This is a genomic window from Paenibacillus sp. TSM33 (assembly GCF_056099025.1).
Genome location: NZ_JBLZXB010000022.1, coordinates 115,344 through 173,014 on the forward strand (window position 1 = coordinate 115,344; position 57,671 = coordinate 173,014).

The 57,671-nt window shown below is 42.2% G+C and carries 45 protein-coding genes (2 of these 45 cut by a window edge); 3 read left to right on the top strand and 42 right to left on the bottom strand.

Going from position 1 to position 57,671, the window contains the following annotated elements:
* The 30 genes from ACN6NF_RS22760 to ACN6NF_RS22905 all read right to left on the bottom strand — a co-directional run.
* On the bottom strand, positions 1–589 hold the 5' portion of the coding sequence (locus tag ACN6NF_RS22760; RefSeq protein ID WP_017427094.1) for a GNAT family N-acetyltransferase. 563 nt of this gene lie to the left of the window's left edge; the window shows 589 of its 1,152 coding nt (coding positions 1–589); its start codon is at positions 587–589; the stop codon falls past the left edge of the window.
* Between the two features lie 58 nt (positions 590–647).
* Entirely contained in the window at positions 648–881 is a 234-nt protein-coding gene (locus ACN6NF_RS22765; protein WP_474319697.1) for an acyl carrier protein, read from the bottom strand.
* Entirely contained in the window at positions 878–2,545 is a 1,668-nt protein-coding gene (locus ACN6NF_RS22770) for an HAD-IIIC family phosphatase (RefSeq protein WP_474319698.1), read from the bottom strand. The genes ACN6NF_RS22765 and ACN6NF_RS22770 overlap by 4 nt, the downstream gene beginning before the upstream one ends.
* Before the next feature lie 32 nt (positions 2,546–2,577).
* Positions 2,578–3,423, bottom strand: a complete 846-nt coding sequence (locus tag ACN6NF_RS22775) for a TylF/MycF/NovP-related O-methyltransferase (RefSeq protein ID WP_474319700.1) — start codon at positions 3,421–3,423, stop codon at positions 2,578–2,580.
* Between the two features lie 101 nt (positions 3,424–3,524).
* Positions 3,525–4,670 (bottom strand): DegT/DnrJ/EryC1/StrS family aminotransferase, encoded by a 1,146-nt coding sequence (locus ACN6NF_RS22780; protein ID WP_474319702.1) that lies wholly within the window; start codon positions 4,668–4,670, stop codon positions 3,525–3,527.
* 6 nt (positions 4,671–4,676) lie between these two features.
* Positions 4,677–5,315, bottom strand: a complete 639-nt coding sequence (locus ACN6NF_RS22785) for an acetyltransferase (RefSeq protein WP_474319704.1) — start codon at positions 5,313–5,315, stop codon at positions 4,677–4,679.
* A gap of 13 nt (positions 5,316–5,328) precedes the next feature.
* Positions 5,329–6,468, bottom strand: a complete 1,140-nt coding sequence (gene neuC / locus ACN6NF_RS22790; protein WP_474319705.1) for a UDP-N-acetylglucosamine 2-epimerase — start codon at positions 6,466–6,468, stop codon at positions 5,329–5,331.
* Positions 6,465–7,493, bottom strand: a complete 1,029-nt coding sequence (gene neuB / locus ACN6NF_RS22795) for an N-acetylneuraminate synthase (protein WP_474319707.1) — start codon at positions 7,491–7,493, stop codon at positions 6,465–6,467. The genes neuC and neuB overlap by 4 nt, the downstream gene beginning before the upstream one ends.
* Before the next feature lie 28 nt (positions 7,494–7,521).
* Positions 7,522–8,208, bottom strand: coding sequence for an acylneuraminate cytidylyltransferase family protein (locus tag ACN6NF_RS22800; protein WP_474319709.1), 687 nt, complete (start codon positions 8,206–8,208; stop codon positions 7,522–7,524).
* Between the two features lie 17 nt (positions 8,209–8,225).
* Entirely contained in the window at positions 8,226–9,245 is a 1,020-nt protein-coding gene (locus ACN6NF_RS22805; RefSeq protein ID WP_474319710.1) for a UDP-N-acetylglucosamine 4,6-dehydratase family protein, read from the bottom strand.
* 20 nt (positions 9,246–9,265) lie between these two features.
* Positions 9,266–11,056, bottom strand: a complete 1,791-nt coding sequence (locus ACN6NF_RS22810; protein ID WP_474319711.1) for a motility associated factor glycosyltransferase family protein — start codon at positions 11,054–11,056, stop codon at positions 9,266–9,268.
* 112 nt (positions 11,057–11,168) lie between these two features.
* Positions 11,169–11,516: a hypothetical protein gene (locus ACN6NF_RS22815; RefSeq protein ID WP_474319713.1), complete on the bottom strand. Its 348-nt coding sequence runs from the start codon at positions 11,514–11,516 to the stop codon at positions 11,169–11,171.
* Complete coding sequence (fliS, locus tag ACN6NF_RS22820; RefSeq protein WP_474319715.1) at positions 11,513–11,896, bottom strand: flagellar export chaperone FliS; 384 nt, start codon at positions 11,894–11,896, stop codon at positions 11,513–11,515. Before fliS ends, ACN6NF_RS22815 begins: the two co-directional genes overlap by 4 nt.
* Positions 11,897–11,915: 19 nt before the next feature.
* Positions 11,916–13,454, bottom strand: coding sequence for a flagellar filament capping protein FliD (fliD, locus tag ACN6NF_RS22825; RefSeq protein ID WP_474319716.1), 1,539 nt, complete (start codon positions 13,452–13,454; stop codon positions 11,916–11,918).
* Between the two features lie 18 nt (positions 13,455–13,472).
* Positions 13,473–13,847, bottom strand: coding sequence for a flagellar protein FlaG (locus ACN6NF_RS22830; RefSeq protein ID WP_474319717.1), 375 nt, complete (start codon positions 13,845–13,847; stop codon positions 13,473–13,475).
* Between the two features lie 167 nt (positions 13,848–14,014).
* Positions 14,015–14,782 (bottom strand): flagellin N-terminal helical domain-containing protein, encoded by a 768-nt coding sequence (locus tag ACN6NF_RS22835; protein WP_474319719.1) that lies wholly within the window; start codon positions 14,780–14,782, stop codon positions 14,015–14,017.
* A gap of 1,396 nt (positions 14,783–16,178) precedes the next feature.
* On the bottom strand, positions 16,179–16,409 hold the full coding sequence (gene csrA, locus ACN6NF_RS22840; protein WP_045244639.1) for a carbon storage regulator CsrA: 231 nt from the start codon (positions 16,407–16,409) through the stop codon (positions 16,179–16,181).
* Positions 16,409–16,858 (bottom strand): flagellar assembly protein FliW, encoded by a 450-nt coding sequence (locus ACN6NF_RS22845; protein WP_474319720.1) that lies wholly within the window; start codon positions 16,856–16,858, stop codon positions 16,409–16,411. The genes csrA and ACN6NF_RS22845 overlap by 1 nt, the downstream gene beginning before the upstream one ends.
* A gap of 149 nt (positions 16,859–17,007) precedes the next feature.
* Positions 17,008–17,916: a flagellar hook-associated protein FlgL gene (gene flgL / locus ACN6NF_RS22850; protein WP_474319721.1), complete on the bottom strand. Its 909-nt coding sequence runs from the start codon at positions 17,914–17,916 to the stop codon at positions 17,008–17,010.
* 42 nt (positions 17,917–17,958) lie between these two features.
* Positions 17,959–19,539, bottom strand: a complete 1,581-nt coding sequence (gene flgK, locus ACN6NF_RS22855) for a flagellar hook-associated protein FlgK (RefSeq protein WP_474319722.1) — start codon at positions 19,537–19,539, stop codon at positions 17,959–17,961.
* 15 nt (positions 19,540–19,554) lie between these two features.
* On the bottom strand, positions 19,555–20,055 hold the full coding sequence (locus tag ACN6NF_RS22860) for a flagellar protein FlgN (RefSeq protein ID WP_474319724.1): 501 nt from the start codon (positions 20,053–20,055) through the stop codon (positions 19,555–19,557).
* Between the two features lie 9 nt (positions 20,056–20,064).
* A complete protein-coding gene (gene flgM, locus ACN6NF_RS22865; protein ID WP_016822917.1) occupies positions 20,065–20,340 on the bottom strand; it encodes a flagellar biosynthesis anti-sigma factor FlgM in 276 nt (91 codons plus the stop codon).
* A gap of 195 nt (positions 20,341–20,535) precedes the next feature.
* Positions 20,536–20,946 carry a TIGR03826 family flagellar region protein gene (locus tag ACN6NF_RS22870; RefSeq protein WP_474319725.1) on the bottom strand — a complete coding sequence of 137 codons (411 nt, stop codon included), beginning with the start codon at positions 20,944–20,946 and terminating at the stop codon, positions 20,536–20,538.
* A 735-nt stretch (positions 20,947–21,681) separates the two neighbouring features.
* A complete protein-coding gene (locus tag ACN6NF_RS22875; RefSeq protein ID WP_474319726.1) occupies positions 21,682–22,152 on the bottom strand; it encodes a LysM peptidoglycan-binding domain-containing protein in 471 nt (156 codons plus the stop codon).
* A gap of 382 nt (positions 22,153–22,534) precedes the next feature.
* Positions 22,535–23,101, bottom strand: coding sequence for a ComF family protein (locus ACN6NF_RS22880; RefSeq protein ID WP_474319727.1), 567 nt, complete (start codon positions 23,099–23,101; stop codon positions 22,535–22,537).
* A 347-nt stretch (positions 23,102–23,448) separates the two neighbouring features.
* Complete coding sequence (locus ACN6NF_RS22885; protein WP_474319729.1) at positions 23,449–25,494, bottom strand: ATP-dependent helicase ComFA; 2,046 nt, start codon at positions 25,492–25,494, stop codon at positions 23,449–23,451.
* A gap of 276 nt (positions 25,495–25,770) precedes the next feature.
* A complete protein-coding gene (locus ACN6NF_RS22890; protein ID WP_474319731.1) occupies positions 25,771–26,211 on the bottom strand; it encodes a hypothetical protein in 441 nt (146 codons plus the stop codon).
* 167 nt (positions 26,212–26,378) lie between these two features.
* The gene (locus tag ACN6NF_RS22895) at positions 26,379–27,101 is read right to left on the bottom strand and encodes a response regulator (protein WP_474319732.1); all 723 of its coding nucleotides are present in this window, start codon (positions 27,099–27,101) and stop codon (positions 26,379–26,381) included.
* Positions 27,102–27,105: 4 nt separating this feature from the next.
* Positions 27,106–28,266: a sensor histidine kinase gene (locus tag ACN6NF_RS22900; RefSeq protein WP_013373402.1), complete on the bottom strand. Its 1,161-nt coding sequence runs from the start codon at positions 28,264–28,266 to the stop codon at positions 27,106–27,108.
* 47 nt (positions 28,267–28,313) lie between these two features.
* On the bottom strand, positions 28,314–31,031 hold the full coding sequence (locus tag ACN6NF_RS22905) for a stalk domain-containing protein (RefSeq protein ID WP_474319733.1): 2,718 nt from the start codon (positions 31,029–31,031) through the stop codon (positions 28,314–28,316).
* A 264-nt stretch (positions 31,032–31,295) separates the two neighbouring features.
* Here ACN6NF_RS22905 and ACN6NF_RS22910 point away from each other — a divergent pair, with 264 nt between their 5' ends.
* The 3 genes from ACN6NF_RS22910 to ACN6NF_RS22920 are packed head-to-tail and all read left to right on the top strand — an operon-like array spanning position 31,296 to position 36,776.
* Entirely contained in the window at positions 31,296–32,705 is a 1,410-nt protein-coding gene (locus ACN6NF_RS22910) for an efflux RND transporter periplasmic adaptor subunit (RefSeq protein ID WP_474319735.1), read from the top strand.
* Positions 32,702–35,818, top strand: coding sequence for an efflux RND transporter permease subunit (locus ACN6NF_RS22915; RefSeq protein WP_474319737.1), 3,117 nt, complete (start codon positions 32,702–32,704; stop codon positions 35,816–35,818). The genes ACN6NF_RS22910 and ACN6NF_RS22915 overlap by 4 nt, the downstream gene beginning before the upstream one ends.
* A 55-nt stretch (positions 35,819–35,873) precedes the next feature.
* A complete protein-coding gene (locus ACN6NF_RS22920; RefSeq protein ID WP_474319738.1) occupies positions 35,874–36,776 on the top strand; it encodes a TetR/AcrR family transcriptional regulator in 903 nt (300 codons plus the stop codon).
* 126 nt (positions 36,777–36,902) lie between these two features.
* Here the strand turns inward: ACN6NF_RS22920 and metK are convergent, their stop codons facing one another.
* The 12 genes from metK to ACN6NF_RS22980 all read right to left on the bottom strand — a co-directional run.
* Entirely contained in the window at positions 36,903–38,105 is a 1,203-nt protein-coding gene (metK, locus tag ACN6NF_RS22925; RefSeq protein WP_013373407.1) for a methionine adenosyltransferase, read from the bottom strand.
* Positions 38,106–38,434: 329 nt separating this feature from the next.
* Positions 38,435–38,725 carry a small, acid-soluble spore protein, alpha/beta type gene (locus tag ACN6NF_RS22930; RefSeq protein WP_474319740.1) on the bottom strand — a complete coding sequence of 97 codons (291 nt, stop codon included), beginning with the start codon at positions 38,723–38,725 and terminating at the stop codon, positions 38,435–38,437.
* 136 nt (positions 38,726–38,861) lie between these two features.
* Positions 38,862–39,443 (bottom strand): hypothetical protein, encoded by a 582-nt coding sequence (locus ACN6NF_RS22935; protein ID WP_474319741.1) that lies wholly within the window; start codon positions 39,441–39,443, stop codon positions 38,862–38,864.
* Positions 39,444–39,489: 46 nt separating this feature from the next.
* Entirely contained in the window at positions 39,490–41,022 is a 1,533-nt protein-coding gene (locus ACN6NF_RS22940; protein WP_474319743.1) for a stalk domain-containing protein, read from the bottom strand.
* 99 nt (positions 41,023–41,121) lie between these two features.
* A complete protein-coding gene (locus ACN6NF_RS22945; protein WP_474319745.1) occupies positions 41,122–43,515 on the bottom strand; it encodes a copper amine oxidase N-terminal domain-containing protein in 2,394 nt (797 codons plus the stop codon).
* A 537-nt stretch (positions 43,516–44,052) separates the two neighbouring features.
* A complete protein-coding gene (locus ACN6NF_RS22950; protein ID WP_474319747.1) occupies positions 44,053–45,399 on the bottom strand; it encodes an efflux RND transporter periplasmic adaptor subunit in 1,347 nt (448 codons plus the stop codon).
* 19 nt (positions 45,400–45,418) lie between these two features.
* The gene (locus ACN6NF_RS22955; protein ID WP_474319748.1) at positions 45,419–48,556 is read right to left on the bottom strand and encodes an efflux RND transporter permease subunit; all 3,138 of its coding nucleotides are present in this window, start codon (positions 48,554–48,556) and stop codon (positions 45,419–45,421) included.
* 350 nt (positions 48,557–48,906) lie between these two features.
* Complete coding sequence (locus ACN6NF_RS22960; RefSeq protein WP_474319749.1) at positions 48,907–52,923, bottom strand: S-layer homology domain-containing protein; 4,017 nt, start codon at positions 52,921–52,923, stop codon at positions 48,907–48,909.
* A 190-nt stretch (positions 52,924–53,113) separates the two neighbouring features.
* A complete protein-coding gene (locus tag ACN6NF_RS22965) occupies positions 53,114–54,244 on the bottom strand; it encodes a glycosyltransferase family 4 protein (protein WP_474319751.1) in 1,131 nt (376 codons plus the stop codon).
* 137 nt (positions 54,245–54,381) lie between these two features.
* Positions 54,382–55,143 carry a WecB/TagA/CpsF family glycosyltransferase gene (locus tag ACN6NF_RS22970; protein WP_474319753.1) on the bottom strand — a complete coding sequence of 254 codons (762 nt, stop codon included), beginning with the start codon at positions 55,141–55,143 and terminating at the stop codon, positions 54,382–54,384.
* Between the two features lie 8 nt (positions 55,144–55,151).
* Positions 55,152–56,288: a polysaccharide pyruvyl transferase CsaB gene (csaB, locus tag ACN6NF_RS22975; protein ID WP_474319754.1), complete on the bottom strand. Its 1,137-nt coding sequence runs from the start codon at positions 56,286–56,288 to the stop codon at positions 55,152–55,154.
* A protein-coding gene (locus ACN6NF_RS22980) for a DUF5693 family protein (RefSeq protein WP_474319756.1) crosses the window boundary here: on the bottom strand, positions 56,264–57,671 show its 3' portion. It continues 608 nt past the right edge of the window; 1,408 of the gene's 2,016 nt are visible here — the last part of the coding sequence; the start codon falls outside the window, past its right edge — the gene reads right to left on this strand; the stop codon is at positions 56,264–56,266. The genes csaB and ACN6NF_RS22980 overlap by 25 nt, the downstream gene beginning before the upstream one ends.

The following is a 57,671-nucleotide window of genomic DNA, read 5'->3' on the forward strand; positions in this document are numbered from 1 at the left end:
AGAAGCGATGTTGAATACTTTTAACGTATAATCGCTCTAACTCCTCACCCGTAATATTGAGTATTGGGCTGTATGAATGTATTAATTTTCCCTCGACATCCGATAACCATTGACTAATACTTGCTTGATCAGCCGGGTCCTTTAGTAATTTTACATAACCATTCACATCAAGTGGAATGACATAACGGTTCAAATGATCTGAATAAGAATATCCCATACGCTCATACATAGGCACCACTTGAAAATTACAACCCAAGGTCAAGCACACCGAATTGTACTTTTCAGCTTCTTTCATAAGCATAATACCCAAGCCACTGTTTCTATACTTTTCTGATACAATCCACATAGCGAAACTGATACCTTTATATTGTTCTCCGTTAGAACTATACTTACCAGGAATGACCCCAAGGAATCCCTCAATACAACCCTTGTCGATCAGTAGTAAACTTTCCGATAGACCGTTTTCGTCAATCCGATACTGCCAATCAAACAATTCTTTATTATAGATAGCGTGCTCTTGGGACCAATTTATTCTCATAAACGCAACCAGCGACTCATAATCAGAATCTTTATATTTTACAATTTCCAATAGCTTCTTCCCTCCTTTTCATGCGTTATATTCTCTACATGACTTTTCAAACAAATTATTAATTATGAATATTATTCAAAATGTTTAAAATATTGTGTACGGAATCTATATTAGCTATTTCATCAATGGGAATAGACACATTAAAATTAGCTTCAAGTTCCATCACTAAATTCAATTGATTGAGTGAATCCCAACTTTCAAAGTCGCTTTTTACCGATTCCAACGTGACTTTTTCGATAGACACATTCATAATTTTAGAAATTATTACTTGAACCAACTCAAATTTATTCAAAAAGAACACTCCTTAAGTAAGATATGATGTGGTTGAAATATCTCTCCTAGATTTAATTCATTGTTTTTAGATACATCTTTATACTTCTTTGAAATAAAATCGTAAAAAGGTTTATTCTTTTCTGTTTTTATATACGTAGCCTTAATATTATGGGGAGATAGATGCTTGATAACTAAATAAAGCATTGCTTCCTCAATCCCTTTGCCCATGACACGACAACTCATAACAAAATCATGGATTTCAGCTTGACTTCCATCATCACATGAAACAGAAATCAGACCTGTATAACCTGCATTTCCAAATTTGTCTTCCACTTCAAATAAGATTACATGATTATTCGGTAGTTCACTCCAGGACCAATACTCTTCGATCGTAAACCTGCGGGTCGCCATGTTAAACTGATTCGTTTTATTCATTAACTGCACAGCACGTGTTAGTAAGAATTTATCTAATTTATGTGGAGTTAGCTTAATTTCAAGTGAGTGAAGCCACTCTTCCAATGACCCTACGTTTAACTTTATCGACTCCCGTTCTTGCTCCTGTTTGAACCAGTCTGTTCGTTTACGATCCTCCAACGTTATAGCAGGAGTCTCAAAACAATTCAGCCTGCTAATAAAAACAGGATATTGTGTTACATCTACAGGTAGGTCAGGTACATATACTTCTGGAAGAGCCTGCTTGATACGATCTCTTTCAGATGGATTATCGTCTAGAAATACAACAGATTGCAGACCTAGGTTGAGCTCCTTTACAATTTCAGCCACATTGGCAGCTTTGTCGTTCCAGTTGATTCGAATTGAAGAAAAATCTTTTTTTCTCAGTATCATATCTGGGTGCTGTTCTATCATTTCTAATGCTACCGATTCGCTGTTTTTACTGCAAATAGCCAGAATAATACCTCGGCTACTTAATCTGTACAATTCTTGCTGAAAAAGTTTGAAGCTTTCACCAACTGGATCTATCCCTCCCAGTTTGATGTTGTCAATGCCATCGTCACCAATCACGCCACCCCAGAGTGTATTATCCAGATCACAGATAATTAGTTTTTTACTTTGTCCGTATAGACCACTAATGATTGATTTTAGTTCATTGGATACAAAGAGGAAAAAATCGCGTGAGAACGGGATTTTTCCAAGTGCATACATTTTAGCATCGTAGCTTTTTTGCTCGATTGCTGCATACCAATAGGAAGAATCAAGAATAATAACATGATCATGTTTTTGTAGTCGCTCTGAAAGACGCAGATTCATTTGCATGAGTACATTGCTTAAACCTACATTGTGCTTTAATGTCATCGATTGTATCCAACGGTAATGAGGTGGGAGGGACCAAGATACAACAAATATATGTTTGGCTTTTCCCTCAGCCTCAATAATAAGGTCGCAAAATTGATCGACTTCATTAAGAACGTCACCGATATTAATTTCCTTATAATCCAGCAGTTTAATAAATGAAGGGATTACTTTCTCAGGGCTTGTCCATAAAAGCAATATATCCTTTTTTACCGACCATACGGAGTGATCAGAATCCATAAGAACCTGGTTTACTTGATTGTAAGGGGCCTCAGTTACCTCTAGCGTGAAATCTGCAAAAGATCCCTCTAGAAAACGAACCATTGGATTTAGATTTAAATCAGAGAGGATTAATAGTTTGTTTTTTTTCATTTTATTGTCATCCCCCATAGAACAAACTCAAATTACTTCATAATGGCGACACTACCACATAAGTCACTTATAGGCGTATACTTAACACCATGTTCTCTACAATACTCTCTAACCGCTTGTTTTACTCCATGAAATCGAGTGCTATTGTAGTCATGGATTATAATATATCCTCCATCTGACATTTTAGGATAGAAAAATTTCAATCCTTCGAGGATAGGCTGATATAAATCAACATCGAGACTAACAAATGCAAAAGTTTCATTCACATCACTTGCTGATTCTGGAAAGTAACCTTTTTTCACAATACAATTTTCTTTATATATCATTTTATTCAGTACTAAGTCCACATCCGAATTGCAAAATTCTCCTGCAACCGAGTTCGAAAAATCACCTTTATTCTCGTTATCAATATCCTTCTGGTCAAATCCGCTAAAGGTATCAAATAAATATAGTTGACGATCAGGAAATATACGGTTGATGTATTTAGAAAATTCCCCCTTAAACACACCAAGTTCTGCTACGCTTCCCTTTACTCCACACTCATTTATTTCATCAGCAATTTGCCGTAATAGAGCCAGCCTTGTATCAAATTTCAAACCCATAAAATAGTCGATAATTTTTTCCTTTTCAATCGCTAACTCTTCCGTGAGCTGCTTGTACACTGATTCACCATGAATATTCGCTATAATTACATAATCGAATACAAGCTTACAGATTTCATTAGGAGAAACAACCAGTTTGGACAAAAATTTGGAGCCTTGTTTAGATACATCATTGTCTGCAAATGCGATAACCTCGAATTCATCACTTAATAGATAATGAACACGAAGTCCTCCGTCACCTGCACCAAAAATAACTACCTTTGCTTTACCAATCAAATTCTACACCTCTTCCGAAATAAGCATCATAAAGATAATGTCTGAGTAAGTACTCTTTTTATGCAAAACATAGCTGTGTTAATTGAGTTTAATATTATAATTCATCGAAAAAAAGCCTTTATTTGATTAATAACAAAGCTCTGCTCATCCACCGACATATTTGTTCCAGAGGGTAAACAAACTCCTCTTTCAAATAATATTCTGCTAATATCCATGCCACTTTCATGAGCAAAATACACGGCATCTTTAAAGAGTGGTTGAAGATGAAGCGGCTTCCATACTGGTCGAGATTCAATATTATCTTTTCCTAAATACCCTATTAAATCACTAACGCTTTTACTAATAACCTCAGAGTCTATTATCATTGTTGTCAACCATCGAGTAGACTTACCCAAACTCTTTTCCGGCATAAATTGTATTCCATTAATTCCTGATAGCTCATAGCTGTACTTTTCAAAAATTTCTCGTTTCTGTTGAATGCGCTCATCCAACACACGAAGCTGCCCTCTTCCTATACCAGCCAGGACATTGCTGAGACGATAATTGAAGCCTACATCCTCATGCTGGTAATGTATCGCCTTTTCCCTCGCCTGAGTTGCGTAATGTCTCGCTCTGCTTAAAGCCTCTAAATCATCTGAAACCAGCATACCCCCGCCTGAAGTAGTAATAATTTTATTTCCATTAAATGAAAGAATGCCGAATTTACCAAGTGTTCCACTCATTTGCTTACCGTAAGTAGCTCCCAGCGACTCTGCAGCATCTTCTACAATTGGCACTTCGTAATAATCACATATCTCTCGCAACCGATCGTAATCTGCACTCTGTCCGTACAAATTTACTATAACTACAGCTTTAGGCTTCTTTCCCTTATCTGCATATGTCTTGAATGCTCTTTCAAGCGCCTCAGGGGACATGTTCCAGCTGTCTGGTTCCGAATCAATAAAGACAGGAACTGCACCTTGATATAAGATCGGATTGGCACTGGCAACAAAGGTAAGTGAAGAACAAAAAACAATATCATCCTTCCCCACACCAAGCAGTATCAAAGATAAGTGAATTGCTGCTGTCCCAGAACTTAGGGCAACTGCACCACCACATCCCAAGTAACTTGCCATCTCTGATTCAAACGCGTCTACATTTTTGCCCAGTGGAGCAATCCAGTTGGTTTCAAAAGCCTCTGCGATATATTGTTGTTCTAATCCGCCCATGTGCGGGGAAGATAAATAAATTCTGTCTCTGTTGGACATTTCGTTTCATCCCTTATCGTTATCAGTTTTGATTACTTTGGCCGGACAACCCACAGCTGTAACTTTTTCTGGCAAATCGCGGATGACACAAGAAGCAGCACCAACGATGGTATCACACCCTACACGAACACCAGGTATAAGACTTGCACCTATTCCGATATGAGCACAGCACCCGATTTGAACTCCACCTGCCATATGTACACCTGGGGAAATATGTGCGAAGTCTTCTATTTTACAATCGTGATCTACAGTAGCCGCCGTATTAACAATGACATGCTCGCCGACATATGCGTCAGCGTTAATCACTGAATTTGGCATGATTACCGAACCTTCGCCAATAAATGAGCTAGGTGAGACTACAGCGCTTGGGTGAATAGCAGTTCCAAATTTGGCTCCGGCGACTTTGAATTGGCTTGCCATCTTCAATCTGGTTGTATTATCTCCGATTGCCACAATAAGCAGCGCCTCGGGATACAGAGATACTAGTTGATCAATTTGATTACGGCCCCCCAAGACTGGCAATCCGTTCCATGTTTCTTCTTTGCAATGATCGTCTAGAACTCCAATGATTTCTTCACCATTAAACCGTAAAATATCCACGATGACCTTGGCATGTCCTCCTACTCCAAAAACAATATAGCTCAAGGTCGCTCCCCCCTTAATAGGTAATAGTCTTTTGGATAAGCTGCTCTGACTTGGAGGTTCGTTTCAATATATCCACGATGCGAGAGCTTGTGTTATCTCTACCATAAATATTGTCAGCTGCTTTAACAATTTGTTGGAAAGGTTCAGACTTTACATATTCCAAGGCAGATATCAGTTCAGCCTCGTCGGCCGCGATGTCTATGGTATTCTCAGAACGCTCTCTACCTGTCTGACGAGTTCCAATATTTATGACTGGGACATGAAAAGAAGCAGCCTCAATGATCCCTGAGGAAGAATTCCCAATTAACATTTTTGCATTTTTTAACATTGTTAGATAATCTAATTGCTCAAAACTGGTTACCAAATGCATTCCTTCTCTCGCAGCAAAACGATGATATACACCAACGATCGCATCAGCGCCAGCATCCGAATTGGGCATTACACAAATAACCTCATTCTCACTAGCCAAAAGAACTTCTAACATGTTACCAAGAATGAGCATATCCGCTTCTTCTGTGGTGACAGGATGATAGGCAAACAAAACAAAGTCGTTATCTATATTCAGATCGTATTTACGTTTCGTCCTATCTAGCTCAGGCAGGGGTGTATTCATCATCGTTTCAATTCTCGGAGCACCGACTACATGAATTCTCCACGGTTCTTCGCCAAGCCTAATTAGGCGCTCTCTGCTTCCGTTTGTAGCCACAAAGTGAATATGAGCAAGCTTACTGATTGCATGCCGAACAGACTCATCTATCGTGCCGGATACTTCACCACCATGCAAATGAACAAGCGGAATGTTCATATGAGAGGATACAATCGCAGCAGCAAGCATTTCTCCCCGATCTCCTAGTACAACGGCGAAATCTGGCTCCAAAGCTTCTATGGCTTGCGTCATGCCCATAATTGCTATTCCAATAGAACGAGACATATTAGCGTGAGTAGATCCTTGTAGCAGGCAATCTACCTTAGCAGAAACACGAAACCCGTCCTTTTGGATAGCGTCTAATGTATAACCATGCTGGGGAGATAAATGCATTCCTGTGGCCAACAGGTGGAGCTCCAGTGTATGCTCTTCCTCAATAGCCCGTAAAATCGGATAATATATCCCATAATCTGCTCGCGTTCCGGTAATCACTAATACTTTTTTCATTGTACGTCATCCCATGACAACAAATAATCTACATGTACGTCTTTCAGAAGCTGCTTGCCAACCAAATTAGCATAATATTTCGGCTCTATTCCCGTGCCTGGGCGCTTGATGACTAGATCCTCCTGAGTTATCAACTGGCCTGCTTTTTTCGATGTTGCCATTACAACACTTTTTCTTGCAACGGCTCTAGTGCTTTCCTCAGAGGGCATACACCTTTTAACACCATCCCCTAGAGCTTGCTCCACATTCCGAATCGCATCCACCATCTTTGAAAAGTCAGCAGGTTCTAATGAAGCCTTATGGTCAGGACCGGGAAGGGTTCGATCCAGCGTAAAATGCTTTTCAATAATCCTGGCTCCTAACGCTGAAGCCGCTATAGCGATCTCAATCCCCGCCGTATGATCCGAATATCCTGTGACTTTATCAAATGCTGTGGATATTGTCTTCATAGCCAGCAAGTTTACATCCTCCAAAGGGGCCGGATAATCGGAAGTACAATGCAGCAATAGCACCTCGCTTTTTTGGAATACTTGTAGGGACTCTCCAATTTCGTCCAGATTGGACATCCCAGTGGAAAGAATAATCGGGCGGCCATAGCTATCGAGCTTCTGAAGGAAGGGAATGTTGTTCATATCCCCTGATCCAACCTTGAATGCATCAATTTGAATTGAATCGAGAAACTCTGCGCTTTCTTCATCAAAGGGTGTGGACAGGAAATCGATCCCTTTATCCTCACAGTACTTTTTCAATAGCACAAAATCATCAAAGCTCAATTCAAGCTGTTTTAACATGTCCAGTTGGCTCTCAGTAGAATTGGTATTTTCCGTCTGATATTCAGCCTTCTGAGCGTACTTGGTTACCAGCTTTTCACTTTTAAAAGTCTGAAATTTCACCGCATCGGCACCACATAAAATCGCTTGATCGATACATTCAAATGCAAGCTCCAATGAACCGTTATGATTGACTCCTACCTCTGCAATAATATAAATGGAGTGGCTCCCCTTATTGGGTAAGAAATTCTGCATGTTATTTACTTCCTCCTTACTGCGAGGCTTACTTGTTATTGGATTCTCTCCAAAAAAACTCCGCCATTTTCAAATCAAACTCGTCATCTATATCAACAGATCGCTCTCTAGGCATAATATATCCACAATTATGCGGTCCAACCAGAGTGTCACTGTTCATCAACAAATCTCTTTTCACAATATAGATGGCTCCATTTAGAGCATACAGTTCTTTCAAATCTTGCCTTCTCAAGTGCTCCCTTTCATCTTTCAGGTAGGCTGTGAGCTTACCGTTATCCATTTCCCGAAGTAAATAGGGCTGCACTCCTGACAAAGTGACACTTTGTAATGAATCCGCCTGATTATTTAAAAAAAGAGTATACGCCTCTTTAATATCCAGGGCATTTCGTAATGGAGATGTAGGTTGAAGCAGCATAATAACATCAAAATATTGATTTTTGGTCTGTTCATAAAATTCAACAGCATGCTTCAATACATCAATGCTTTTAGCCACATCGGTAGCAAGCTCCGCAGGCCTTATAAATGGAACAGCGGCTCCAGCTTGACTTGATACACGAGCAATATCCTCACTGTCCGTTGTGACAACAACTTCATCTACGCAACCACTGTTCAACGCAGCCTCAATACTATATTGAATAAGCGGCTTTTCATGTAATAATCTAATGTTTTTACCAGGTAAACCTTTTGAGCCGCCGCGCGCAGGAATAACCGCCAAACAATTGGGATTGCCCATCACACAGCACCCATGGTAAAGCCTAAACCATTCTGTTCAATCAGCTCCCGAATAGCTTTCGGAAAAATCTGTGGTGCAGTCATCGAAGAATATTCTTGACGAGTCGCCTTTTGAAAACCAGCGTATTCCTGTTCCGCTGTGTGAAACAACGAAGGAATGATATACATTTGTCCATTCTCCAGCGCTCTTTCAGATTCCTCAAGCGTCATGAGTTCCTCATACAGCTTCTCACCCGGTCTGATTCCAGTCTCAATAATTTCTCCACGATAGGGTTGACCAACCGCTTCCTCATACGAATCAACCAGGCATTGGGCCAAATCCGTAATTTTGAGAATCGGCATTTTCAGCACAAAAACTTCTCCGCCTTGCGAATAATGTGCAGCATCTATAACCAATTGGGCGGCTTGTGGAATAGACATCATAAAACGAGTCATCTCTGCATGTGTAACCGTCACGGGCATCCCTTTGGCAATCTGATCACGAAATAATGGTATAACAGAGCCTCTAGATCCCATAACATTTCCAAAGCGGACACAAGAAAAGATGGTGCGTTTGCTCCCTTTGTACAAATTGGCTGCTGAAATCAAACGTTCCGATAGCAGCTTCGTAGCACCCATGGTATTCGTTGGATTCACCACTTTATCTGTGCTAATGGCTACAACTTTTTCTACATTATGCTCAATAGCCGTCTCAATTAAATTCTGTACACCAATAACATTCGTCTTCACTGCCTCCATAGGGTTATATTCGCATGCAGGCACGTGTTTGAGAGCAGCCGCATGAAAAATATAATCCACATCCTCCATGGCGTAGCTTAGTCTTTGCTTGTCCCTGATATCACCGATCAGATAACGGATATTCGTAAATTCTTTTAATTCTTGCTGCAGATCAAACTGCTTGCTCTCATCCCTGCTAAAAATCCGCAAGGCTTTAGGGTTATACGATAAAATATTGCGTACAATTTCACTGCCAATAGAACCTGTGCCGCCCGTAACCAATACAATCTTGTTGGTAAACATATTAACCTCCGGTTTGTCATCTATGCTTGCTTTACAAGCAGGTCCCCTACTCGTTTGCTCGCTTCAGCTACCATCTCCAGCAGATCAGGCGTATTTTGCTCCAAATCTACTAGGAGTGTACCAAGATACTCATAAATATATCCTGCCTTACGCGGCAATTGCTCTTCTGTTACAATGGTGGGCAGCATCCGGTCAAAACGTGCCAGTTCCAATGGAATCAAGGATTCATACAATGGGGCGAACCATTCCCTGTTAGCAATCTCTCCCCAACGCTCTTCGATCTCGACCATCATGTTTTGGCATTTAAGAGGTTTTGTTCTGCTAAGTTGCTGGATATTACTCATTAACTTGCGCAGTACTCTGATTTCTGCTTGTACCTTTAACAAGTCTTCCTGCACAAAGCCGAGTCTGTCCTTCACAGGAGTAATTTCTTCAGGGTTTAAAATAGAAGGATGATCCACCATCCATTGTTTTATTGCGTTTGGTTCCAACTTCGCATGACAAACTTCTTCATATATTTCCTCCATCGGCTGGAATGGCGCTCCTTCAATCACGGCTCCATGGCGAGTGGAATTAATGAAAGTAATCTGCTCAAAATTTTGAATAAGACCTTCTATGGTCTCCTTCATGAACATAAAGCTGGAGTCCGTTGCATTATACCCGCCCTGTACATTTTCTACAGTCTGCGTTGCCTTATCCAGCATGCTCTTGGTTATATCTGCTGAAAAGTGCTCGACTCCATCGCTATATACTTTTTGATCCGGATAAGACAAATCCTGACCAGCGAAAATAATTTTTTCCGCTCCCAGATGGACGGCTACCTGCAACGCTGTACCTGCTACCGAAGGCGTAGGTACCATCAAAAATTGATTCTTATGTTTCTGTAAAAAATATTGTGATATTTCATCATTCTTAAGAACTGCATGGAATTTATCGTTCTCTTTGCGCTCCGAAATTCCATAATAAGAGGAGGACGTAAAAAAGAGTGTCGATTTCAAAGTATCCGGATTAGAAAAAATTCTATCATTTACCTCATGACCGTCCATGATAACGGATAAATGAGGAGTAATCCCATGCCTGATTAACGCTTGCACACTGGAACCCGCCGCAATGATCAGACTATGCCGAGACAGCTTTTTAATCCATTCGATGTCTTCTGTAAGCGAGGGACCTGACGATACGACCACAGCCGACGAACCCTTAAAGGATTGAAACATCCGCTCAATAGATGAAGTACTGAACGTTTCAGATAGATGATACAAATAATTTCGAGTCCATTCTTTTCTAAATCGATTCTCTGTATATTTATTCGTATTAAAGTCTGATTTATACTCTATAAACTCTTCTCTAACATCCCGCAAAATATCAATATCTTTTTCCAAATACCTGCGAAGCGCAACAAAGGCCAGCTTCTCCTGCATATAACTGCACAGCAGATAAAAAAGCAGCTTCAATTGGCTTTCACCTACTGAAATCCAATATAAGTTGGGGTGGTTAAGCAAAAAACTGATATCATAAGCACTCATTACCTGTTTAAAGGCTTCTTCATCCGGTTCATATATAAACAACCACCGATCCGGGAAGCGTTCCAGCAGATCCGCGATACTTAACCCTTGACCAAAACCGTATACAAACAGGATTTTGGAATCTTCCATCAATTCAGCAACAGCCTGAAGCCAAATTTCATCCCTCTCCAATTGCTCATAAACTGGTGCTTCTTCCTTTTGCTCTGCGATATGCGTAACACTACCCAGCATCTCTAATACATGAGGGAAACGCTGTTGTATAACTTCCAAGTTAGCATGTTTCATATATAACCACCAATCCGAAAACTTTATATCTATTATTATCGGCCTTTCTTTATCAATAATAAAGGTAAAATAAAAAAGGTGCCGATATACATTCGGCACCTTCATAATCTTTCTATTTACGATTATCAAAAAAGAGACTATTTGCAGCATAGGACTGTTGATAAGCATGTTGCTGAGCCCGAATCATGCCGCGTTTTTGCAGCCATTCTGCCGCCTCTTGCTTGATCTCCATCATTCTAGCCAGAATTGCCTGTTCTTCCTGAAGAATAACCCTGATTTGTTCTTTAATCTCGTTCGTGACTGCAGCCCGATAAGGCTCCATCGCTTGTACAAGCTCTTCTCTTTTAGTTGAAAAGGCCAACAAATCATCTTCATCCATGCTGGAGAGATCCTCTAACGTTCGCCTGCAGAGAAGCTTTAGTTCATTAACAAAGGACTGTAAATGTTCTATCTCATTCATACGCCAAAACCTGCTCCTACAGATTTACTTGCTTCTACCCAGGCTTCCCTCAGTTCCTTTAGATGAAGCATTACTTCTTCTGCAGACGCAGTTTCTTTATGAATGTTAGCCTGGATCAGACAATGCAGCATGTATTCGTAGATTTTTACCAAATCGTTTGCCAGGGAGTAATCGAAATTTAAGGCTGAGATAAGCTCATGCACAATCGCTTGGGCCTTGCACAAGTTTACATTCGTTTTCTCATAGTCCCTCTGTTCAATACCCTCAATTCCCGCCTGTACAAAACGGATGGCTCCATCATACAGCATAATCAACAGCTTGGGTTTGGACGCTGTTTGCGCCTGGGTCTGCTGATATTTCTGATACGGAGAGTTAATCAAATTGCCATCCTCCTCACTTTTAGCTGAATAAACTGTTAGAAGTAGTATTATACTTACTTACAGCAGTTTCCATTACTGAAAACTTCTTGTAATAATTCGTTTCTTTCTGGTCCAAACGATCTTGGAAGTCATCAATTTTAATATCCAATAACCTTAAAGACTCACCCATAATACTATCTTTATTAAAAGCTGCGGTTAAATCTGTGCTTACTTTAGAAGTACCAGCCGTTTTTGCCAGACTGTCCAAAGTTTTATTGGAAATTTTACGCAAACGCGAAAAAATACCATCGGATGCGGTCACTTCATTATTTAAATAAGAGGAGGAATAGTTTTTACCCAAAAAGTTATTAACGATATCCGGATTATCTTCAATGGCCGCTTTCAGCTTGTCCTTGTCCAGGATCAGTTTGCCCCGAGTCTCATAGGTTCCTGTTGTGATCCCTAAATTTGCCATGCTTAATTCACTTGTTTGTGTACCGTTCGGCAGTGTAATTGGGCTATCCAAATGGACAGTCTGAATCATTGCTGTGCGCATATCACTAATTGCGGATGTCAGCATACTATCACGCTTAAGCATACCACTTTTAGCTTTCGTTTCCCAAAGTTTAACTTCATCGTCACTCATATCTTTTTTCTGATCACTGGTTAACGGTGCGTACTTGGAATACTTTTCTTCGTTAACCTTGCCATTCATAAAAGAGAGAAGCTCGTTGTATGAATCAACAAAGCTTTGTACGGTGTCAACGATTTTATCCAAGTCTTTACTTACTTCAATGTGGGTGGATTCGCCTTTACTAGTACTGTTCAGCGTAATCTCTACGCCATTCATCAAAAAATTATTGGAAGATTTCGTCACATCAAGACCGTTAATATTTACACTGGCATCCGAACCACCTGAAAGCTGAGAAGCCAGTTTAAAGCCTGTAGTGAATACATCCCCTTCCAATGCAATATTATTCCCGTTTGTCCCTGTAGCCTTGCTTGTAATGGACATTTTACCTGTTGCTGAATCAAATACAGCTGTTACACCTGCCTGGGAAGTGGAGTTGATTTTGTTTACAAAGGATTCAACAGTTTCCGTAGCTGCATCAATTGAAATGGAGACCCCATTGACCTTTACAGCTACCGTCCCCGTACCAGAAACTCCGGAACCGTCAATATCGGACAAAAGAACCTTACTCCAATCAGTTTCTGTACCCGTTTGAGTCGGAGCTGCAGATGATTTGGTAGTAGCGGCTGTCGCCAGTTTATTCACCGTGATATCCATAATCCCGCCAGCCGAGCTCCCTGCTTTGGCAGAGACTGCTGTTGTATTGCCGCTCACAGTAGCTTTCTGTGCGTTCAATGCATCCAACTTACTAAAAGTGTCATTGATTTTAGTCTGAGCAAACGTAACTAACTTCACGCTTGTTTCACGGTAACCCTCACGTTTCCACTCCATCAATTGCTTATTTTGATTCATTTTATTCAAAGGCTGGCTATCAGCCTGAATCATTTTTTTTACCAAGGAGTCAATATCCATCCCTGATGCCATCCCTGTTATTCTTGTAACTGCCATTATAGCATCCTCCTCTACTTATATCTTTTTATCTACAATTAAACCTGCCAATTCCATCATTTTTGCGGCTACATCAAGCATTTTCTCCGGTGGAACTTCGCGAATTAGCTCCCCCGTCTCCTTATTCATAACTTTAATCATAACTGCGTGGGTTTCCTTGTGGACAGAGAATTCAAGAGCCTTCTGTGGACCCTGAATCGCATCAATCGCTTTTTTCAGTTCTTCAAATATCTTATCTTTATCTTCTCTGACCGGACGACCAATTTGTTGTTCGGATGAATGGGCTATTGCTGCAATACTCTCAGTTCCACCACCTGCATCTGATTTCGAGATAGCAGAAGCCGTTGGCATTAAACCCTTCATTGCTGGTGCTGAAGATTTAATCGGATCCATGGAGTCCTCCATTACGTATTAGAGTATGTTAACTATCTTCCCAACCTCTAGTAAACTGGTATGTAATCTATATCGGCGTTTAGCGTACGATCTTTTATGGCTTGGACAAATAAAAGAAAAAAGGTCTTGCCATAAAGACAAGACCTTGCAAAATACAAGTGTACAAATTAACGAAGCAAGGAAAGAACACCTTGTGGTGCGGAGTTTGCTTGCGACAGCATGGATTGGGAAGCTTGCAGCAAGATGTTGTTTTTGGACAAAGCAACCATTTCTTTAGCCATGTCTGTATCACGAATACGGGATTCGGAAGCAGTCAGGTTTTCAACAGTTGTTCCCAAGTTGTTGGAAGTGTATTCCAGACGATTTTGAACAGCACCCAACTTAGCACGTTGTGTAGCTACTTTTTCAATTGCAGTAGTTGCACTTGCAAGGGTAGCAGCTGACGTCATGCCTTTAAATCCTGTTGTACTAATACCGGAGATAGTAATTTTGAATTTGTCATCATCAGCTTGAATTGAAACGTTAGAAGTGATCGCAATGCCATTGAATTTAGTATTGGATACGATCGCGTCGATTTGAGCACCCAATTGTCCCAATTCCATTTTGATATTGGATTTATCACTAGCTTGATAAGTTCCATTCGATTGTTGAACCAGCAGTTCTTTCATACGAGTCAGCATGGAGGATACTTCGTTCATTGCACCCTCAGCTGTTTGAGCGAAAGAGATACCGTCTTGAACGTTACGTTGAGCTTGCTCCAAACCGCGAATTTGACCGCGCATTTTTTCGGAAATGGAGAGACCAGCAGCATCGTCAGCAGCACGGTTGATGCGCAGACCAGAAGATAGTTTTTCCATGTTTTTGCTTGCAGCAGTGTTGTTCAAAGACATGTTACGGTGTGTATTCAATGCAGCGATATTGTGATTGATAATCATTATAAATTTCCTCCCTGAAATGGTTTAATGCCCACATCCTTGTGGTATAAGCGTCTTCACAGGTCGGCCGCCCTGAAGAATTACCGCTCTTGTATATATATCGACTCTACTTTGCAAATAGTTTATAGCTGTTTTTTATTTTCTATAAAAAAATTTCGTTCAAGATAGTGTTGTATTTTTTTTGATAAAACACATATATTCACATATTTGAGCGCCACCAGGATTAAATTAAAACGGTCTAGACTATTATCCTCAAAAGAACTGACCTTATGTACCGAAAGTTATTACATGGGCTTCAACCATTCTTCTTACATCGAAGTTAGTTGCACCTTCTATGATAAAGGCCAAATCTTCTTCCACCTCAGGAAATATACCATCGAAATCTGTTAACCCCTAAATTGATGTTTCCATACCATCACTCAATTCCATACCTATCATAAGGAAGTCATTAACTATGACCTCCCAGCCTGTTAAATCCCATGCACAAAATAATTTTACCGATATTAAAATACCGACTGAAAGAAAACACATGCTTCTGTTACCAACGTAACATATGACGTATACAACACTACGCCAAATCAAGCAATATCAATCAGTATGGGTTTCATTCCCATCATGGAATCAGATACCAGCATACCTTTCACATTATTTGCCACACTTTCGGACACATATGATGGAAATGAGCCAGATGACAACCCGCTTGCTGCCAGATAAGGGCTCTTAAACCTTTAAACAATTAATAATCTATTTGATGAGGACTGGACCAAAATTAAGGTAGTCGGCAATGCAGGTGTACGCTTAAATCTTACCAACACTTCCTTTGTAGCTCCAGAAGATTATTATATCCGGTCATCGCTTCTAATAAATTAGACTTGACAATTCCGCATACTCTGAATGTCAGCTATCAGACAGCGGAAGTTTCCCATGTAGCAAACAGTAGCATTCATTCAGATATAGGAATACAAAGCTTCATGAATTATAGTTATGGAGACAAATGGATAATTAAATGCAATATTGTGATTAACGGGCGAGCCTTTGCCGCCTCGGGCACTCCTGTTGCAAATGTAATGGATACAACCCAGATAACAGTAACTATTAATCAAAAAGTATTCACAGCCAGCGCAGTCACTAACAGCCAAGGTTATTTCTCAATCCCCGTTAACTCCTTAACACCAGCAGCTGGGCAGTATTCCTATTACACAGGAATAAGCACACATTATTATGACATTATCCCGATTTGCTTCTATAGCAATGCAACACAGATTAACTCAGATATAAGCTCCCCTATAATTTTGCCTATCAAATCTAATCTCTGTTATTAATTAAACTAGAAGAAGTACGATATAAAAACATAAAAGCTGGCGATTATTATTCGCCAGCTTTTATGCGTATCTTTTTATTTGTGATGATCCAAATCAAGCACAATCTTCTGGAAAGACTCCATATCAAGAACCGCTTTTTGATTATTTTGCTGAATAGCATCAAAGATTTCTTTTCGGTAGATATCAATATCCTTAGGAGCGGAGATCCCCAATCTAACATTATCCCCTTCCACCGACAATACTGTAATGACAATATTATTATCGATCACAATCGACTCGCCTTTTTTGCGTGAAAGTACCAACATCAGGATTCACCTTCCTTACCTGTAACTTGCCCCTCATTCCATAATGTATGTCTCGTTGTATACTCCGTGTTTTGCAAAACAACCTGTTTTCCTGTGCATTTGTCTGTATTTAAAATAATAGGTGCCAATAAGTTCACAGTAATTTTTGTCCGGTCACTATGCCAAGTTACAATACACCGGACGGAAACCTGCTCATGACTCGTAACACCAATTTCCTCCAATACACTATCCGTTAACTCAAACTCATAATCTTGGTTAAAGTCAAACGGATTGACCGTTACAAATGCAATAGACGGCTCATCTACAGCTGTCAGCAGGCTGAAATACTTATTATGTTCCTGCAGGTAAAATTTATGCAAATTCTCAAATCCGGGGATTCCCTTTGTGAATGTAAAATACTCTATTGTCGCTTCTTGTGCGAGATTATCTTGATTTTGTTTTGGGTCCATCTTTCTAATCCTCCTTCAATGCTAACAAAAAAGCTACGGACTTTCTGTCCATAGCTTAGAATCAATCTGTCAAATAAGCAAGTTGTTAGATCATATTGAATCTCATAGATGTAGTCCATTAGGAGTGCACCAAAAAACAAATACACTTCTTAGTTCATAAAGTCCACTAACGATGGCTGCATAATAGAAGCAGAAGACTTCAATGCTGCCTGGTAGATCGTTTGAGCCGAGGTAGCCTTAATCATTAGACTGGCAATATCCGCATCTTCGGTTTTGGACTGCAATGTGGTTAAATTCAGATTTCGATCCGTCAAGCGCGCTTGAACCAATTGAACCCGATTGGTACGTGCACCAACCTCAGAAAGACTGGATTGCATCTTGTTCGTACGTGATTCAATAGTTGTCAATTGTGCCGAAACAGCGTTATGATCACCACTAGTAAGTGCGGCAGTCAGATTATCCATCACTTTAAACACATTATCTGAATCTGTTGAAGCACCAAAAAACTCACTACCGGATGTATTCACTTGAAACGGGTCTTGATCCCCAACTGAATACTGGATAGCGCCCTTATCAGGATCGATCTGGGAATAATCAGTCACTGTGCCGGACAGTACATATGGCTGCTTATCGTAATTCTGCCCATTGAAAATATATTTGCCCCGAATTTGGCTGTTTCCGATATTAGTCATTTGTCCCTTTAGTTGATCGACTTCCAGCTTAATTGAATTGAGTCCAGCCTCATCTACAGTCCCACTGGAGGCCTGTACAGTTAGCTCTTTAAGCCGCTTCATTACTTCCTGAGCCTGCTGCATAGTAGAATCGGTGAAATCTAACCAACTTACAGCAGCATCGGCGTTGGTTTGAAATTGTTCATTGGAAGCCAATTCTGCACGGTAACGCAGGGCATAGGTCACACCTACAGGATCATCAGAAGGCTTGTTAAGCTTGCGTCCAGTCGAAATCTGGTTTTCCATCTTATCCATATTACTATAATTGCGGTTCAGGTTACTGAGCGTCTGCATCGACGTCATTCCTGAGGTCACTCGAATAGGCATGCTTTACCTCCTTCAAAATATAAAAAACTACCTATGAAAATGCTAGAGACCTACACGTCCCGTACTGTTTATGAGCTTATCCAGTAGTTGATCAAAGGTCGTCATAAAGCGTGAAGATGCGCTATAGGCGTGCTGAAATTTAATCATATTGGACATCTCCTCATCAAGAGATACCCCGCTCACCGACTGACGATTTAGATCTACCTGTTCCGTAAGTAATTGGGCATTTTCTGATTGGCGTTCCGCTTCCTGTGTCTGTACCCCCAATTGCCCTACTATGGAGCTAAAGAAATCATCTACTGTCGTATTCTTTGCCGTTGCTCCGCTGAATTCAAACTTATTTGCTTTTAATCCACTCATCAATAATGCCAGTCCATTGTTACCGACAGTAACCTGTTCATTGGTCGTTCCTGCCCCATTAACCCGCAGGGAAGAAGCAATTTTCTCCGGATCATTTTGAATATCAGGATTAAGTGTAATATTTCCGGCTGTAATGGCTGCGCCATCTGTCGAAGTGAAGAACGCTCCGCCCGCCTGCGCTGTAGTTCCGCTCATTGTATATCCCAACTGGTGCAGACCGTTGATACCTTTCACTGTTACAGTCAGGTCAGAGGTCAATGTACGATTGTTATTTGCATTGGAATAAGTAACCGCCGCACCATTTACTCCAGTATTCAACACCGTACCTTCAGGCAATACTGTACCTGCTGGCAGTTTAACAGAGATATTACCATTAGCCAGTGTATTGGCAAGCTGGTCTAGTTGGCTCTTGTAGTCAGCTACATAACGATCACGGGACATGACCATGCCATATACTTCCCCACCAGTTAGCGTTCCGCCTTGGAAGGCAGCTACCAATCCTTCTCCTGTCACGGCAGTTACCTCAGTCCCTGCGACAGCCACTTGCCCAGCAACAGTCACTTGGTAACCATTATCCAGTTGGGTAACCTGTACATTAGCAAGCTTGGATAACTGATCAACAGCATAGTCACGCTGGTCTTTCAAGTCATTCGGATTGTCGCCCAAGCTTTCTAGCTTGGCAATATTTCCGTTCAGATCAGCAATGGATTGTAACAACGAATTCATTTCCGTTGTTTTTAGAGTAATGTTATTGGTCAAGTCCGAGCTAAGGGCATCCAGCTGCTTGCTGGTCTGGTTCAATGCATCTGTCAAAGCAAGCGTCGTTTCTTTTACAATTTTACGGTTGGTGATATCCTGTGGATCCTGACTAAAGTCAGACCACGCATCCCAGAAATTATCCATGACTTTTCGGATACCTGTATCTGAAGGCTCATTCATAATGGTCTGTAGTTTGTTAAGAGTGTCATAGCGAACATTCCATCCACCATATGAAGTATTTTCATTACGATACTGATCGTCCAAAAACGTCTGACGGACACGCTCAATAGCAGTAAATTCCACCCCTGTGCCCATTTGACCTCGTACAACAGAACGGTTCAAACCATAGGCTTCCATTGATTCCGAGGCCTTCATACTAACCACTTGTCTGGAGTAACCCGCTGTATTGGCATTTGAGATATTGTGTCCGGTTGTATTTAATGCTGCTGTTTGTGTGTTTAAACTTCTTTTTGCTGTTTCTATACCATGGAATGTTGAGACCATATTTTCCTCCTTCAATTAGGCACGTGTATCAAATAGCCCCGCTCGTACTGATGATGTACTTTTGTCAGCTGGACGCTGATAAACTGCTTCAGATTCCGCATAATATGACATACTCTCAATAGAAAAATCAATATAGGAAAGCGCCTGTTTTATGAGTTGCTGATTCAACTCATTTAATCTTTTTAATTTTGCAAGCGTATCCGCTAGATTTTTTTGAATTTGAAGGAGGCGCTGCTTATCTTCTACATCGAACACAAGACGAGACAACTCTGTAATATTAAGATTCAACTTGGATTTAATACCACGTTCCTGCAAAAATTCATACGCTGCCTGCTGGCGTTGATCATCCAGCTGTTCAATGTGTTTGGACATCTTCGATTCCTGATTCATGACTTTTATAAGCTGCTCAACCTTATTTGATATCAGTGCTTCTTTTTTCTGAGTTCCTAATGCAATTAACTGCTCGTGCGCCTCTCTAAGCTGTTCCAGCACGTCAATCAAACGCTCTAAAGGCATATCCTTCACCTAGCTTTCGGAAGACTGCTTAAAAAAAGGTAACAGCTTCTCTGCAATTTTATCGGCATCCACACGATAGGTTCCAGAAGCTACTTGCTGCTTAAGCTCCTGAATTTTCTTAACGCGGTCTGCATCACTGCTGCGATTCAGCATTTCCATTGCTTCTGGAGAAATGGAAACCTCGTCCTTGCGGCGGGATTTCTTAAGCTCCTCCTGGCGTCCTGTTTCAATATTTCGCTGATATGGATTAATAGCTCCGATGCGGTTGGTCTCGTTAATTTTCATAACTTCCACCTTCCTTAGTTATTTGATATGGTCAGAATGTATCAGACGACATAGCGTCGAACATGGTTCGTATTATGCCTTACTTCTTTATTTCGTGCATGGTTGCTAAAATAAAAAAACCGATAAGCTCTATAAAGATTATCGGCGGTATTTGAAACTTTTTGAATAGCTGAATGCGTATTTAATTCCCCTGTACTAGTTTCCACGAAGTTTATCAATCGCGCTGTAGGTACCTGAGCCCATATTATTACTTTGATCCTGATTACTACTTTCGCGTATGGCATGATTCAGGTCTTTAGTCAGACGCGTTCGACAAGAATCGCACATATGCCCTTCACGAATTGGTATCCCGCATACCTCGCAAGGATACGTCATATTAGGTGCATTAGCAATGGAAATACGTCCCTCACGTATAAATGTCGTGATTTGTTTAACGGAGACACCTGTAGCTTCCGAAAGCTCGTGCATATGAATACCCTTATTTTCACGTATATGTTTGACACAGTGTTCGTATTCAACCTCAATTTCTTTAATACAGTTCTGACAGATTCCCCTAACATTCATAATAAACAGCTTTCCACAGCGAGGACAGTTATCCAAGTTCATCCTCTGTAGCGCCCCTTTCCAATTTCCGGACTTTTAATTGCTTTTATCCTTACATTACCTTATAGCCAAGATTCTCGTCTATCAATTATTTCAAAAAAGTTTTTTAGATTTAACACAACTCTACATTTTGTTCGTTATCATTGTAAAAGTTATAAGAGAAGAAGATTGTATCAGTAAATATTTTCCACCCCTATTCACATTAATATGCAACAACAAAATGTATAGGAAAATAAGGCCTTCTAATCCAGCCTATTACATGTAGGTATTTATCGTCAAACAGCGCTCCGTACTTTAGATAAAAAATAAAATAAGCGCCATTCCAGTTATTTTCGGGAATAGCGCTTCATTATCATTAAATAGCTATATATGAATATGGTTAAAATGTAGAAATAAAATGAGGGAAAAACCGAGCGAAACAATCCTCAGAAGAATTCATGTTCACCTGTGCCCCGAATACCATCAAGAAAATACTATAAATCCGGGGGATCGGTGTCCATACGAATGCTCCGCACATGGAGTGTGGGTATTCATAAATCTCATACACCTAACATCATTTCAACTTATAAGCTATCTGAAATTAAGCTAGACGTACCATTGGAAATTTGCAGCCCAAAAAACAAGCGATTTTACAAATAATTATTCAAAAAAGCATTGTTTTAATAGAGGCCTTCCCGTATACTATAGTCAAAAGCTTGGTTTAATAAATACATTTTATAAAACAGTTTATAATGTTAATTATTTATTTGTGTTTGTTTGTGGCACTTGCAATTCTTGGCCAACTTTAATCAGGTTGTTGATTTTAACCAGTTCTTCAACAGTTACACCGTATTTTTCAGCAATAGAAGCCAGTGTGTCGCCATCTTGAACATTAACAGTAATTGTTTTTACAGTTGTCGCTGGTGTTTCAGTTGTAGTTGTTGCTGGTTTTGTGGTTGTTGTTTGGTTGTTGTTCTCTGTTGTCGATTGAGCAGGTGTTGTAGTTGCTGCATTTTCAGTAGTTTCAGTTTTAAAGAATTTAGCTTCAAATGCTTTTTGTGCTGCTTCTTGTTGTTCTCTCATGATTTGGTCTTCCAATTGTTGTTTTTCATAATCTGAACCAGATTTCGCCATCACTTGACCTGTTGCAAGTGGACTCAACAAAGATACTGCACCCAAGCTAACTGCCAGCATGCTAGAAACTGCTACTTTTTTCATTACGTTTTTCATGATTTTGTTCTCTCCTCTTTTTAGCTTTAAATTTTAATTAACTGCTTTACTACTGAGCGAGACACTCCCAATGTCCGCTCTTTTGTCGTTAGCTAATCACTTATTACCAATCATGTTAGCTATCAACAGATAGAAATTGTACTCCTCTTTTCCAAAAAAATCAACCTCTAAATTGAAATATTCTGATTTCATCCCTCACTTCCTAACTTTTTGTTCGTCTCTATATTTTTATTATATACCTCTCTCTAGCTTGTTGTCAAATTCTGCTGATTGTACGGATTAAAAGCTTCTACTCTATCATTTAATCCTTCTTTCAAAAGAATTATAACCTTTTTTTCATAGTTTCAAGCATAAAATTATGGAATATAGTAGAAATTTAGACTTATGACCTCGCTAAGGTCAGGCAAAAGATAGCCAATTGTACTCCTTGTTCTAATGCCTTTTCTCTCAAAACACGTGCACACGCCTGCAATGTACTCCCCGTTGTATAAATATCATCTACAAGCAAAATTGTAACGGTATGCATATGCTCCGTAGCACGTTGAGATTCGGTTCTTAAAATAAAAGAATTCATCAAATTCGTCATATTGGGATGAATAGAAAAAGCTTTATTCATTGTATTCATGCGCTCATTTTTTGATTTAAAGCTTTGTTTTCCTGTATCTTGCGGACGAACAAGCAAAGATAGGAAGGGGATCTTATTTTGCTTTGCAATTTCTTCTGCCAAAATCTGAGCCTGGTTGAAGCCTCGCTCTGTCAGCCTCTTTTTACTTACTGGGACACAGGTCACTATATCTACATCCCACAAAGATCGCTTGAAACGATTACATTTATGACCTGCAAACTCATGTCTCATCGCCTGATAGGCTCGGTTCATGATCTCGCCCAGCAGGGGGCCAAACTTTTCATTGCCACGATATTTGAACTGCCCAATCCATTCTCTTATCATCGGCGTATAGCTGGTTGCACTCCGATTGCATACATAGTAACGTACTAACCGATCAGGCCTGACGCAATCTGGACAAGTCGTCGGACGTCCACAATGAACACAACGAATGTTGTAAACCCAAGGAATTTGGGTCAAACAACGAGTACAAAGCCCAGTAAATTCAGAAAAATGACCTGTGAGAGTGCCGCAAGCAACACATGTTTGCGACTGACGATGGAATAACCAATTCAAAAATAGACGGGTTCTTGGAATCATCCCCATACCAAAATGCACCTTTCTTGGTAGTTTACGTACCGACATTGTTTCAGGTTTCACATTTTCAAAAAAACTTTATTTATTTAATGCATTTAGTGCTCCACCAATTTCAGATATCCTTTTTTCCGAGCCAGTGCATTCATACGTTTAATCTGTCTAATCGCTCTCTTTTGACCGCTAGTCCATTGAGGGGATATAAAAATAACACTTCCACATGGGTCATCCTTAGATCTTCCCGCACGGCCAGCCATTTGGACAAGGGACGCTTCATCAAAAAGACTGCTGTCCGCGTCTAGTACATACACATCACTCTGTGGAACAGTCACTCCCCGCTCCAAAATAGTGGTTGTGACCAGCACACGTATTTCAGTTGCCCGAAATAAACGCACCTTAGTAGTTCGCTCTTCATCCTGCGATGAGGTACCAGCGATGGGTATATCAGGAAATTGTCTAATCAGCAGTTCCACAAGACCTTGAATATGTGAGATTCGTGTCACAAATAGAAAGACCTGCGCCCCTCGTTGAATGGATACGTTTAGGCGCTGAATAAATGAAGCAGGAAGCTGACCTTTTTGCAGCCACTGATGCAGTGGAGTAGTCCCCAAACGAATGGGGACAGGTAGGGGATGACGATGAAAACGAACGGGAACCTTGGCATGTGGCAGTTGACCACGTGCAGCCTCTTTCTGCAAGGGACGTGGTGGCGTAGCAGACAAGTAAATAAACTTTCCTTCCCGCTTACACACTGCTTGGGCAGCAAAGGCAAGCATTGGATCATTGTGATAAGGAAATGCATCAATCTCGTCAACTACAACCAAATCAAAAGCCTGGCGATAACGCAACAGCTGATGTGTTGTTGCCAGTGTCAGTTGTCCCCTTTGCCACCGTTCTGCACTCCCTCCATAAAGCGTCACCATGCTAACCTGGGGAAAGGCAACTGCCAAGCGAGGTGCCAATTCCAATACTACATCACGGCGCGGTGTTGCTACGAGCGCTGTCCCTCCGCGCTCCAACACATGCTGTAAAAGCGGAAACATCATTTCCGTCTTGCCCGCGCCGGTCACGGCCCAGAGCAGAAAACGTTCAGCCGCAGAATCAGGTACTTGCCGGCCAGCAATCCCCCAAGCGCGCTCGCCAGATTTAGGCGACAACTGCTCGTTGAGGGCAAGAGTGCTGTCATGCACAGCGGCAGCACCTGATTCCTGGCGCGCACGCATGCTGCGCCGGAATAATTCGCGCGCTCGTTGCCATTGACCTTCCGGGCGAGAGCATCTTCGCCCCCCGCCGGGTGGTGCGGCCAAAAAGCGCAGCGCTGTTTCGGCGGCGGCACGTTGCGCAGGGCTCAGCCCCCAGCGGTCGAGATTCGCCGCCGGGGCTGCCTCTGCCGTGCGCGGCATGGCAGGTTTCGCTGCACCGCGCAGCAGCAGTGAGCACTCACGGCTGCGCCCAAGCGTGAGACATGTCTCGCAGTAGGCGCACGCCTTACGACCGCACGATGCGCAGCTTGTGCGGTGCACCTTTCCGCTGCCACAACGGTTGCAGCGGAGTTCATGTCTACGCGCGGCAGACCAGCGCGCGCGTGGTGCTGGAGCGAGACCAGCAGCAAAGCTGAGTCGGCCTTGCAGATATGCAAGTTGCGCAGCTGAACGCCAAGTATGCTCCAAATCCAGGGTTGCCTCTGCTAGAAGTGCTTCAACTTCAGGTACGAACAACTGGCGTCCTGCCAACAAATGAGTCAGCTCGTTCGCTTGTCGTGTTAAACATTCCATATCCAATCCATTTACTCCCGTGGCGAGCTTCCGGTTTTGAATAGAACGTACAGTTCCTATTGTTTCTCGTCCCTCATTCCCATGTTGAGTGCGTGAAACCCATCCTTGGTGTCGGTCCCAAATGTATATATTGTCTACTCCTCCAGATAAGATCCGTTCTCCATTAGAAGATTCAAGAACCAACTCATTCTTTAGCTGTGCAAGAGTATAGGCCCACCATTGTCGATCCCCCCACCGCTCCATACCTGCTAATTCCCTAAATCTTCCACACAGGCTCACTCCCCAAGACAAGGGAAGCCCGTCTCCTAATAACACCCATCTTTCGACAGCATTCTCCCGGTCCTTATCTTGACGCAACCACCATGTCATATCTACTCAAATATCCACAGATAATCGGAGGTTCCAATTCCCTTTATACTTAACTGCATATATTGCAATTTTCATCTTCGTACTCTCCTCTCATTCATCACTTTTCCTAGTTTTTATCACCCCGGAGAACAGCAAAAAAGCACACTTCCATGGCTATTAGCCTGAAGTGTGCTTCACATCAAACAGATTTCAACGAAATCCCTACTGTCTTGCATATGCAGCTGTCTATAAATATTTATATCTGATTTTAAACACGATGTCCACAGATCCCTGTCACTAAGGAACAAGTGGGGCGCCCGCCAACGGGTTTGCTGTTCTAAGATCAATAACAACCTGTTTTTCACCGCCTGACTTCGGCAAAACCGGGTTCCCCGGTGAAAAACGACATGAGATGACTGAGACATCCATATGACTATAGCGCACCAGCCGGGTCAGAATCGGTAGCGTATCGTCTATAGATTCATCATCCAGTACCGTTACATGTAGCGGCCTCCGGTGTAGCCAGGCAAGGATACTCAATGAACGCATCACCCATTCCACACGATCTCCATCATTAGATGTAATCACAATGTAGCGAGTCGCACGATGATCCAGCAATGTCGTGTGTGAATCTTCGCCATTGTGATAAGCCTGAACCGCCTGTCGTATATACATGAGATGCACGACTGCAGCTCCCACACCGTATATAAGCAATATCCAAACCAAGTGAGCCGTCACGAGGGTTCCACCTCCTCCTATAGCGACAATATATGCCGTATAACAGGAAGAGGTGTCACGGTTATGTACTGGACTTCCATACGAGCGGATATCTCGCTCTAAAAGAGAGGCGGTACAGCATTCATATCTAGGCAGCTGTATCGTCTAATGCATGAAAAGACTAGACTTTACAGCGTAACCCATCCATATTTGATGGAGTTAATGACTGCTTGTGTACGGTCATCCACTTCCATTTTTTGCAGAATACTGCTGACATGGTTTTTGACCGTTTTCTCGCTAATGAATAAATATTCACCAATCATCTTATTGCTCTTGCCTTCGGCCATCAGACGCAACACTTCTGCTTCACGGCGAGTCAGCGGATTATTTTCACCTGCGACAAACTTCACGCCTGCTTCCTTAGTATGACCTTCCGCCATAGCCCCTGTTTCATTCAAGTAAGTCATCCGACGAAGCTGCTGAATAAGCTTGCCCGTTACCTTCGGATGAATAAATGCATATCCTTCATGTACTGAACGAATAGCATTAATGAGGGACTCGGCTTCCATATCTTTTAACAGATAGCCATTGGCTCCCTTGCGCAACGTCTCGAATACATAGCTTTCATCATCATGAATGGATAAAATGATCACTTTGACATCCGGGAACATCTCACGTAGTTTTTCAGTTGCTTCTACACCATTTTCAATTGGCATATTAATGTCCATCAGAACAATATCCGGTTTCTCTACGTTGCAGAATTCCAGCACTTGAATGCCGTCGCCGCATTCTCCGATGACCTCAATGTCGTCCTCCATATTCAAAATACGTTTAAGTCCTTCACGGAACAACTGATGGTCGTCCGCTAAGAGAACTTTAATGGGTGCACTACTCAATTCCTGATTTTCCATGTTGTTACTCCTTTCCCTTTTCCACGTTGGTTGGGATATGAATCACTATCTTGGTGCCTTGATTCTCAGCTGATTCGATCTCCATTCTCCCCTCGAGCAGTTCAACCCTTTCCCGCATACCAATCAGACCAAAATGCCCATGGTCTTTGCTTTTTTGCTGAAAAAGCTCTGGCTTAAAGCCCAGACCATTATCCTGCACAACAATTTTTACAAGCTGTGCCTGGTAGGTAATCTCAACAAGCACATAGGTAGGGTAAGCATGCTTGGCAGCGTTAGTCAAAGCTTCCTGGATCAGACGGTAAATGGCTGCTTCCATCGCGGAAGAGAGACGGTGTTCCTTGCCCCTTGTTTCAAAAAGCGCTCTAATCTTCGTTTTTTCTTCAAAATCCTGCACATATTTCCGGAGCGTCGGAATAAGCCCCAGGTCATCCAGGGCCATGGGACGCAAGTTGAAAATGACCTTTCGCATTTCTTCAAGACTGGAGCGAACTTGTTTCTTCAAGTCTACTATTTCGTCCTGAACCATCTTAAATTCCTGCTTGGCGATCATTCTTTCCACAATTTCCGTCCTAAGCACTAGATGCGCAAGGAGTTGCGCAGGTCCATCGTGAATTTCACGGGATATGCGCTTACGCTCCTCTTCCTGAGCCAAAATAATTTTCAGACCAATAAACTGCCGATTTTTGGCCGATTCAATGATCCGCGTCACTTGTCCCAATTCACCCGATAAATATTCCAGCACGACCCCCATCTGCGAACCGATAGTTTCGGCCCGCTCAACTGAAGCCTCGACACTTTTAGCCCGCTTTTGAAGATCATCTCTTCTGGCTTTGAGATACATTTCCTTCTCGCGAAAAATCATCACATCGAGTTGAAGCTGTGTTGCCTTCTCATAAGCCTGCTTGATATCCTCTTCCGAGTAACGGACGAAATCACGACTGACCTCAGTCAACCGAATTCGGGACCGCCGATAGTTCATTTCCAGCTGGTCCACCTTTTCGATCGTTTCTGCCGTTTCCTTCAATACGCTCTGAAGTTCTTGATTTAACGTAACCAGCTCGGTCCGGGCCGTGTCCAATATTTCGAACATCTGATATTTGCTGTTCTCCATCACCTGGATGGCATTTTTAATGACTCGGTCTATGATATCGGCTTGAAAGTCCACAAATGTTCTACTCCAATCCTAGCATTTCAAGTATATATCATACCATATCATGACTGGAGGGTGATGGTCTTCGTTTCTTGTTCCCATTTTACAGTCATCCCTAACTGTTCAGACACAAGCCTCAATGGGACTAAAGTCCTACCTCCTAGCACAATAGGTGCAACATCAGTGCTCTGACGCTTTCCGTTTAGAATCACTTCTTTTTTTCCTACAGTTAAATCCATCAACACACCACCGCGCATAATGGTGATCCGTTGATCGCCCGCATTCCATTTGGCTTGCCCGCCAAATGCGTCCAGCACATACTTGATTGGAACATACGTCGCACCATTGCGAGTCATCGGAGCTGCATCAATCGTTGTTGGCGTTCCATTCACCGTCATTGATTTTTGACCGATCGTCATCTGAGATGTTCCCTTTTTGAGTCCTTCTGTGCCGACCGTTCCCGGTGTATTAAAAGAGATATTATCAAAAGCAACCTTACCTGTCTTAGCGCGTTCATCCTGACCCTCGGCTACATTGACCACATAGAGACGTTTCAGCTTCGCCGGATACGAAATATTCAAACCGCTCATATCTGCGTTAATCGTTTTCCAGCCATTCCAGTCGATCACTTTGGCAAGATCAATATATGCAGTTTTGCCTTGGGCATCCTCCAGTTCCGCACGCAGCCAGTTCAGACTCTTATCCCCTTTGACATCAATCGAGATGGATGTAGCTGCCTGCTCTAGCGTCTTCCCGGATGTGCCGTTTAATTGAGCGTAAGCGTACATTTTACCACTGCCATTCGTCATGTCGTAGCTTAGCTCCAGCACTTTGGAATTGGCATGGTCTCCATCCCCTTGTACAACAGCCGCTGTACCAGTAACACCTTTCGCATTTGAAGTGAAATCAACCGGATACGAAACATTTTCAAAGTTTTCCCAGTTATTCGCACTTGCTCCACCAGCGGACAGGAAGACAACCGCGCTGAAACCATCGTAGCGACCAATGGCATAGCCTGTTTTCACACCCGCATCCACTGTATTTACCGTAAGCTGATTGTCCTTAACACTTCCTTTAAAGCCAATGAACTCCCATTTGAGCGCATCTGATGTAATGCTGACACTCTGTCCATCTTTCGTCTTGGCCGTTATCGGTACTGCGATTTTAGCTCCTGCAGTAAGCGAGCCTGTCCCACTTCCTGCAGTAAGCGATGAAATTTCATCTGCTCCAAGCACGGTGACCTTGGTTGTCGCACTGGCTGAGCCACTGGATGCTGTTACAGTAGCAGTTCCCGGTTTGGCCCCCTTCACAACACCGCCGCTCACGGACACAACAGCCGGGTTACTGGACTTCCACGTCACTTGTACTTTCGAGGTATCAAATGGATTGTAGTAGTTGTCGTAGCCTTTAAAGGAGTAGCTTCCGGTCTGACCAATCAGCAGCGTTTTATTGCCCTTGATGGTAAAGCCTTTGAGCGTTCCTTTAGGAGCAGTGGTATATACTCCCACTCCGTTTACGATGCTACGTTGCTCTGTACCATATTCTGTATTAAATGTAAGCCCCGCTGTCGTATCTCCCAAGTCACGAGTTACCATGGTAGTAGAGCCGCCCCCATCGAGGTTCATCCCCTTCCAGACACCAATATCTTTCATCAGTGTTTGCAGCTCACTCAGGGATACACCAACACTGTTCCCATTCTTCTCAACGGCAATGACATATGCGTATCGTTTGTCACGGGAATAACCCAAAGCCGTACGTGCACGCGTCCCGCCTATACTTGTTGTACTTCGGGAGAACGAAGTCTTCTGTCCGTCATTTACTAATATGGTATGTCCACCGATCATCATTTGTAGGTTGGAAGGATCTACTTCACTCCCTGTCGATTTGACGCGAAGGTGATAGCTCGTTTCTACGGTCTGTCCTACGGTTAGATGCGTTTTTGCATAATCCGCTGCTTTACCGTGTGTACGTAAAATATAGCCATCCTGTGGAACAGTCATATTCAATGTAGCATTCTCGGAGACTTGCGTAACTACGCCATTTTGTACCAATATTTCAGTAGGCGTTGTCGAACTGTTTTTAGGTCGCTCAATTGCCTTCCAAGCAGATGTATAAATATACATAGCATTAGAGTGGCTATAACTGCTCCCACTTGTCTCAGGCGAGTAGGAGGCCTTGTTCATCCCTGCCAAAGAGAAGGAAGACCCATCTCCAGCTTTTACTGTACCTTCGAAAGTAAATTGCTCAACCATCGGTGAGCCATCCTTCGTTACAGCAAAGGCATACATTCCCGTTAAATCAGAGGGAGTAGACATTAGCACCCCCTTGGATACCTGTCCACCGATCGGCGCTCCCTCGCTAGATGTATTAAAATAATCCCCGTTCACACCAGCAACCGCACCAGTCTCTTTTGCCATACCGCCTGTACTCTGACGGGTCGTAAACTGTCCATTCTTCCCAGTCATGACATCCAGCTTTACGTACGGATTTTGCAAGTCTACTCGAATGATATCAGCCAGCGCTGTTCCCTTGGACCCTTTAAAACGATATTTCAATAGTGTTGCGCCCGAAGTAATGATCTCCTCACCCAATTTTACCGTTGAACCGGAGGCTGCACTCGCGATTGGAGCAGATATCCAATTATTTAACGGGATTAGAACCCCAGTTCCAGCAACCGGACCGACCCATAATACTCCTGCCAGCGTTAATACAGCCCATCTTTTAGCGATTCCTTTGCCATCTACTTTCACATTGATCTGTTTTCTATTACTTAAAAACATTTGGATAATAGCTCCCATCTTCTTTGTATTCAAACGGATTAATCCGCACATGTACTCTACCAATAAACAAAAAAATCCTCTTATGTTAATAGACTTATTATAAAGGCAAAAGTTCCGAAATCCCGCCAACTAATTCATAAAATCCAAAACAGTGAATTGACGAATGCAATATGGGCGCACTATAATACACATGAACTACAGAGTTCATTTTAAACTAATTAGTTTAAACTCGATTTTATGACCCTATCGGAAGGATGGATAATCATGAATAAACAACGGGCCATCATCATACTCACCTTATCAATGAGCCTCGCAATTGCCGGATGTTCCACCGGAAAAAAAGATGCTGCTTCAGGTTCATCCGGACAGCCGACCGTTGTGCGCACCACAATCGTCAAAAATACACCGCTCCATACCGCCTATGACTTGTCAGGCACCCTTCAGGCTTATGAGGAACGGACACTGGCCTTTCAAAATGGAGGTATTGTCGCTAGCGCAGAGGTCACTACTGGCACTCTAGTCCAAAAAGGGGCAATCATTGCCCGTCTTGATGATGCTGACTACAGGCTACAGGTTGCACAGACAACAGCCTCTATCCAAGAAGCTCTGGCCGGTATAGATAATGCACAGGCTAACCTACAGGCAGCAGCCTCTGCGATTCAATCTGCCGATGCAGGTATTACGAGTGCTCGTGCAAATGTCAGCAAGGCCAACAAGGGCGCGCGCGCTCAAGAAAAACAGCAAGCACAAATCACTGTCGATAAGGCACAAAGCGCCTATAACAAGGCCAAGACGGACAGCGAGCGGACGCAAAAACTGTTTGAGGCGGGTGCAGCTACCGCGTCGGATAACGAGAACGCCCGCCTGAATGCTACTGCTGCTCTTCAAAATCTAGAGCAAGCGAAAGCTTCCTTATCTCTTTTGCTGGAAGGGGCCACAGCCGAAGAGCATCAATCTGTCCAAGCTTCCTTTCAGGATGCGATTGCAGGTAAAACTAAAGCTCTTGCAGCCAGTGAACAAGCAGAGGCTTCCCAAAAACAAGCACGTGCCAACTACGAGAAGGCCCTTGTCGCCAAAGACCAGGCAGAGCTGGCACTATCACGCACCCGTTTAACTGCTCCCGTGAACGGCGTAATCTTAGACAAAATCGTGAATACAGGTGATTTGGTCGCGTCGGGCCAAGCCGTCTATCGCATAGGCTCCATCGACCGTCTTAAAGTACTCCTTCCCGTACCAGACAGTGAAATTAAGGATTGGAAAAAGGGACAACAGGTGAAGGTGGCGCTATATGATGAAACTCGTCAAGGTACGGTGTCCAACATCTATCCTTCAACTAGTACCGATACGGGGCGGGTTAACGTAGAGATTATCATTGCCAATCCACAGCGAGACTGGTTACCCGGTCAAGTCATTAAAGCTGCGCATCAGGTGACAGGCAAGAATGGGATTCTCGTGCCTGCTGAAGCAGTCATCAATACGGGAAGCAAGTCTTTTGTTTTCAAAGATGTTCAAGGAAAAGCGGTTAGAACCCCTGTGGAGCTTGGCAATCAGGTTGTAGATAATCAATTGCAAATTGTATCCGGGCTTCGAGAAGGAGAGCGTATTGTCATTAAAGGGGCAGAATCCCTGTTTGATGGAAATGCGATTCAGACGGAGGAAGGCGGACGTCCATGATTGAGTACATCGTAAAAAAACGAAAAATAACATTGCTGTTTTTTGTCATGCTGATTGTAGTTGGAGCGTTCGGTTTTTTCCAGTTACCACAGCAGGAAATGCCAGACGTGACCATACAGAATGCTATGGTCACAACCGTTTACCCCGGTGCTTCACCACAAAAAGTAGAACAAACCGTAACTAAAGAGCTGGAGAAGCGCATCAAGGAAGTTGAAGGTGTCAAAACGATTAATTCGACTTCTGGAAACGGATTCTCCTCTATTTTAATCGAGTCCAAAAATGGAGTCGATCCTCAAACGGTTTGGGACAATATGCGTAAAAAGGTGCAGGATGCACAAGCTGATCTTCCTCAAGGTGCTGAGGTACCTGTTGTAAATGATAAGCTGACCAGCTCGTTTATCGGCTCTTATGCCCTGACCGCCGACTCATCTGCACCCCTGTATAAACTAAATGACTTAACCACCACCTGGAAAGATCAGCTTAACACAATTTCCGGCGTATCCAGTGTCAAATTCAATGGTCTTCCCGACCAAGAAGTACGTGTCCATATCGACAACCAGAAGCTCCAGCAATATCAGTTGTCGTGGGGACAAGTGGCACAAGCGATCCAATCTCAGATCAATCGAGTTCCTACTGGTAATATTGAATACAACGGACGTACTTATCAACTCATTGTTCGTGAAACCGAAAAAGCTGATGAATTAAATCAAGTCATTTTGACACGTACACAAGAAGGTAATCCTGTTTATTTAAGAGATATTGGAACAACTGAGCTGGCACATCCTGAGGCAGAATATTTCGCTTATGTAGAGGGTAAACCGGCCATTACGCTAAGTATCGGAGCGGAAACAGGCACAGACATCCCCTCTATGAGCGAAAAGGTCAATACCAAGCTCAAAGAGCTGGAGAAAACACTCCCCGCAGGTGTTCACTTGCAGACTCTTTTTGCACAAAAGGATCAGGTAAACCATATCTTTGACGACTTAAAGCGTGAAACGATTCTGGCCATTGCGGCTGTTATTCTCGTTTGTATGTTGGGCTTGAATTTACTCACCTCTGCTTTTGTCGCCCTGGCAATCCCTATTTCGGTTTCGATTGCCATTATCTTTTTACCTATGTTCGGCATTACTTTAAATCAGATTTCCGTTGTCGGTCTGATCATTGTACTCGGCATACTCGTAGATGACGCTGTAGTGGTAAACGATAACATCGAGCGCAGACTTACAGAATTAGGGGAACCACCCTCCGTTGCAGCTATAAAAGGTACCAAAGAGGTCATGCTTTCCATTTTGGTTGCAACTCTGGCCACCATCTCAGCTTTCGCTCCATTGTTGTTCCTTCCCGGAAATGTAGGTGCCTTTATTAGACCCATTCCCGCTATTGTTTCTCTGACCATGTTAGCCTCTATGATCATGTCTCTCACGATCATCCCTATTTTTCGAGAATGGTATGAGAAGCGCAGACAGACTCGTCATCCTCAGGGAAAATCAAAACCAGTAGGCTTGCTCGGTCAGCAGATTCACTCTTTAAACAAGCTTTATTCACAAAAGCTGATGCCTAAAGTCATTCAGCGTCCCTTGCTGACGGCTATGGTTGGACTCATGCTTGGAACAGCTGCTTATGGATTAGTTCCCTTTACATCCGTTGAGCTTTTTCCTGAATCGGAAGACCCCCATGTTGCACTAAATGTAAAAATGCCTGTAGGCACTTCCATTGCGGAAACCGATCAGGTTGTTAAAGATCTTGCAGGCTGGATCAAGAAACAACCTGAAACATCCAAGGTCGTTTACAGCGCAGGGGGGACTGCTCCCCAACTGTTTAGTGACATTAATAGCATGGGTGGGAATATTACTTATAACGAAACCGTAGGTCAGATTGCTGTCGTCGGAAAAGAGAATGTATTCGATCTCAATTCGACAGTTGATGCCTGGGAACAACATGTTAAGAAATTCTACCCTGGCGTTACGGCTACCATGTATGTTCCCCGTCTTGGGATTCCAGTAGGTAAACCCGTTTCTATTCGTATCTCAGGTCAGGATCTGAATGAACTGCAAACCCTTGCCCAAAAAGCAAAGGAGCAGATCGCGACAGTAGAGGGCACAACGGGCATCGTTGATGACATAGGAATTGAACGATATGCCCTCGAACTTGAGGTCAACAAACAAGCCATGGATCAGTATCTAGTAAGCTACACAGATTTGACTCGTACCCTTCTTCTGTTAAAAGAAGGAGCCCAAGTCAGTCAATTTGATACTGGAAGCAGTCTGGTAGATATCAAAATGTATTTGAATCATAGTAACGAAGAGCCAAGTAAGCTTTTCCAACAACTAAGTGTAGTGAATGCAGCCGGAAAGCAAATTCCATTAAACCAGCTAGTACAGATTAAGCCGTCATTTGCTATTCAGCAAATCAAGCATTACAATATGGAGCGGACGATTACAGTCGAAGCCGACTTGAACGGACGAACTGCAAGCGAAGCCATGGTAGATGTGAAAGGCAAACTGGCACAAATGAAGTTCCCTGAAGGCTATAAATGGGAGGTAGGCGGTGAAACATCCGATCAGTCTACCATATTCGCGGATTTAGGGAAGCTGGCGATCGTTGTAGTCTTACTCATTCTACTCTTGATCACGATGCAGTTTTATTCACTCTCCATTCCTATTATTATTATGACGACCGTGTACCTAGCAGCAGCCGGCGGGATCATTGGTATTTTTCTGACTGGTATGCCCATCGGTTTTATGAGCATCATGGGAATTATCGCACTTGCGGGTATTGTTGTGCGGAATGGGATTGTCTTAATTGAATTTATCGAGGATGCAAGACATGAAGGAATGGAATTAAAGGAAGCCGTAATACAAGCGGCCGCTGCTCGTTTCAGACCAATTTTATTGACTTCCCTGGCTGCCATTGTAGGTATGATTCCCTTAGCACTATTGGGAAGTCTGCTGTTTAAGCCACTGGCGTTCACCGTCATTTTCGGTTTGTTATTTTCAACCTTGTTAACTTTGTTTGTGGTGCCATCCTTGTATATGATCATGGCCAAGTATAAGATGCACCGACAACTCAAAAAACAGCAGCACACAGTTATTACACGTGACCAACCTTTGTAATGTATGAAGTGGTAAATCCGCATGCTGTCGAGTTGGTTCCTGGAGGGAAGTATGTATGGAAAGTAAAAAAAATGATATTTTACAGGCGGCCATTCGGCTGTTCTCCAGAAAAGGCTATTATTCAACATCTGTTGAGGAAATTGCCAAAGAAAGTGGGATGGCAAAGGCCTCCTTCTATAAATACTTTCAAGGGAAAGAAGAACTGCCTTTGGAAATGTGTATCATTCTGGAGAATAACATTGAACAAGACATCCGAGCTCTCTACAGTAAACCTGATCTTTCTAAGCACGATAAACTGCATGGTTTTATTGTACTCTACTTGAAAAATCTCGTTGAAAATAAAGTGTATCTCATGATGGATCTTCCTGAGCCTTCCATGCTTATTTTTCAGAATGAACAACTCAATGGTGCGTTTGAACAGCATGAATACAAATTGTACAAATGGGTTCGCGACTGCCTGATTGATATTTTTGGACCAGGCATTGAAGATCATGCATGGGATATAACCTTTGTACTGAAAAGCATTGTGTTTGAATATATTCGCTTCTTTGCCGATCGGATGAATGATGAAACCATTGAGCATCTAACACAGTTTATCATCTTCTTATCCAGTTCCTTGGCAACCAGCCTGAGCAGTGCTGATCCCGCTCCACATTTGTTCTGGAGCAAGAAAGGCTGGTTACCCGAGAGCGCGCTAAGTAATCCCTTTGACCAAGGTCGTCAAATTAACGGCCTGCTCCACTCCCTGGAAGATAGTATACTGCTTTCTTCGTGGAGCGCAGTGGAGAAACAGGAGTGTCAGCAAATTTATGCTCAATTAAAGGAAGAGGCTCTGAAGTCGAACCCTCAGAAAGGTCTCTTAAAAGCTCTTTTTGCGTATTTGGAGCAATATAAGGAAGTACAGAAGGTGTGTCATTTACTTAGAAATTTATTGGGTCTCGCACCGATATCCGAATAGTGGTGCGAAATTAAGTACACCGTGGCAAGTTCATCGTTAATAGCAAAGCATATCAAAAAAGACTGTCTCATGCATAGCATGAACAGTCTTTTTAGGTTAATGCGTTATTTTGATAACTTACGAGGATTATAACCCCGCTTGCTCTCTCAGAATTTCCGCTTTATCTACACTCTCCCACGGTACATCCAGATCTGTACGTCCAAAGTGGCCGTAAGCAGCTGTTTGCTTGTAAATTGGACGACGCAGATCCAACATGCGAATGATACCTGCTGGGCGAAGATCGAAGTTATTTCGGATCAGTTCGACGAGTTTTTCATCACTGACTTTCCCTGTGCCGTATGTATCGACGTTAATCGAAACAGGCGTAGCTACACCGATGGCATAAGCAAGCTGTATTTCAACCTTGTCAGCCAATCCAGCTGCCACGAGGTTTTTCGCTACATAACGAGCAGCATAAGCAGCAGAACGGTCCACTTTTGTTGGATCTTTACCCGAAAATGCTCCCCCGCCATGACGTGCATAACCACCGTACGTATCCACAATAATTTTACGGCCTGTCAGACCTGCATCCCCTTGAGGACCACCGATAACGAAGCGTCCTGTTGGATTAATGTAGTACTTGGTTTGCTCATCTAGCAATTCAGCAGGAACAACTGGCAAAATAACCTTTTCCTTGATGTCTGCTTGAATCTGTTCCAAAGTTGTATCTTCTGCATGCTGCGTAGAAACCACAATAGCATCAATACGAACAGGTTTTCCATTTTCATATTCTACCGTTACTTGAGTTTTACCATCTGGACGAAGGTAATTCAGTGTTCCATCCTTACGCACTTCAGACAAGCGTCGTGCAATACGGTGAGACATAGCGATAGGAAGAGGCATTAGCTCAGGTGTTTCGTTCGTAGCAAAACCGAACATTAATCCTTGGTCACCAGCCCCAATGTTTTCTGTTTCCTTATCTACTTCAGCAGGATCACGGCTTTCCAGGGCAGCGTTAACCCCTTGCGCAATGTCTGGCGACTGTTCATTCAAAGAAGTCAGTACAGCGCAAGTATTATAGTCAAAACCGTATTTTGCACGTGTATACCCAATTTCCTTAATCGTATTACGAACAATGGATGGAATATCCACGTATTCCGATTTGGAGCTGATTTCACCAATGACGAGAACGAGACCGGTAGCTACCGATACTTCACATGCTACCCGTGCATTAGGGTCATTAGCCAAAAAGGCGTCCAATACAGCATCGGATATCTGATCACAAATTTTATCCGGATGGCCTTCTGTTACAGACTCGGACGTGAACAAATGACGACCTTTTACAGACATGAATTTCAACCTCCCACAATTAAAATATATCAGGATTTTTAATAAATCCTAACATGGCATGGCATTATTCAGTTACCTTCAACTCAACAAATAACGGAAGATATCTTTTACACCGGATTAACAAAAAATGAACCTTTTCCGGTAGGAAAAGGTTGCGTACAAGCCTCAAATGCCATGATATCCTATTTAAAACTAGGTGTCAATTCATGTCATCCAAATAACAAAATTCGAAAATGAAGTGAGTTTACATGCGAACCGTTATGATCCACATGTAAATAGATACAGTTTATACCTACTATTTGTTTAAAATCTATATCAATAATTACAAATTATAATGTACCAAATTCAGACAGGCTACGTTCAGCGGATTGTATCAATCGTTTAGTAATTTCTCCACCAACGGAGCCATTTTGTCTTGAAGTTAAATCGCGCCACGCTACATTTTGATTCCTTGTATACTCCCCCAATTCTGCAGCAAATTCACTGTCAGCATTCGGACGGATATGTGCATATTGAGGATTATAAACAGGTAACCCAAACTCGGCAGCAATTTCATACTTCAAATCATCTAACCTGGCACGGCTTTCGGGAATTAATCGTCTTTGACCTCTTGACGCCATCGTATGCACCCTCCATTCAATGAGTTATTTTTCATGAAGTTAGTGTGCAGTGTTTAAAGTCAACTTAGCCAAGAACAATTTGCTATCCCAAGCAGTATTTAAGAAAAAGAGTACCTTAAAAAGAGATAGACACCAGTTATTGAACAGTATAGCCGCCTCGTACCATAACGACTAGGCCAAACTTCTGCCCTTCTTTTACCTGAATACCTCTTCCTTCTCTAGGAAAGGATAATAAATGATTTTTTTCGACAGCCTGATTATGAACAATTTCCGTTCCAGAAGTAATATCAATAGCACCACTGGCATCCATACTGTACACAACAGCATTTCCATTACGCAAAATAAATTCTGCTCCTGCTTTGGCAATCAGTTTCTGACCAGGCTTTACATCAACAACCTTCAAAGCCTCTGACTGCTCCGCTGTTGAACTTTTAGCTGCATTAGAGGTTCCTGAAGATGTTGTATTGGAAGTAGTGGAGTTTGCTGCTGGAGCAGTCGAACTAGTTGTTTTACTACTAGTACTGCTAGCAGTTGCCCCACCTTTGATGGCCTGAGCAATTTTTTGGTCAACATAGCTTTTGGTTACGACTGGATCATCAGCTGTTCCAGGTTGTCCAGAACTGGAGGCTCCATTAACTGAACTGTTCATCAAAGAGCCAGCCACAATTCCTCCTCCAAGTAAAACAACAGCCAACGATATTTTATAGCGTGATTTCATGAAATCCTCCTACTGCAGGTTATAACAAGTATAGGTTAGGCGTAAATTATTGTGCGCTTGCTCCAGCGGAACCTTGCATAGCCCAAGGCTTATTGTAAGCCAGCTTCAAAGTATCAATACTTGAGACAATATCTTCCGCTTGTTGTTCAGCAGTAGTCACTTTCAAATTAGCCTCGTAAACCTGAAGCTCTGTTGCCAATCCAACATCAAATTGCTTTTTAGCCATATCAGCAGCACTTCTTGCACTTACCAAACCAGCTTGAATCTGTGAGTACTGACTTTCCAATGCTTTAATGTTGTTATAAATCGTTCTTACAGCCTCTTCCAGTTGTCTCTTTGTGCCTTCTGTAGCATACTGAGCCTTTTCAACATTAAGTTGTTCAGCTTCATAAGGGGTATTTCCAGGAGTACTAAAGTTATAAAGCTTCAAGCTCAATTCAGCCAAATCGACTTTTTGCTCACTCAACCAAATGGCAGTACTGCTAGTGAGTACTTGGCTTACTTTTGTCTCCACATTATCTTTAAATTCAGAATAAACAGGCTTATCCTTCAATTCATAACGTTGCTCTGGTTTGTAGCCAATCAATTGATTTAAAGATACATATGCACTATCCAAATCTTTTTTAGCTTTATCCAAAGCTGCTTGATTTTGAGTCAACTGATTAGTCGCTTGGGTAACCTCATAATCACTTGACATTTGATTATCTCTCTTGATTTGTGCAACTTTAAGCTTGCGCTCAGCATCTTCAATATTCAATGCTGCGAGCTTAACGGCATTTTGTTTTTGAAGGAGCTTGTTATAAAGATCCTTCACATTATATTCAATACTTTCTTTGGTCATTTCCAGATTCTTTTTGGTAGCCTCATAATTAAGGTTCGTTTGGGCATAACCTTTGTAAGCTTTATCTTGACCCTCATTACCTGCTTCTGCTGGAACAAAGTCAATATTTTTGCCTGTCTCTTTTAAAATTTTTCCTGCCTGATCAATACTCACTTCTCCTGTTTTCACTGAAGTACTATCAGCAATAGCCAGTTTGACTGCATCGTCATAGGTCAAGGAGTCATTATAGTAAGTATCATAAGTAACTTTGGTCACAGGAGCTGCAAGTGGCTTACTAGACAAGCTATTGGTGTCAGTAGCACTACCACTACCTTGATTCGAAATTGTCACTGTTCGTGTAGTCTGATCCCAATTTACTTTGGCGCCTAATGATTGGCTCACAAAACGTAAAGGAACGAGCACTTGACCCTTTTGAATTTGAGTTACTGCATCGAGCTGTACAGGATTACTGTTTTTATAAGCAAGTTTGGAGCCAATATTTAAAGTTAATGTATCGTCATTTTTAGATGCTGTTACTTTTTTAGCCTTGCTGTCCCACTCCACTTGCGCTCCCAAGCTTTCAAAAACACCACGAAGAGGCACCAAGGTTGTATTTTGACTGACTATCGGAGACTGTGTATATTGCTGAGTCACACCGTTAATAATAACCTTTATATCACCTGACTGAGCTCCTGCAAGATTAGCAAACGCAGAACTAAGAACCAATGTGGATAGTAATGCCACTCCAAAACGTTTCATAATTTCTCTCCTTTGTCAATAAGACTAATAAAAGAAAAGGGCTCCAAAAGGAACCCTCTTCTCATCTAATTCAGTTAACTCAAAAGAGTTGCTCTTAAATTAGTTGTTGTTTTCAACAGTTACTGTTTTAGCAGTTGCATCATAGTTGATGGATGCATCCAGCGCTCTGCTCACCCAGAAGATAGGCAGTACAGTACGGTTTTTGTTAGTTACAGCTTTAACGTCCATACGAATCACAGAACCGTTAACAGTCAACAGGTTAGTGTTCAGTTTGATTTGAGCAACGCGGTCACCTTTAATCAGGGTAACTGTGGAAGTTGCTTTGTCAAACAGGATGTTTTGTGGGGATACACCCAAAGCTTCAGCTGCATAACGTACTGGCAAGTAAGTGCGTCCGTTTTCAGCATAAGCAGCTACATCAGCTGTTTTAGATTCGCCGTTCACAGTGTAGGAAGTGCTTCCCAGTGTGAAGACAGCTTTAGTTTTAGTAGCACCTGGAGCTGGAGTTCCAACAGTTGCGATTGCTACTTCAGCAGCTGCAGTGTTGTTGTCTTTCCAGTTTTGAGTGTTGTCAGTTGCGCCTTTGTATGCAGTGTAAGAAACTGCGCTACCTTTCAGCTTAGCAACGATGTCGCCTTGAGCTACAGTACGGTCAACAGTCAGCTTAGGAGCAGAGATTGTGATTGTACTTGGAGTAGCACTTTCGCTGTCGATGTAGAAGCTCAGACGGCCTTTGTTACTTTCGCCGTAAGTATCAGTAGATACGCTCTTCACTTTAACGTCACCAGCTGTAACTTTTACTTCTGGAGTAGAAGCAAAACGTACACCTGTTGGCAATTCCAAGATTACTTCGCGGCTACCATCTTTCTTAACGAAAGCTTCTTTAGCAGCTTCAGTGATTGTAATATCGCCAACTTGTTGATCACCCAGACCGATTGTCAGGGTTGGCTTGGAAGCAGCAGCCAGAGTAACTGCTTGTTTCACAGTTGCAACCTTAACATTACCGCTCAAACCTTGGCTACCAGCAACTTCAACATTCAGATCGCCAGAGAAACCTGGTTGCGTAGCAACTTCAACGTTTCTCAATTTCAAAGTACCAGCATCAGTTGTGCTGTTAGGGTTGTTGAAAGTCAACTTCAAAGTACGTTTGTCAGAGTCAGTGTAAGATACCTCTGCTCCACCCAATCCGTTAGTATTTTCCATAGAACCAGCGAAGCTGTTTCCTGGGTTGTTACTCTTGAAAGTTTCCTGCCAACGAGCACCTTCAGGCAGGCGCAAAGTTACAGTGCGTCCTTTTACAAAGGATTTAGCAACAGTTTCTTTAATTACGATGTCGCCAATTTTTTGTTCGTCATGTCCAGCAAGGATAGTTGTCGGAGTAGCTACAGTAACACCACCACCGATTTCGCCATAGTTACCAACAACAAGAGAGCTAACATCAGTTGTTGCATTACCAGAAACGCTAACAGTAACATCGCCTTGTTTAGCATTTGTTTCATCATCTACATGGAATTTAACTGGCAATTGGAAAGAATTTTGTTTAGAGCTTTTCACAGTATCTTTCAATCTTACAGTAAGAGTATCACCATCGGATTTAGCATCAATGTCAGCAGCTTTTATATCACCAAAAAGAATTGCTGCTGTACCGGAAGCATCCCATTTAAAACCACTTGGCAATTTCAACTTGATATAGTTACTACCTGTCAAAGAACCTGCAGTTTCCTCTTTAACTTTCAATGTTGCAGTGAAGTTATCTTCACTGGAAACTGTGTCGTTTGCAGCGAGAGAAACTTGACCAGAAGAAACAACGTTTGCGATTGTAATTTCACCGCTAGTCAAACCGCTATTGGAAGCTGCATCAATAGCTGCTTTAACTGGACCGTTACTTGGACCAGCTACATTAATTCTACTAAAGTTCAAGAAGAGAGTAACATCATCTTTAATGTTATCTTGACCCGTAAAAGTGATTTTTGCGGAGTTTACGTTAACTGGTTTACCATCAGTGTCATAATTGTTGATGATTGGAGCAACTGTAATACCAGTATCTTTATTATCATCAAAATCAGCGTATACACCCAAGCCATAAGTAGCATCACTTACACTACCTGTGCCATTAGTTGTACCAGTTACACCAGCAATTTTCGCAACATCGCTACTGTTAAAATAAAAACCTTTAGGCAAAGTAACAGTAAAAGAAGAACCTTCTCTTACAGAAGCTTTGCTCACTGTAATTTTCACTCTGCTATCAAGATTAGTGAAGTTTTCAGCGTTTCCACTAATAGTAGGAGTATTCACAGCTGTGAAACTAGAAGATGCATGGATAGCAGTTGGTGCAGTCAATGCTGCGATTGGAGCTGCAACACCAGCAACCAATGTTGCTGTTGCCAGCACGTTGATCATTTTTTTGTTAAACTTTGTCATAACCTTTTTTTCTCCTCCTTGAATATAAACAGAAATATTATTTTTGTCTTTTTGTCGGATCTTGTCACTCATCAGTCGTTACACCTCCTTTCCGAGCTTTATGAGAACCCTTATAAAATGATATCTGTGACAATATCACAGAAGCTTGGAATCTAGTTGAAAGAAAGCGTCCATTTATGACGTACTCCAGTATTATACAATGTGATAACAATGCAGTAAAGATTTTTTTTAGCGAATTTTGTCTTTACGCTTTTGTACCCCTTTGTTTCATACTCACCCAATTAGACGTAGCATGGGTCTAAAAAGTTGCGTCTGTTTCAAAAAAAATTTTATTTTTTTGATTATGTATTCCGCTTTCCACAGTCATAATTATACTATTGAACCTGTTCCTCCGTCATCCTACAACTTTTACCTTCTCAACCTTAAATGTACAAGGGTAATTTCTGTACATTAATCAGGTCTTTAATGGAGTATATTCGTAACGAATAATCCATAGAATACATAAAGTACATAAAGACTATAGATTCCTTAGAAATCTAATACTCTAATACACTTTAAATAGTAGAAATGACGGGGAACAGTAATATAATGTAAATATAACAAAACAAATTATTTTACTACATTAATCTTCGCGCCATCAGAAAGCAAACTTACGCCCTTAACGACAACATTTTGTCCCTCAATAAGCCCCTTGGTTATCTCAACCTGTTTGGCACTTTCCTGGCCTGTCTGCACTTCTACACGCTTAGCAACAGAACCCTCCACTACATATGCATACTTCTTACCTGCCTGCTCCGTAATGGCGTCCTGCGATACTAAAATGTTTTTAGGAGCCTCTGTCTTCATATATACAGTTACAACCATCCCTGATTTTAATTCGCCAGAACCATTAGGAACCGAAATCTCGACAGGATATGCCTTAAGGTCATTATCCATTACCGGATTGACGGCCGACACTCTGGCTTCAATGCGCTTGTCTAACGAGTCCACACCTACAGTTACAGATGAACCCACCTGCATCTTCAGAAGCTCTGATTCAGAAACGTTGACCTTAGCAATGATAGGATTGGTATTCGCAATTGTAACAACTGCAGATTGCGCACTAACCATTTGCCCTTGGACTCCTGTTACTACCGATATCGTGCCGGAAATCGGAGCTTTGACTACAGCATCCACCAGTTGACTACGCGCTGTATCTAAGCTTGCTTTGGCTTGATTTACAGAAGCGCGGGCTACATCTATGCCTGTTTTCTGTTGTGCAAGACGTAATGATTTCAGAGCATTATTATATGTTGTTTGTGCACTTTCCTTGGATGTTTGTGCATTGTGCAGCGCGATCTGTGCATTCTCCACTGCAGTTTGAGCCTTTCGATACGCTATTTGGGACTGCTCTAACTCGGATTGAGATAGAGCACCCGCACTAAACAACTGTTGGTTGCGGTTAAGCGTATTTTGTGCATCACGTACGGAATTTTGAGCATCAACCAGGCTGGTCTGAGCTTGAGTAATGGAATTGTCTTGCTGTACAAGCGCACTTTTAGCTTGATCCACACTGGACTCTGACTGTTGCACAGATTGCTCTGCGCCTGACTCAGCCTGTTTTAAATTGGCCAAGGCAACCTGATATGATTCCTGGGATTGCTTAATCGAGTCCTGTATATCCTTTTGATCTATAGTAAACAATGTGTCGCCTTTGCTTACCTTTTGCCCCACTGTAAGATTAATATTTTGAATCTTACCACTAATTTTTGGAGATACTTGAGCCGTTTCCTTGGGAGCAAAGCTTCCAATAATCCCTGTTGAATCGTTAATACTACCTTTGGCCACTTTGGCTACTTGAACCGGAATGGCTTGCTGCGCAGCAGTTGGAGCGGCAGGGGCTTCACCCCCACCGCAACCCGCTAATGCAACTGATAAGAGCAAAGTTGTAGCAATCAGAGCACTTTTTTTATTCATTATGTTTCCTCCACCTCACTTATATATGAACACTTTTTTGTAGTTTTGCTTCTTTTTTCAATTGTTTCTTTGCCTGTCTTTTCAATTTCCGATCTTTACGTTTTTGTATCATATTATCTAGGATAACGTAAACAACCGGAATAAGAATCAATGTAATAATAGCAGCGAAGGATAATCCGAATACAACAACTACCGCCATCGGTGCTTGTGTTTCGTTACCACTGCCTGTAGCAAATGCCATTGGAAGCAGCGCTAGTACAGTTGCCAGCGTCGTCATCAAAATCGGACGTAACCGCTCAGATGCTCCATGAACAATAGCTTCATCTCGATCTTCGCCTTCTTTTCGAAGCTGAATTATAAAGTCAATCATAACAATCGCATTGTTGACGACCAAACCGACGAGCATGATATAACCGGTAAATGCTGATACGCTGAGGCTTGCTCCTGTTACAGCTAAACCGATAAGTACACCAATTACCGTAGGTGGAACTGAGAACATAATAACAAATGGTGTAAGCAACGATTCGAACTGCCCAGCCATAACCATATAAATCAGCACGACTGACAGCAAAATAGCTATTGCTAAGTTCATAAAAGATTCCATCATTTGTTCATTTTGTCCGCCACCCGTATCTGCACTATAGCCTTCTGGGAAGTGAGTACTCTTCAAAAGAGCATCTATTTTCTGATTAATGGTAAGAATATCACCTGTTCCATCAATATCAGCTGTAATCTGTACTTGACGAGTTTGGTTTTCACGAGTAACAGTATCGGGTACACTCCGTTTATCAATACTTGTTACTGATGATAAAGGAACATCAATCCCCTGCGAGGTGGTAATACGCAAGGCTTGTAGAGATGACAGATCATGGCGGCTTTGCTCTGGCAATGATATCTTCACATCAATCTGATCATCACCCGTTCGATAGCTTGTGGCGGCTGATCCATTAAATGAAGTATTAACTGCAGATAAGATTTGAGTTGCTGACAAGCCATACCGACTAGCAAGCTCCCGATTAACGGTAATTTCATATTCTTCACGAACTGCACTCAAGCTACTTTTGACATTAACGGTACCCGGTATTTTTTTCACATCCGCAACGAGATTGTCCGAGAGTTCACGCAGGACGTCCATATCGTCACCTTTTAAATTAATGTTAACAGCCTTTCCACTCGAAAGACCTGTTGCAGATGCCAGTGTAATCTCTGCATCTGGAATACTATCAAATTTCTTACGAAGGCCTTCCACTACAGCGTCTGTTGGCTGATGCCCATCCTTCAGCGTTACATTTATATCTGCCGAGTTGGATGGGGCTGCACCTGAAAAGCCTGAGTTGCCACCAGAACCAACAGTGACTGTCATTTTATCCAGGTCAGGAACTTTCAAAATTTCTTTTTCTATACCTTGAACTACCTTTTCCGTTTCTTCCAAGACTGTTCCATTCGGAAGTTTCACATTAATCGAAAATTCACCAGTATCGGACTCAGGGATAAATTCAGCCTTAACCAAAGGAACCAAAGCACCTGCTGCCACAAACATTAATAAAGTAATGATTAACACGGATTTTCTGTGGTTAATTCCCCACTTCAGTACACGTCGATAGCCACCCTTAAATTTCTCAAATCCGATATTAAACCACACAATAGGGTTAATACCTTTATAAGTACCTGAAGAGTAAATGGATTCATCTGGTATGGTAGGTAACCAACGCGAGCTAAGCATCGGCACAATTAGAAGGGATACCAGCAAAGCAGCGATGTGAGAGAAAATTACAGTTAACGCCAACGGTTTAAATAGAACCCCTGCAATTCCATCAACAAAAACAACTGGTAAAAATACTACAATCTGTGCAAGTGCAGATGCCATAACCGCATTACCCACTTGCTTGGAGCCGTCAATAGCACCTTGTAGCATACTTTTGCCTTCATGTCGCTGCCTAAAAATATTCTCAATAATAACAACGGCAAAGTCGACGAAGGATCCTAATCCCAAAAGCAAACCGCTCAATGAAATAACATTAATGGTTTGTCCGGTGAAATACATCATCATAAACGTTGCTACAAAAGAAATTGGAATAACGATCGCAGCAATAATAGTAGAACGTATACTGTTCAAAAATAATAGCAGTACAATGGCTGCGATAATAAGCCCCAATATAGCATGCTCTATTAGCGAGTGTACGGAGTCTCTAATAGGCTTAGAAGCATCTGTTACCATTTCCAATTGAGTTCCCGCAGGTAACTCTTTCCGTATTGAATCTAAACTCTCCTTCACTGAATTGGCGATTGAAAGAGTATTTCCACCTGTAGCCTTAGTAACAGAAATATTAATACTTGGCTTTCCATTAAAGGTAGAAATAATAGTAACATCTTCAGTGGAGTCTTCAACAGTCGCAATATCCTTTAATTTCACACTTCCCTTACCTACAGGGATTGGCGTTTCACCCATTTCCGAAACAGCCTGATATTCACCTTGTACCCGAAGCTGAATTTGTGTATTACCACGATATACAGAACCAGCAGAGCCAGCAATGTTATTAGCCGATAGCGCTTGGCTGATTTGGTCCAGAGTAATACCATAGCTTTGTAACTTGGCCTGATCTACAGTGATCTTTACGAGTCGTTCTTGGCCGCCTGACATGTTGGCTGCGGCTACTCCCGCAATTCTTTCAAGTCGCGGCTCAATAATATCTTTAGCAATAGGCTTCAGCTTGTTAATATCCTGGTCCCCTGTAAAAGCGAGGGTTATAACTGGTGTTGCGTTAAGATCCAATTTAAGTACGCGTGGCGAATTTGCCGCCTTAGGAAGAGAGCCTCTAACCCCATCAATTTTATCTCGCATATCGAGGGTTGCCTGATTTATATCTACTCCCCAGTTAAATTGAATCATGACCATAGATGTTCCTTCTGAGGACTCGGACATGATCGTATCCACATTCTCGATAGAAGCCAGATTTTTCTCAATAGGTTTAGTAACCAATTCCTCAACTTCAGTAGGCGTTGCATTTGGAATACTGGTCACCACTGCAGCATATGGCAGCTTCATATCCGGCATCTGCTCTACAGGAAGCCTTAACGCAAAAATACCGCCCCCGATTAACAAAGCAATAATTAACATAAATACTGTCACAGGACGGCGTATTGAAAACTGAGACATCTCATCACTCCCCACTCACTTCTCTATGTAATATTTAAGCACACACATCCTCTACTACGATGAAATAGGCGTAAAGTTTCAGATAAATGCGCAAAAAAAACATATAGAAAAATAATAAACACATTTTGAGATAAATTCTTAAAAAAAAGCAATTAATACAGCCATTTAATGCAAATCTAAAATAAAAATGCCGTAATGCTTATCCGAAGTTTTCATCTCATTGATATTATGGCATAGGCCCATAATTCCAGTCAAATAGCTGATTTATAAAAAACATCCCTCTCATGTATATGAAAGGGAATTTCCATTACGCATGGAGGGATGTTTAATAATTTCAGGTTTTTGATTGATTAAATTTTAGGAAGCAGTTTTTTATCAGCCATAACTTTAGCCACAATAATCGCTGCATCTCCACGCAAGGTCAAGGATGTAGGGTTAAACATATAACCTTTTTTCGGATCACTTGCATCTATAGGAGACCCTGTGATAAAGCCTTTCTTGGCGATAGCCAATACAGATGCTTGCGCATAGTAATCGATCTTGTCCGCATCTTTAAAGGTCTTGGACAGATTTTTCATAATCTTGTCATGATCTGTTTCCAGCTTCAAATTCAATGCCTTGGCGATAATGACTGCTGCATCTTGACGTGTGATTACATCTTCCGGCATAAAGATTCTTGGTTGCGAACCTTTGACAATACCTGCACGCGCAGCTGTTTCAATATAACGATAGTCGTAGAGCGCATCTGCGGATATCGTATTTGGAATAGACACGTCGTCGAAATGCTTCGCTCCACTGAAATTAAGCGGAATTTGCAGACCTTTGACAATCATCGACGTGAATTCGCCTCTTTTAATATAGCTGTCAGGTCCAAAGCTATTAATTGGATCCATTGGGTTCATAACACCTTTAGCCAAGATCGCTTCGATGTAATCTCTGGCGTACTTGTGCTTAATGACATCACTATATGTTTCTCCAACCTTAGCAACTACATAGTAGCCGAAACGATCAAACGGTACTTTAATGGTATGTTTCTTCGGATCCACCACACCACCAATGTTCTGCCAATCCTTCAAATCAGGATCAAAAAAGAACACTGTCATTTGTTTCCCTGCATCCTGAGCAATACTGCTATCATACGTCAGCGTCAATGTAGCACGCTTGGAAGGTACTAGCTCGTTAGATGGGTCACGCCAGTAGAAGTTTTTGATCTTGCTACTGTCATTTTGTGATTTGTTTGCCAATTGATATGGATCGGCACCATACGTTACGGGATCGTAAGCATCTGTTTTGATATCATCTGCTGTACCTGGGTCAATCCAGAATACTGGACTGGACTTGGTAAAGCGACTTGGGAAATCTCTGTTGAAGTATCTACTTCCATCAGCAATCAAACTCTGCATGTCGGACAATGCTTTTTCAGTTTCAAATTCATGACGGTCTACCACACCATCTTCGCTATTCGCGATCGCAAAGTACAAAGTATGACCAGAGAAAACCTGGTTTTTGAATTGCTGTGGTTGATCGTAATCCCGACGTATCAGGCTCGTTCCCTTCGCGAAAGCAAGTGTAAGATTACCATCAAACACTTTGTGCGATGTTTTCATCGCTTCCATGTACTGCTCGCCAGGAATATTAGTAGGCACATATTTAACAGTAATGGTCTGTTTTAATTTTTCCTTGCCAACTGTAACCACTACATCAATTTTATTATCTTTGTTGGCTTTTAGACCTGTTACGATGGCTTTGTAAGTTGATGGGTAATCCACAGTACCATCATAATCAGAGTCGAATCCTTCTTGAACTGCTGTTTCCTTACCTACTGTAACACTATCTGCATTACCTGCGTTTACAACAACTTGCACAAAGTTTTGATTCACGATCCGTTTTTCAGGAAGCGGACGCAAGATATCAAACGAAGTGGATTGACCAGATACTTGCAGCCGGAAAGTAGCAAACGGTCCGCTCTTGCCACTGTTGTACAAAGTAATGTTATAAGCCACTGGCGTTCCATCTTGCGAAATAGTTTGGTTTTTTAATACAAAACTGAAATACTTTTTGTCCGGATGGTAGTATACGAGCAGATCTTTCAAATCTTTGCTTGTAAACTTATCCGTAGTAGCACCAGAGTTGTATGCCGTTTTGGCATCTTCTGCCGAGAAGAACTCGTTATTCAGCGTCCAATTAACCTCACTGTCGTCTGATCCCTTAATCTCTAAAATGTATTGATCTTTATTGGCAATATCACTTAATGAACCACTTACCTGATCCGCTTTACCCAAATCAGCAATACTGAAGGTACCAAAGATATTGATATTTTTCAGAGATGTTTTGTAGTTAGTGTCATCTACTTTAGTGAAATTTGCATCTTTTGCTTTCGGTGCAATTTCGCTATACTTCGGCGTATTGCTCAAGCCGCTAACAGGTGTAAAAGGAATAATGCCCTGTGTGTTTGGAACAGGAATTACTGGAATATTCGTTTGTGTAAAGTTTACTTTTACCGTATTGCTGTACTCGATACCTGGCTTGAACACAAACTTGATTTCATTATTTCCGTTTGCCAGGGCATTGGCAGCCGCTGTTTCAGATGAAGCAGCCAGCTTAAAGTTCGCTCCTGAGCCTTCAAGGTCAACTAATACGTTGTTCACATACAAGAATACATTTCGGTTACTGCCAGTGTAGTGAATATCAGCTGCATTACTTACATCCAGCAATTTACCTTTAAAATAACCCAACTGATTCAGTTTATACGTATTTAAGTTTGCACTCGATGTATTCAACGGAATTTGTTGACCATCATAAATCGTATCGTATTTCATGAATGGGCCTTGCAATAAATTAACGGTTGCCTTGATCAATTTGCTTGAGTCACCATTCAGGTAAAAATTCAGGACGTTTTGTCCTTCTTTAGGCAAAGTATCTACATAAGCAACAATCTTCTTTACTTGTGTTGACTTACCATTGATTGTCCGAATCACATCTTGGGGTGAACCCACAGTATGAACGGATATACCAGAAAGCTCGCTAATTGAACTAGGTGTGCCATTAACAATGATAAATTCCATGCCTACAGGCACTGATGGAGCATCTGTAGTCTTGTTTTTCATAGAACTTCCCGTTAATCTCATAGCTTCATCTATGGCAGCTGCTTGATCAGACCCGCTACCATTAATTCTATTCAGCAACTGATTATTAAAATCCGGTAGAAAGTTCACTTCATCAATATAAGGCTGAGTGCTGCTGCGCAATGTAAATTGAACCGCAGATGCATTCGAACTCGTTCCATTTGCAAAACCTACACTCAGAGATGCACGAATCAAGTGGTCTGTTACGATACCATCAGGCACAGTTACCTGGAACGGATATACTTTGTAACCACTAGATGTAACAACATTGCCTGTATCAATCGTAGCATCAATACCATTGGTATCACCAATAGCGCTACCGTTATTGCTTACATCCGTAAATCTAGCATTAATTTTGCTCACTACTGGATCCGTTGCTCCAGAAGGAACCAGAACATTACCTTTCAAAACCACGCCGCTTGTAGACGATACGGTAAAGTCAGGCGAAGTCGTCAGATCAGCAGACACATTGCCGTCCTTACTCAAAGTCAAATCGGAAAATTCCGGTTTACCCGTATAAATCGTAATTTCACGCGTCACTGTAAGAGCCTGAGTTCCGTTACCCACTTTAATCGTCACTATATTTTTACCCGGACTGAGTACAACACTTCCTGTTAGCTTATAGCTGGTATAGGAGTTAACAGTATACGTATTGCTACTTTTTGTAGAAGTGAGCGTTACACTGTCAGCATTAGGAGCCGTACCTTGAATAACTACTTTCACGTCATCCGTACCGCTATTTCGTGCGTCTGTCAGCACCGCTGTCTGATTCTCTACTAACTGCTGGGTTTCGCCATTCAGTGTGGCAGACAGATCATACAGCTTGGGTCCATCCTGATACTCAATGTAAATAGAGTCCTTCATTTCAGCCGAATTTTGGCTACTTTGGAATGTAATTCGGTTCAAACCAGGAAACAGTTTAATGTCTGAAATTTGAATCGTAGAGCCATTAACCGTAATTCCGCCCTTTTGACTCTCATTTTTATTAACTACTGTAAGGTTTGTTCCATTTTTAGAGAGTTGGAATACACTATACGATATAGTACTTCCATTCACTCCGTTAATCGTACCGTTAACTGTAACACGGTCGGTGTTTACCATTCTGGCCGAATCCGCATCGTATTTTTCATTTGGAAAAATGAAATAAGTTCCTGTCGCAGCATGAGCCGTACCTACCAGGGCCGCCGGCACCAAGCCAATGATGAGACCAACCGTCAGCAACATGGATAGCAATCGTTTCAAATCATTGTCCTCCTTTGATTCTGTCGCACCTTGGGGTACGTAATCATTCATTACTTTTTTTATCGGTAGCAAACATACAAAAAATTAGTAAATTCTCAAAAAAGGAGGGAGTTTTTTTACAGTAAACATCAAAAAAGCCTTCAAACCCGCGGTATACCGCTAAGCTTGAAGGCTTACATTTAAATTCAAATTATAATTTCGATCGCGTCTGGGAATCTGGCTTAGCCAACAACCGAATTAGTGTGTTAAGTACAGGACGTTTGGTTTTGCCAACGAGTCCAATAACTTCTGCCCCGATCTGTAGGAAGAACATCATGATACATATCACGACAAAGGTGACCCAGTTTGCTTCATTAAGCGCAGCCGATGATTGAATAACGGCTAATATACCGAAAAACACAGCAATACCATAGATAATCAACACCGTCTGTCTGTGACTGAAGCCTAGTTCGCGCAAGCAGTGATGCAAATGGCCTTTATCCGGTGAGAAAATCGGTTTTTTCTGCAACTTGCGACGAATAATAGCAAAGAATGTATCTGACAAGGGCACACCGATAATAATCAATGGCGTAATAAATGATACGATAGCAATTTGCTTGAACCCAAGCATTGAAAGCATAGCCAGAGAGAAGCCTAAAAATAAGGAGCCTGTATCACCCATAAATATTTTTGCAGGATGAAAGTTAAAAAACAAAAATCCGATAATACTGCCTAACAGCACAAGGCAAAGCATGGCTACCATGTAATTGCCCATTATCAGTGACATCACAGCGATCGTTCCAATCGCAATTCCTGAGACACCTGCAGCCAGTCCATCCAGACCGTCAATCAAATTAATGGCATTGGTCACACCTACGATCCAAAAAATCGTAAGCGGAATGGAAATCCAGCTTTCTAAAGAAGAGTACGCATCCTGAAAAGGTACATTTACAAAATCCACACGTATATCAAAAGCAAATACGACCATACACGCAACAGCAATTTGAGCCAAAAATTTCAATTTTGCATTAAGATCAAGACGATCATCGAGAGCACCAATCAATGTAATCAGCGTACCGCCAATCAGAAAGGCTGCAATAAAGTTAATATCCCGCGAGGACAGCATTCCGTCAGGCACAAAAGGTAACATCGCCAATAAGGACAACAGAAATGCCAAGAAAATCCCCAGACCGCCAAGACGCGGCATAATTCGGGTATGTACTTTTCGGGCATTCGGCACATCGACGGCTCCAACCTTCACAGCGAATTTCTTGACGAGCGGTGTCAGTAACAGCGCAAGTCCCAGTGCCATGATGAAACCAATAATATAGATCAATAACATTTGATCATTCGACCCCCAATTTTAAAGCAATGCCTTTTCAGATGTAACCGCATTGAATTATACTCTGATCAAAAATAAATACCAAGCCTCATATTCTGGCAAATTAGCGGGTTTTAAAGGCAGATTCAAGCTATTTATCACACTTTTGTGACGTTTTCTTTTTCACGCATCACTTTCACTGCGAATTTCGGCAACGCAAGCATTCTTTTGTAACGACTGGGCTCTTTTAGGAGTCTATATAACCACTCAGCTCGTAGCTTTTGAAACAATTTAGGTGCTCGTTTTGTTTTGCCTGATATAACATCGAAACTACCGCCGACCCCCATCATCACCGGCACACCCAGTTGTTCCTTATATTTACCAATCCAAGGTTCCTGCGTGTCCACTCCACGGGCTACAAACAACAAATCGGGATTCGCTTCACGAATAGCCGCAATCACCGCTTCATCCTCGTTAGGACCAAAAAAACCGTCGCGCTTCCCACAAACCGTAATTCCAGGATAAAGCTCATGTACCCGCTGAGCAGTCGCTTGAATCACTTCAGGTGTTGATCCAAGTAAATAAACTTTCCAATGATAGTTTTCTCCAGCTGCAAGCAATTCATGTAACAAGTCAAAACCCGCCACCCTCTCAGGTACAGGATGCCCAACATAGTTTGCAGCCCAGACCACACCAGTTCCATCTGGAACAATCAACTCTGCCTGTTTCATCACATTCATATACACTGGATCTTCCAATGCAGCCATTACCATAATCGGATTGGCAGTGATCACTTGATGGGGGCGGCGAGACTTCACCGCCTGAATCAATACATTTAATGTATCTTTCATATTAAGCCTTGATACCTGAACACCGAAAATCGGGACGGTAGGCACACTCGTAACCTTATCAACTGTCACTGTATCCATCATCCTTTGCGACACAAGTAATTAACGATATGCTGTGCTGGTAAGCGAGCCTCACTTTTTAACAGAGCAATTGCTGCCCCTTGGCTCTCAATCCATTGACTACGCTGATCCAGCAGCCGCATAGACTCATTAGCCAGCTTTTGCCCATCCAGCGCCTCTGTAGTACCTACAGGCTGGCTACCAACACGGCTGAGGAAATGATCAATTTTGGGATCGTAAGATATACCCAGCGGGGGCACCTGATGGGACGCTGCATAGATCAAGCTGTGCAGCCTCATCCCAATCATCAAGCTACATCTGCTGACTTCCAAAAGCATCTGTTGCGGATCGGTAACTTGTTCACACATACTGACAAGGCTTCCCGTCCCCCTAATATCCCCCAACAAATCCATTACCATCCTTGAAGCCTGTACGTCGTCAGGTAAATGGAATGGCAAGAAACGTAAGTGAACACGACGTTCTGCAGCTAATCTTTTTAAACCGTCTGCAATGGCCTTTAAATCGCGTTGTTCCTTATCCCAGTAGCGTACAGACACACCTACGACTGAGAGTTTATCCTCACCAGTCTCAGGCCCCGCATGATGCTGCCCCGAACCGGAAGGTAAAGGAAGCCCCATTACAGGGTCAGGAACAACCTCGACAACCGGGCGTTTCAGTTTCATGGCACCCAGTAAAGCAGCAGATTGCTCATCTCTTACGGAAACATATTCACAGCGTTGAAATACAGATCGGATCATAGGATAAAATATTTTTCGCTGTACCGGGCCCATGCCCTGAGCATATACAAATGTCGGCTTTCCAGCCCATTGAGCCAGTTTCAGAATCGCCAGATAATACGGAATGCTTTTAGGGCTTGTAGCATCCTGGAGCAGACTCCCGCCGCCACTAATTAGCCCATCGCTGTTTTTAATCGCTCTCCGCACTTCTCCTAGGCTCATACGCGGAACAGCTTCTACTCCGTACATTTTCTGTGTCCAAGCAGGGTCAGAAGATAGAACAACAGGCTTGATCGTGATCCCCGCCTGACGACTCTCCTCTTCTAAAGCAGTCAGAATCGATTTGAGCACCGCTTCATCCCCACTATTGCGAAATCCGTAATAACCCGAGATTATTATCGTTTTAGCTGTGGTGACCATTTCTTCCAACATCCTTCCAGCACTTGCCACACGACAATTGCGATGATTCCCAGCACCAGGCCCAATCCCAATCCCAACAGCCCGCGACTAAGCGAGAGTGCCGCTGGGGAGTGAATGTGAGCGAAGGTATCTACCATCGAGGCTTGACCAATAGCAGCTATGATCAGCAAATAGATTGCTTTGCGATATTTCAAAGCCAGGAATGCCCCTGCAATAAACAGTGGGTGAGCCATTAAGAATTCCTTATTGCGCGGACGTACACCAAACGCATTCTCAAGGAAGTTACGGAAAACCAGCTCCGTGTTCGACACCGTACCTGCGTTTCCAGTACGAGTCAAATAGTAGTAACCTGCCGCTGCGATAACAGCTAATGCGATAACCCACAATACAGTAATCGGCGTACGTAGCAGTTTGGAGATTTCCTCCCGTATAGAAACGCCACGATAAAAGAAAATATAAATCGCCGCCAAGAAGATCGGCAAAATGTGAAGCAAGCTTACGCCTCTAAACTGGTTCAATACCAGGCTATAGGCAATACTGTTCAACAGCGCAATAACAAAAGGTACTGCAGCCAGCGACAAGATCGCTGTCTGTACGTACAGTATAAGCGTTTGAGTCAAACGTTGACCTACAGAAAGCTCAGAGCCCTGTTCACGTTTAATTCTGATCGTACGCACTGCAATGATCATTGCAACCGTAGGTCCGCTAATCGCTGCGAGTAACGCCAAGCCTTGTTCCATCAAGCTGGAGTTCAAAACATAAAGCCCTGCAGAGCCTACCAAACCGAGTGCAAATGCCAGCAGAGTCAATGCCGGAACAAAATAGGACACCATAATAGAGAAGAAAGCTAGTGCACCCAGTACGACGATCACTTTGAGATAGCGCTGAATGGAGGAATCGGCCACTTGGAACGGTTCAGCTTGTCCAAGTTCAAACCCTTTTTTCTCCATTCGTTGTACAGCGTTGCCCGGTTTGTCTAAGCTGTGAATCAGGTTGTCAACTGAGTCTTTCACCTTGGCCTCAGCAACACTGCGACTAGGCGCGGTATTCAGATACAACATGCGAATATTCCGATCCTTGGTAGCCAGTGCAAAACGATCGGCCAACGTTTCCACATCAAGTGTTGCATCTTTATCACTCAATGAGTAGAGACGCACAACATTATAATGGATATCGTAAGCGAGTTTATTGAAGCCAGCTTGCGGTTTTTTTAAGTTTTCAATAGCAGCTAGGCCAATATCGTATTTATTCAGTAATTTAGCAAATGACGCTAAGCTATGCTCTTTCTCGTTGTCGGTAAAGCCTTTGACTGAATCACCTTCAAACAAAATGCGTTTTACACCATTTTGCTGAAAGGAAGCCAGCATCTCTTCTGTCAACTCC

Coding starts and splice junctions, on each gene's coding strand:
- ACN6NF_RS22860 (WP_474319724.1), bottom strand. CDS start 20,055: ATGCCTTTAGAGCGTTTGATTGACGTGCTGGAACAGCTTAGAGAGGCG.
- neuC (WP_474319705.1), bottom strand. CDS start 6,468: ATGAAAAAAGTATTAGTGATTACCGGAACGCGAGCAGATTATGGGATA.
- ACN6NF_RS22920 (WP_474319738.1), top strand. CDS start 35,874: ATGGAAAGTAAAAAAAATGATATTTTACAGGCGGCCATTCGGCTGTTC.
- ACN6NF_RS22830 (WP_474319717.1), bottom strand. CDS start 13,847: ATGGATCCGATTAAATCTTCAGCACCAGCAATGAAGGGTTTAATGCCA.
- ACN6NF_RS22875 (WP_474319726.1), bottom strand. CDS start 22,152: ATGAAAAACGTAATGAAAAAAGTAGCAGTTTCTAGCATGCTGGCAGTT.
- csrA (WP_045244639.1), bottom strand. CDS start 16,409: ATGTTGGTACTTTCACGCAAAAAAGGCGAGTCGATTGTGATCGATAAT.
- ACN6NF_RS22940 (WP_474319743.1), bottom strand. CDS start 41,022: ATGAAACGTTTTGGAGTGGCATTACTATCCACATTGGTTCTTAGTTCT.
- ACN6NF_RS22815 (WP_474319713.1), bottom strand. CDS start 11,516: ATGAATGAGATAGAACATTTACAGTCCTTTGTTAATGAACTAAAGCTT.
- ACN6NF_RS22845 (WP_474319720.1), bottom strand. CDS start 16,858: ATGGACCCAAAACAAAATCAAGATAATCTCGCACAAGAAGCGACAATA.
- ACN6NF_RS22935 (WP_474319741.1), bottom strand. CDS start 39,443: ATGAAATCACGCTATAAAATATCGTTGGCTGTTGTTTTACTTGGAGGA.
- ACN6NF_RS22945 (WP_474319745.1), bottom strand. CDS start 43,515: ATGAGTGACAAGATCCGACAAAAAGACAAAAATAATATTTCTGTTTAT.
- ACN6NF_RS22965 (WP_474319751.1), bottom strand. CDS start 54,244: ATGTTATTGATCTATATTATTGGTTTCATCATGGCACTGGGACTTGCG.
- flgM (WP_016822917.1), bottom strand. CDS start 20,340: ATGAAAATTAACGAGACCAACCGCATCGGAGCTATTAATCCATATCAG.
- ACN6NF_RS22805 (WP_474319710.1), bottom strand. CDS start 9,245: ATGTTTACCAACAAGATTGTATTGGTTACGGGCGGCACAGGTTCTATT.
- ACN6NF_RS22905 (WP_474319733.1), bottom strand. CDS start 31,031: ATGTTTTTAAGTAATAGAAAACAGATCAATGTGAAAGTAGATGGCAAA.
- ACN6NF_RS22780 (WP_474319702.1), bottom strand. CDS start 4,670: ATGTCCAACAGAGACAGAATTTATTTATCTTCCCCGCACATGGGCGGA.
- ACN6NF_RS22880 (WP_474319727.1), bottom strand. CDS start 23,101: ATGATAAGAGAATGGATTGGGCAGTTCAAATATCGTGGCAATGAAAAG.
- ACN6NF_RS22910 (WP_474319735.1), top strand. CDS start 31,296: ATGAATAAACAACGGGCCATCATCATACTCACCTTATCAATGAGCCTC.
- neuB (WP_474319707.1), bottom strand. CDS start 7,493: ATGCAGAATTTCTTACCCAATAAGGGGAGCCACTCCATTTATATTATT.
- csaB (WP_474319754.1), bottom strand. CDS start 56,288: ATGGTCACCACAGCTAAAACGATAATAATCTCGGGTTATTACGGATTT.
- ACN6NF_RS22835 (WP_474319719.1), bottom strand. CDS start 14,782: ATGATTATCAATCACAATATCGCTGCATTGAATACACACCGTAACATG.
- metK (WP_013373407.1), bottom strand. CDS start 38,105: ATGTCTGTAAAAGGTCGTCATTTGTTCACGTCCGAGTCTGTAACAGAA.
- flgL (WP_474319721.1), bottom strand. CDS start 17,916: ATGCCTATTCGAGTGACCTCAGGAATGACGTCGATGCAGACGCTCAGT.
- flgK (WP_474319722.1), bottom strand. CDS start 19,539: ATGGTCTCAACATTCCATGGTATAGAAACAGCAAAAAGAAGTTTAAAC.
- ACN6NF_RS22810 (WP_474319711.1), bottom strand. CDS start 11,056: ATGAAACATGCTAACTTGGAAGTTATACAACAGCGTTTCCCTCATGTA.
- ACN6NF_RS22895 (WP_474319732.1), bottom strand. CDS start 27,101: ATGGAAAATCAGGAATTGAGTAGTGCACCCATTAAAGTTCTCTTAGCG.
- ACN6NF_RS22885 (WP_474319729.1), bottom strand. CDS start 25,494: ATGACATGGTGGTTGCGTCAAGATAAGGACCGGGAGAATGCTGTCGAA.
- ACN6NF_RS22955 (WP_474319748.1), bottom strand. CDS start 48,556: ATGTCTCAGTTTTCAATACGCCGTCCTGTGACAGTATTTATGTTAATT.
- ACN6NF_RS22770 (WP_474319698.1), bottom strand. CDS start 2,545: ATGAAAAAAAACAAACTATTAATCCTCTCTGATTTAAATCTAAATCCA.
- fliD (WP_474319716.1), bottom strand. CDS start 13,454: ATGGCAGTTACAAGAATAACAGGGATGGCATCAGGGATGGATATTGAC.
- ACN6NF_RS22915 (WP_474319737.1), top strand. CDS start 32,702: ATGATTGAGTACATCGTAAAAAAACGAAAAATAACATTGCTGTTTTTT.
- ACN6NF_RS22930 (WP_474319740.1), bottom strand. CDS start 38,725: ATGGCGTCAAGAGGTCAAAGACGATTAATTCCCGAAAGCCGTGCCAGG.
- ACN6NF_RS22870 (WP_474319725.1), bottom strand. CDS start 20,946: ATGAACTTGGATAACTGTCCTCGCTGTGGAAAGCTGTTTATTATGAAT.
- ACN6NF_RS22950 (WP_474319747.1), bottom strand. CDS start 45,399: ATGAATAAAAAAAGTGCTCTGATTGCTACAACTTTGCTCTTATCAGTT.